Source organism: Mycobacterium appelbergii (genome assembly GCF_032883035.1).
GTDB classification, from domain to species: Bacteria; Actinomycetota; Actinomycetes; order Mycobacteriales; family Mycobacteriaceae; genus Mycobacterium; species Mycobacterium appelbergii.
The window spans coordinates 115,224-172,894 of sequence record NZ_JAMQTH010000001.1 but is presented as its reverse complement, the minus strand read 5'-3'; the positions used below and the strand labels follow the sequence as shown (position 1 = coordinate 172,894).

General features: G+C 67.0%; 52 protein-coding genes, 2 tRNA genes and 1 pseudogene (2 of these 55 cut by a window edge). 40 read left to right on the top strand and 15 right to left on the bottom strand.

Annotation, left to right across the window (positions count from 1 at the left end):
• The 6 genes from M1247_RS00710 to M1247_RS00685 form a co-directional block, all read left to right on the top strand.
• Positions 1-1,352: the 3' portion of a PhoX family protein gene (locus tag M1247_RS00710; RefSeq protein ID WP_317154335.1), read on the top strand. It extends 721 nt beyond the left edge of the window; only the last 1,352 of its 2,073 coding nucleotides appear in the window; the start codon falls outside the window, past its left edge; its stop codon occupies positions 1,350-1,352.
• Between the two features lie 19 nt (positions 1,353-1,371).
• A complete protein-coding gene (locus tag M1247_RS00705; protein ID WP_317154334.1) occupies positions 1,372-2,172 on the top strand; it encodes an LLM class F420-dependent oxidoreductase in 801 nt (266 codons plus the stop codon).
• Positions 2,173-2,242: 70 nt separating this feature from the next.
• On the top strand, positions 2,243-2,908 hold the full coding sequence (locus M1247_RS00700) for a GntR family transcriptional regulator (protein WP_317154333.1): 666 nt from the start codon (positions 2,243-2,245) through the stop codon (positions 2,906-2,908).
• Positions 2,909-2,953: 45 nt separating this feature from the next.
• Positions 2,954-4,729, top strand: coding sequence for an ABC transporter substrate-binding protein/permease (locus M1247_RS00695; RefSeq protein WP_317154332.1), 1,776 nt, complete (start codon positions 2,954-2,956; stop codon positions 4,727-4,729).
• Positions 4,729-5,466, top strand: coding sequence for an amino acid ABC transporter ATP-binding protein (locus M1247_RS00690; protein WP_317154331.1), 738 nt, complete (start codon positions 4,729-4,731; stop codon positions 5,464-5,466). The genes M1247_RS00695 and M1247_RS00690 overlap by 1 nt, the downstream gene beginning before the upstream one ends.
• Before the next feature lie 66 nt (positions 5,467-5,532).
• Entirely contained in the window at positions 5,533-6,015 is a 483-nt protein-coding gene (locus M1247_RS00685; RefSeq protein ID WP_317154330.1) for a MarR family winged helix-turn-helix transcriptional regulator, read from the top strand.
• Here M1247_RS00685 and ggh read toward each other — a convergent pair.
• Entirely contained in the window at positions 6,012-7,352 is a 1,341-nt protein-coding gene (ggh, locus tag M1247_RS00680) for a glucosylglycerate hydrolase (RefSeq protein WP_317154329.1), read from the bottom strand. The genes M1247_RS00685 and ggh overlap by 4 nt on opposite strands.
• 54 nt (positions 7,353-7,406) lie before the next feature.
• On the opposite strand from ggh, the gene M1247_RS00675 reads away from it, so the two are divergent.
• On the top strand, positions 7,407-8,072 hold the full coding sequence (locus M1247_RS00675; protein WP_317154328.1) for an SDR family oxidoreductase: 666 nt from the start codon (positions 7,407-7,409) through the stop codon (positions 8,070-8,072).
• Here M1247_RS00675 and leuS read toward each other — a convergent pair whose 3' ends face one another.
• A complete protein-coding gene (gene leuS / locus M1247_RS00670; RefSeq protein WP_317154327.1) occupies positions 8,073-10,925 on the bottom strand; it encodes a leucine--tRNA ligase in 2,853 nt (950 codons plus the stop codon).
• Between the two features lie 241 nt (positions 10,926-11,166).
• Between leuS and M1247_RS00665 the strand changes: the two genes are divergently transcribed.
• Positions 11,167-12,093, top strand: coding sequence for an LpqN/LpqT family lipoprotein (locus M1247_RS00665; RefSeq protein ID WP_317154326.1), 927 nt, complete (start codon positions 11,167-11,169; stop codon positions 12,091-12,093).
• Positions 12,094-12,151: 58 nt separating this feature from the next.
• Positions 12,152-12,499 (top strand): hypothetical protein, encoded by a 348-nt coding sequence (locus M1247_RS00660; RefSeq protein WP_317154325.1) that lies wholly within the window; start codon positions 12,152-12,154, stop codon positions 12,497-12,499.
• 4 nt (positions 12,500-12,503) lie between these two features.
• On the opposite strand, the gene M1247_RS00655 is transcribed toward M1247_RS00660, so the two are convergent.
• Complete coding sequence (locus M1247_RS00655) at positions 12,504-13,109, bottom strand: YqgE/AlgH family protein (RefSeq protein ID WP_317154324.1); 606 nt, start codon at positions 13,107-13,109, stop codon at positions 12,504-12,506.
• 133 nt (positions 13,110-13,242) lie between these two features.
• Here M1247_RS00655 and M1247_RS00650 point away from each other — a divergent pair, with 133 nt between their 5' ends.
• Complete coding sequence (locus M1247_RS00650) at positions 13,243-14,529, top strand: MFS transporter (RefSeq protein ID WP_317154323.1); 1,287 nt, start codon at positions 13,243-13,245, stop codon at positions 14,527-14,529.
• 10 nt (positions 14,530-14,539) lie between these two features.
• On the top strand, positions 14,540-15,337 hold the full coding sequence (locus tag M1247_RS00645) for a TIGR03084 family metal-binding protein (RefSeq protein ID WP_317154322.1): 798 nt from the start codon (positions 14,540-14,542) through the stop codon (positions 15,335-15,337).
• Here the strand turns inward: M1247_RS00645 and M1247_RS00640 are convergent.
• A complete protein-coding gene (locus M1247_RS00640) occupies positions 15,334-15,831 on the bottom strand; it encodes a pullulanase (protein WP_317154321.1) in 498 nt (165 codons plus the stop codon). The two genes, M1247_RS00645 and M1247_RS00640, sit on opposite strands and share 4 nt — an antisense overlap.
• 18 nt (positions 15,832-15,849) lie before the next feature.
• Positions 15,850-17,301, bottom strand: coding sequence for a CCA tRNA nucleotidyltransferase (locus M1247_RS00635; RefSeq protein WP_317154320.1), 1,452 nt, complete (start codon positions 17,299-17,301; stop codon positions 15,850-15,852).
• A gap of 84 nt (positions 17,302-17,385) precedes the next feature.
• Between M1247_RS00635 and M1247_RS00630 the strand changes: the two genes are divergently transcribed.
• The 10 genes from M1247_RS00630 to M1247_RS00585 all read left to right on the top strand — a co-directional run bounded on the left by M1247_RS00630 (position 17,386) and on the right by M1247_RS00585 (position 30,617).
• Positions 17,386-18,207, top strand: a complete 822-nt coding sequence (locus tag M1247_RS00630; RefSeq protein ID WP_317154319.1) for an NUDIX hydrolase — start codon at positions 17,386-17,388, stop codon at positions 18,205-18,207.
• 74 nt (positions 18,208-18,281) lie between these two features.
• Positions 18,282-20,648: a DUF6049 family protein gene (locus M1247_RS00625; RefSeq protein ID WP_317154991.1), complete on the top strand. Its 2,367-nt coding sequence runs from the start codon at positions 18,282-18,284 to the stop codon at positions 20,646-20,648.
• The gene (gene murJ, locus M1247_RS00620) at positions 20,645-24,316 is read left to right on the top strand and encodes a murein biosynthesis integral membrane protein MurJ (RefSeq protein ID WP_317154318.1); all 3,672 of its coding nucleotides are present in this window, start codon (positions 20,645-20,647) and stop codon (positions 24,314-24,316) included. The genes M1247_RS00625 and murJ overlap by 4 nt, the downstream gene beginning before the upstream one ends.
• 100 nt (positions 24,317-24,416) lie before the next feature.
• Complete coding sequence (sigM, locus tag M1247_RS00615) at positions 24,417-25,091, top strand: RNA polymerase sigma factor SigM (protein WP_317154317.1); 675 nt, start codon at positions 24,417-24,419, stop codon at positions 25,089-25,091.
• Positions 25,042-25,767, top strand: a complete 726-nt coding sequence (locus M1247_RS00610) for an RsmA family anti-sigma factor (protein WP_317154316.1) — start codon at positions 25,042-25,044, stop codon at positions 25,765-25,767. The genes sigM and M1247_RS00610 overlap by 50 nt, the downstream gene beginning before the upstream one ends.
• 106 nt (positions 25,768-25,873) lie before the next feature.
• Positions 25,874-26,809 carry a thioredoxin-disulfide reductase gene (gene trxB, locus M1247_RS00605; protein WP_317154315.1) on the top strand — a complete coding sequence of 312 codons (936 nt, stop codon included), beginning with the start codon at positions 25,874-25,876 and terminating at the stop codon, positions 26,807-26,809.
• 36 nt (positions 26,810-26,845) lie between these two features.
• Complete coding sequence (gene trxA, locus M1247_RS00600) at positions 26,846-27,178, top strand: thioredoxin (protein WP_458695180.1); 333 nt, start codon at positions 26,846-26,848, stop codon at positions 27,176-27,178.
• A gap of 117 nt (positions 27,179-27,295) precedes the next feature.
• Positions 27,296-28,486: an N-acetylmuramoyl-L-alanine amidase gene (locus M1247_RS00595; RefSeq protein WP_317154314.1), complete on the top strand. Its 1,191-nt coding sequence runs from the start codon at positions 27,296-27,298 to the stop codon at positions 28,484-28,486.
• Positions 28,487-28,691: 205 nt separating this feature from the next.
• Positions 28,692-30,197 (top strand): SulP family inorganic anion transporter, encoded by a 1,506-nt coding sequence (locus tag M1247_RS00590; protein ID WP_317154313.1) that lies wholly within the window; start codon positions 28,692-28,694, stop codon positions 30,195-30,197.
• A 21-nt stretch (positions 30,198-30,218) separates the two neighbouring features.
• On the top strand, positions 30,219-30,617 hold the full coding sequence (locus tag M1247_RS00585) for a MerR family transcriptional regulator (protein WP_317154312.1): 399 nt from the start codon (positions 30,219-30,221) through the stop codon (positions 30,615-30,617).
• A gap of 15 nt (positions 30,618-30,632) precedes the next feature.
• On the opposite strand, the gene M1247_RS00580 is transcribed toward M1247_RS00585, so the two are convergent.
• The 9 genes from M1247_RS00580 to rpmH all read right to left on the bottom strand — a co-directional run bounded on the left by M1247_RS00580 (position 30,633) and on the right by rpmH (position 36,919).
• Positions 30,633-31,424, bottom strand: a complete 792-nt coding sequence (locus M1247_RS00580; RefSeq protein WP_317154311.1) for an acetyltransferase — start codon at positions 31,422-31,424, stop codon at positions 30,633-30,635.
• Between the two features lie 229 nt (positions 31,425-31,653).
• Positions 31,654-32,649: a ParB/RepB/Spo0J family partition protein gene (locus M1247_RS00575; RefSeq protein ID WP_317154310.1), complete on the bottom strand. Its 996-nt coding sequence runs from the start codon at positions 32,647-32,649 to the stop codon at positions 31,654-31,656.
• Positions 32,650-32,693: 44 nt separating this feature from the next.
• The gene (locus M1247_RS00570; RefSeq protein ID WP_317154309.1) at positions 32,694-33,665 is read right to left on the bottom strand and encodes a ParA family protein; all 972 of its coding nucleotides are present in this window, start codon (positions 33,663-33,665) and stop codon (positions 32,694-32,696) included.
• Positions 33,666-33,667: 2 nt separating this feature from the next.
• Positions 33,668-34,378, bottom strand: a complete 711-nt coding sequence (gene rsmG, locus M1247_RS00565; protein WP_410506787.1) for a 16S rRNA (guanine(527)-N(7))-methyltransferase RsmG — start codon at positions 34,376-34,378, stop codon at positions 33,668-33,670.
• Between the two features lie 69 nt (positions 34,379-34,447).
• Entirely contained in the window at positions 34,448-34,990 is a 543-nt protein-coding gene (locus M1247_RS00560) for a Jag family protein (protein WP_317154307.1), read from the bottom strand.
• A 36-nt stretch (positions 34,991-35,026) separates the two neighbouring features.
• Positions 35,027-36,094, bottom strand: coding sequence for a membrane protein insertase YidC (gene yidC, locus M1247_RS00555; protein WP_317154989.1), 1,068 nt, complete (start codon positions 36,092-36,094; stop codon positions 35,027-35,029).
• Complete coding sequence (gene yidD / locus M1247_RS00550) at positions 36,087-36,401, bottom strand: membrane protein insertion efficiency factor YidD (RefSeq protein WP_317154306.1); 315 nt, start codon at positions 36,399-36,401, stop codon at positions 36,087-36,089. The genes yidC and yidD overlap by 8 nt, the downstream gene beginning before the upstream one ends.
• Positions 36,398-36,754: a ribonuclease P protein component gene (rnpA, locus tag M1247_RS00545; protein ID WP_317154305.1), complete on the bottom strand. Its 357-nt coding sequence runs from the start codon at positions 36,752-36,754 to the stop codon at positions 36,398-36,400. Before rnpA ends, yidD begins: the two co-directional genes overlap by 4 nt.
• 21 nt (positions 36,755-36,775) lie before the next feature.
• Positions 36,776-36,919 carry a 50S ribosomal protein L34 gene (gene rpmH, locus M1247_RS00540; RefSeq protein WP_180916038.1) on the bottom strand — a complete coding sequence of 48 codons (144 nt, stop codon included), beginning with the start codon at positions 36,917-36,919 and terminating at the stop codon, positions 36,776-36,778.
• A 522-nt stretch (positions 36,920-37,441) separates the two neighbouring features.
• On the opposite strand from rpmH, the gene dnaA reads away from it, so the two are divergent.
• The 16 genes and pseudogenes from dnaA (at position 37,442) to M1247_RS00460 (ending at position 54,336) form a co-directional block, all read left to right on the top strand.
• Positions 37,442-38,944 carry a chromosomal replication initiator protein DnaA gene (gene dnaA, locus M1247_RS00535; protein ID WP_317154304.1) on the top strand — a complete coding sequence of 501 codons (1,503 nt, stop codon included), beginning with the start codon at positions 37,442-37,444 and terminating at the stop codon, positions 38,942-38,944.
• A 549-nt stretch (positions 38,945-39,493) separates the two neighbouring features.
• A complete protein-coding gene (gene dnaN / locus M1247_RS00530) occupies positions 39,494-40,687 on the top strand; it encodes a DNA polymerase III subunit beta (RefSeq protein WP_317154303.1) in 1,194 nt (397 codons plus the stop codon).
• Between the two features lie 24 nt (positions 40,688-40,711).
• Positions 40,712-41,605, top strand: coding sequence for a phosphogluconate dehydrogenase (NAD(+)-dependent, decarboxylating) (gene gnd / locus M1247_RS00525; RefSeq protein ID WP_317154302.1), 894 nt, complete (start codon positions 40,712-40,714; stop codon positions 41,603-41,605).
• A gap of 33 nt (positions 41,606-41,638) precedes the next feature.
• Positions 41,639-42,796, top strand: coding sequence for a DNA replication/repair protein RecF (recF, locus tag M1247_RS00520; RefSeq protein ID WP_317154301.1), 1,158 nt, complete (start codon positions 41,639-41,641; stop codon positions 42,794-42,796).
• Positions 42,789-43,346 carry a DUF721 family protein gene (locus tag M1247_RS00515; RefSeq protein ID WP_317154300.1) on the top strand — a complete coding sequence of 186 codons (558 nt, stop codon included), beginning with the start codon at positions 42,789-42,791 and terminating at the stop codon, positions 43,344-43,346. Before recF ends, M1247_RS00515 begins: the two co-directional genes overlap by 8 nt.
• A gap of 219 nt (positions 43,347-43,565) precedes the next feature.
• Entirely contained in the window at positions 43,566-45,593 is a 2,028-nt protein-coding gene (gene gyrB, locus M1247_RS00510; RefSeq protein ID WP_317154299.1) for a DNA topoisomerase (ATP-hydrolyzing) subunit B, read from the top strand.
• Between the two features lie 41 nt (positions 45,594-45,634).
• The gene (gyrA, locus tag M1247_RS00505) at positions 45,635-48,127 is read left to right on the top strand and encodes a DNA gyrase subunit A (RefSeq protein WP_317154298.1); all 2,493 of its coding nucleotides are present in this window, start codon (positions 45,635-45,637) and stop codon (positions 48,125-48,127) included.
• Between the two features lie 52 nt (positions 48,128-48,179).
• Positions 48,180-49,022, top strand: a complete 843-nt coding sequence (locus M1247_RS00500) for a DUF3566 domain-containing protein (protein WP_317154297.1) — start codon at positions 48,180-48,182, stop codon at positions 49,020-49,022.
• Positions 49,023-49,106: 84 nt separating this feature from the next.
• Positions 49,107-49,180: transfer RNA gene (locus M1247_RS00495), tRNA-Ile, on the top strand.
• Positions 49,181-49,344: 164 nt separating this feature from the next.
• Positions 49,345-49,417 (top strand) — tRNA-Ala (locus M1247_RS00490).
• 382 nt (positions 49,418-49,799) lie between these two features.
• Positions 49,800-50,105 (top strand): annotated as a pseudogene (locus M1247_RS36510) (hypothetical protein); the annotation flags it as partial.
• A gap of 6 nt (positions 50,106-50,111) precedes the next feature.
• The gene (locus M1247_RS00480; protein ID WP_317154295.1) at positions 50,112-50,576 is read left to right on the top strand and encodes an SRPBCC family protein; all 465 of its coding nucleotides are present in this window, start codon (positions 50,112-50,114) and stop codon (positions 50,574-50,576) included.
• Positions 50,577-50,601: 25 nt separating this feature from the next.
• Positions 50,602-51,411, top strand: a complete 810-nt coding sequence (locus M1247_RS00475; protein ID WP_317154294.1) for a siderophore-interacting protein — start codon at positions 50,602-50,604, stop codon at positions 51,409-51,411.
• A 5-nt stretch (positions 51,412-51,416) separates the two neighbouring features.
• Positions 51,417-52,448, top strand: a complete 1,032-nt coding sequence (locus M1247_RS00470) for a FecCD family ABC transporter permease (protein WP_317154293.1) — start codon at positions 51,417-51,419, stop codon at positions 52,446-52,448.
• Positions 52,445-53,494, top strand: coding sequence for a FecCD family ABC transporter permease (locus tag M1247_RS00465; RefSeq protein ID WP_317154292.1), 1,050 nt, complete (start codon positions 52,445-52,447; stop codon positions 53,492-53,494). The genes M1247_RS00470 and M1247_RS00465 overlap by 4 nt, the downstream gene beginning before the upstream one ends.
• Positions 53,495-53,514: 20 nt before the next feature.
• The gene (locus M1247_RS00460; RefSeq protein ID WP_317154291.1) at positions 53,515-54,336 is read left to right on the top strand and encodes an ABC transporter ATP-binding protein; all 822 of its coding nucleotides are present in this window, start codon (positions 53,515-53,517) and stop codon (positions 54,334-54,336) included.
• Here M1247_RS00460 and M1247_RS00455 read toward each other — a convergent pair.
• Positions 54,326-55,285, bottom strand: coding sequence for a methionyl-tRNA formyltransferase (locus tag M1247_RS00455; protein ID WP_317154290.1), 960 nt, complete (start codon positions 55,283-55,285; stop codon positions 54,326-54,328). The two genes, M1247_RS00460 and M1247_RS00455, sit on opposite strands and share 11 nt — an antisense overlap.
• 173 nt (positions 55,286-55,458) lie before the next feature.
• Between M1247_RS00455 and M1247_RS00450 the strand changes: the two genes are divergently transcribed.
• The 3 genes from M1247_RS00450 to M1247_RS00440 all read left to right on the top strand — a co-directional run.
• Positions 55,459-55,704, top strand: a complete 246-nt coding sequence (locus tag M1247_RS00450) for an MbtH family protein (protein ID WP_317154289.1) — start codon at positions 55,459-55,461, stop codon at positions 55,702-55,704.
• A gap of 62 nt (positions 55,705-55,766) precedes the next feature.
• Positions 55,767-57,440, top strand: coding sequence for an ABC transporter ATP-binding protein (locus M1247_RS00445; RefSeq protein ID WP_317154288.1), 1,674 nt, complete (start codon positions 55,767-55,769; stop codon positions 57,438-57,440).
• Positions 57,437-57,671, top strand: partial view of an ABC transporter ATP-binding protein gene (locus M1247_RS00440; RefSeq protein ID WP_317154287.1) — the beginning only. Its footprint extends 1,541 nt past the window's final position; the window shows 235 of its 1,776 coding nt (coding positions 1-235); it begins with the start codon at positions 57,437-57,439; its stop codon lies beyond the right edge, outside the window. Before M1247_RS00445 ends, M1247_RS00440 begins: the two co-directional genes overlap by 4 nt.

The following is a 57,671-nucleotide window of genomic DNA, read 5'->3' as shown; positions in this document are numbered from 1 at the left end:
GGCCCGCCGCAGGCAGCGACTTCGCCAAAACCGCCGCCGACCCGACCGGGCGGAAGGTGGCGGGCACGTTCGCCAATTGCGCAGGCGGCGTCACCCCCTGGGGCACCGTGCTTTCCGGCGAGGAGAACTTCCACGGCTACTTCGGCGCCCGCGAAGGCAGCCCGCCGCCCAAGCCGGTGGACGCCGACCGCCTCGACCGCTACGGCATCGCGCTGGAACCGTCCGAACTGCTCTGGGAGAACTTCGATCCCCGCTTCGACCTGGCCGCATCCCCCAGCGAGGTGAACCGGTTCGGCTATGTCATCGAGGTCAACCCGTGGGATCCGGATTCCACCCCCGTCAAGCACTCCGCGCTCGGCCGGCTCAAGCATGAGGGCGCCAACGTCCACGTCGCCGACGACGGCACCGTGGTCACCTACACCGGTGACGACGAGCGCTTCGACTACATGTACAAGTTCGTCTCGGCCAACAAGATTCAGCCGGGAAACACTCCAGAGGCCTTCGCGCACAACATGACCCTGCTCGACGAGGGCACGCTGTATGTGGCGAAGCTGACCAGCGATATCCCCGCAGGCGAGATCGACGGCTCCGGCAAGTTGCCCTCGCAGGGCTCGTTCGCCGGGGCGGGCACCTGGCTTCCGTTGTTGCGCTCCGGCCCTGACGGCGCCGGGGAGTCGTTGGTCGACGGCTTCACCGCCCAGGAGGTCGCGGTGTTCACCCGGATGGCCGCCGACAAGGCGGGCGCCACCAAGATGGACCGGCCCGAGGACTTCGAGGCCAACCCGCACACCGGCAAGGTCTATGTGGCGCTGACCAACAACGACAAGCGCGGCACCGACGGCAAGGCACCCGTCGACGCGGCGAATCCCCGCAACGAGAACAAGAACGGCCAGATCCTCGAGATCACCGACGACCATGGCGGAACCACCTTCACCTGGGACCTGCTGCTGGTGTGCGGCGACCCCGCGGCGGCCGACACCTACTACGCCGGGTTCGACAAATCGAAGGTCAGCCCCATCTCGTGCCCGGACAACCTGGCGTTCGACAGCCACGGCAACCTGTGGATTTCTACCGACGGCAACGCGCTGCAGGCAAACGACGGGTTGTTCGCGGTGGCCCTCGACGGCCCCAATCGCGGTGAGACCAAACAGTTCCTCACCGTGCCGGTCGGGGCGGAGACCTGCGGTCCGGTGGTGACCGACGAGCTGGTGACCGTATGCGTGCAGCACCCCGGTGAGGGCGACGATCACAGCCTGGAGAACCCGCTGTCGCACTGGCCCGACGGTGGCGACAAACCGGCGCGGCCTGCGGTGGTCGCGGTGTGGCAGCAGAACGGGAATATCGGCGTATGACCGGACGTACGGTTGAATCGTGACCTTCCCCATTCGCATCGGCGTCCAACTGCAGCCGCAGCACTCCCCCAAATACAGCCATGTCCGCGATGCGGTACGGCGCGCCGAGGATCTCGGCGTCGACATCGCATTCAACTGGGATCACTTCTTCCCGCTCTACGGTGATCCCGACGGGGCGCACTACGAATGCTGGACCATGCTGGGCGCCTGGGCCGAACAGACCTCACGCATCGAGATCGGTGCACTGGTGAGCTGCAACTCCTACCGCAACCCTGAGCTGCTCGCGGACATGGCCCGCACCGTCGACCACATCTCCGACGGCAGGCTCATCCTCGGCATCGGATCAGGCTGGAAGCAGAAGGACTACGACGAGTACGGCTACGAGTTCGGCACCGCGGGCAGCCGTCTCGACGATCTGGCCGTCGCGCTGCCGCGCATCAAGTCGCGGCTCGCCAAGCTCAACCCGGCCCCGACGCGCGAGATCCCGATCCTGATCGGCGGACAGGGCGAACGGAAGACCCTGCGGCTGGTCGCCGAGCACGCCGACGTCTGGCATGCGTTCGTCGACCGCACCACCTACCCGGCCAAAGCGCAGGTGCTCACCGAGCACTGCGCGGCCGTCGGCCGCGACCCCGCCACCGTCGAACGGTCGGCAGGGGTCCAGGAAAGCGGCGGGCACGACGCCATGCTCGCCGAGGCCGATGCACTCGCCGAGCTGGGCGTCACCGTCCTGACGGTCGGTGTCAACGGCCCGGATTACGACCTGAGCGCCGCCGAGGCGCTGTGCCGGTGGCGCGACAGCCGCGCCGCGTCGCACTGACAGCATTCCTGGGGCAAACGCGTGAGACACTGACTCCCATCGCCATCACTGCAGGGGGTTGCACGCCAGGGTGCCGAAGAAGTATGGACTGAAGGAAAAAGACCAGGTTGTCACGCACATCATCAACCTGGTGATGACGGGCAAGCTGCGGACCGGGGACCGCATCGACCGCAACGAGATCGTCCGCGATCTCGGACTGAGCCGGGTGCCCATCCAGGAAGCCGTCGTGCAGCTCGAGCACGACGGCATCCTGTCCACCCGCTACCACCGCGGCGCGTTCGTATCCCGGTTCGACGAGGCCACCGTGGCCGAACATCACGAGCTGTACGGCATCCTCAACGGCATCGCCGCGGCCCGGTGTGCCACCAATCCGACCCCGCGCATCCTGGCCCATCTCGACGACACCCTGCGTATCCTGCGGGCGGCCAAGGACACCCGCTCCTTTCAGGAGGCCTGCTGGTCCTACCGCGACGCGATCAACGACGAGTACGCGGGCCCCCGCCTGCTGGCCACGATCCGCGCAGGTAAGAGCTTCGCGCCGTCGGAGTTCTGGATCGGCTATCCGAAGGCCAAGGTCGACTTCCTGCCCGGCTACGAGGAGGAGACCGCGGCCATCCACGCCAACGACGCCGAAGGGGCCCGCAGGGCGTGCGTCGAGCGTGCCGACGAGATGGGCCGAATCATGACCGCCGAGTTGACCCGTCGCGGTGTGTTCGGCGACTTGCGGTCGCCTTGAGTCGAAGCACTCACCTGAACGCATTGGGCCATTAAGTTGCAACAGATGAACATCAGACGGTTCGCGGCGCTGCTGGCATCGATTCTGATGGTCATGGGCATGGTGCTGGCGGGGCCTGCCAACGCCGACGCCGACCAGTGCGCCCCGCCGGGTGTCGACAGCGCCAGCGCGCTGCCGACCAACCTGGCCGCCGCGGCGACCGGCCCGGGGGCCGACAAGTACACCACCGCCACCGTCGAGCCGCTCGACGCCGTGCGGCCCGAGAACCTCAGCCTCGGCACTCCCGGTGTCCTCACGGTCGGGACCCTCTCCGACGCGCCGCCGAGCATCTGCATCAACTCGGCCGGGCAGTTCACCGGGTTCGACAACGAGGTACTGCGGGCCATCGCCGACAAGCTCGGCCTGAAGATCAATTTCGTCGGAACCGAGTTCTCCGGGCTGCTGGCGCAGACGGCGGCGCGGCGCTTCGACGTCGCGTCCTCGTCGATCACCACGACCGATGCGCGGCGGCGCACCGTCGGGTTCACCAACGGCTATGACTTCGGCTACTTCTCGCTGGTGGTACCGACGGGCTCCCCCATCACCAGTTTCGACCAACTCGCGGCCGGGCAGCGCATCGGCGTGGTGCAGGGCACCGTGCAGGAGGCTTACGTCATCGACACGCTGCACCTGCAGCCGGTGAAGTACCCCGACTACAACACCGTCTACGCAAGCCTGAAAACCCGCCAGATCGACGCCTGGGTGGCGCCGTCGCAGCAGGCCTCGGGCACCGTGCAACCGGGCGACCCGGCGCAGATCATCGAAAACACCTTCAGCTTGGACAATTTCGTCGCGTGGGCGGTGGCCAAGGAGAACCAGCCGCTGATCGACGCGCTCAACTCGGGGCTGGACGCGGTAATCGCCGACGGCACCTGGTCCAGGTTGTACTCCGATTGGGTGCCACGCGCCCTGCCACCCGGCTGGAAACCCGGCTCCAAGGCCGCTCCGGAACCGCAGCTGCCCGATTTCGACGCCATCGCCGCGGAGAATCAGCAGCCTCCTGCCGCCGGTGGTCCCGTGGCGCCCAAATCGACGCTCTCCCAGCTGGCCGCCTCGTTCGGCGACTGGGAGCTTTACAAGCAGGCCATCCCCGATCTGCTCAAGACCGGTCTGCCCAACACGCTGATCCTGACCGTGTGCGCCAGCATCATCGGCCTGGTCCTCGGGATGGTCCTGGCGGTGGCCGGGATCTCCCGGTCCCGATGGCTGCGCTGGCCTGCGCGGGTCTACACAGACATCTTCCGTGGGCTGCCCGAAGTGGTGATCATCCTGCTGATCGGGCTCGGCGTCGGGCCGATCGTCGGATCGCTGACCGGTAACAGTCCCTATCCGCTGGGCATCGCGGCGCTCGGCCTGATGGCCGCGGCCTATGTCGGGGAGATCTTCCGGTCCGGCATCCAGAGCGTGGAAACCGGACAGCTGGAGGCCTCCCGTGCGCTGGGCTTCAGCTACTCGGCGTCGATGCGACTGGTGGTGGTACCGCAAGGGATTCGCCGGGTGCTCCCCGCGCTGATGAACCAGTTCATCTCCCTGCTGAAAGCCTCGTCGCTGGTGTACTTCCTCGGTTTGGTGGCCAATCAGCGTGAGCTGTTCCAGGTGGGCCGCGACCTCAACGCCCAGACCGGCAACCTGTCGCCGCTGGTGGCAGCCGGGCTGTTCTACCTGCTGCTGACCATTCCGCTGACCCACCTGGTCAACTTCATCGACAACCGGCTGCGCCGGGGCAGACCCCCTGCCGAGGAGGACCCGCTGCTGACGGCGACCAACCAGGAGATGATCTGATGTCGGCGCCCGAAGCAGTATCCCTGGCCGCCACCGATATTCACCTGGCGTTCGGGCCGAACGAGGTGCTGCGTGGAATCGATCTGGATGTCCCGGCCGGCACTACCACCGCCGTCATCGGCCCGTCCGGATCCGGCAAATCGACACTGCTGCGGACGCTGAACCGGCTCTACGAGCCCGACCGTGGCGACATCCTGCTCGATGGCCGATCGGTGCTGGGCGACAATCCTGATCGGCTGCGACAGCGCATCGGCATGGTGTTCCAGCAGTTCAACCTGTTCCCACACAAGACCGTGCTGGACAACGTGGCGCTGGGGCCACGCAAACTCAAGCGGCTCGGCGCCGACGAGGCCCGTACGGTCGCGCTGGCCCAGCTGGACCGGGTTGGCCTGCGGCACAAGGCCGATGTCCGTCCGGCCACGCTGTCCGGCGGCCAGCAGCAGCGGGTCGCCATCGCCCGTGCACTGGCGATGACACCGCAGGTGATGTTCTTCGACGAGGCCACTTCTGCCCTGGACCCTGAGCTGGTCAAAGGCATCCTGGCATTGATCGCCGACCTGGCCGCCGACGGCATGACCATCGTCGCGGTCACCCACGAGATGGGCTTCGCCCGTTCGACCGCCGACACGGTGGTGTTCCTCGACCACGGGAGGGTCGTCGAATCGGGTACCCCGGCAGAGATATTCGAATCGGCCGAAACAGATCGGCTGCGCCGCTTCCTGTCCCAGGTGCTCTGAGCTGGTGCCCAACAAACCGCACAAGCTGACGTCGCGGTCGCACCAGACAGGTTAGACTAGCGAATTATGGTGGAGACCGAACCCCAGGTCACAGAGCTGGCTGGGGAATTACAGCGGGTGCTCGCCAAGGTGTTCTCGGTGTTGCGCCGCGGTGACGCGCACAAAGCCGCTCCTGGCGCCGGGGAACTGACCCTGGCTCAGCTGTCGATCCTGCTGACCCTGCTCGAAGGCGGCCCGATCAGGATGACCGAGCTGGCGGCCCGTGAACGGGTCCGCACCCCCACCACCACCGTCGCGATCCGCAGGCTGGAGAAACTCGGCCTGGTCAAACGGTCCCGCGACCCGTCGGACCTGCGTGCGGTACTCGTCGACGTCACCCCCCGCGGCCTCGTCCAGCACCGCGAATCACTGGCTTCCCGCCGTGCCGATCTGGCCACCAGGCTGTCCCGACTCAGCGCAGAGGATCTGGAAACTCTCGCCAAGGCCCTGGTCCCGCTGGAGCGGCTGGCCGGCTCGGAGGAATCCCCCGGCCCCGAGGAAACCCACTAACCGAGCCAGTCGAGCACCGCCGCGGCGGTCCACGATTGCTGCATGCTGCCCAACGGCTCCCCGGTGAACGGTTCGTAGTATTCGGCGAACGCGCCGTCACTGGCCTGACGCAGGCCCTCGCGGCGCAGTCCAGAGGACCGCTCAGCCCAACCGCGGCGCGCGAAGCACCAGGAGAACAACCAGGTCATCACCGGCCACACCGGCCCCCGCCAGTACTCGCGTGCCCGGAAGTCCCGCGACACCGGTGACGTCGACGGGATCAGCGCGTACCGCAGGTCGGGATGGCCGCAGAACCGTGGCCCCTCCAGCAGCCGCAACAGCGCGCGCTCGCGGTCGTGCGGCAAACCCCCGCAGAGCAGCGGCGCGAACTGGGCCACCGTCTCCGTCGACACCCAGCGCTTCGCACGTACGTCGAAATCCCTTGCCGCTCCGGTCCGCTCGTCACTGGTCGCGACGACGCCGGCGCGGAACCGGTCCGCCCACAGGTACAGCTCGCGAATGTCGGCGCTCGGGCGCTTGTAGTCCTCGCCGATCTCGGCCAGCACCTGGCAGGCCACCGAGAACACCGCAGAGACGAACACGTCCTCGACCGCGAAGCTCATCACCTTCGGCAGCAGATCATCGTCGTAGCGAACCGATTTCATCTCCTCCAGCAACCACAGGTACTGGTCGTACTCAAGATCGGACGGACGCTGGCTGGCGTCGGCGACGATGACGTTGTCCTCACGCTGATACTCCGGGACGTTGCCGGCAATCACGTTGGCGTACGCACTGTCCCAACGTGGTGAGTTGTCCATCCCGGATTCCCAGCCGTGATACAGCGTGATGCGGCCACGGCTGTCCTGGTCCCGTGTCTCGGCCAGCCAGCGGTGCCAGCGCACCAGATCCGCCCAGCGCCGGTCCAGGAAGGTCTCGGCCACCGCACGGGTGGACCGGCCCCGGTGCCGCGCATGGTCGAGGATGCGCTGCACCGCGATCGCATGAACCGGCGGCTGCGTGATGCCAGAGGTATGCCGGATCCGCGGCGCGTTGGCCGCCAGCGCGGAGGTGGCCCAGCGGGCCGGGCCGGGGAAGTAGCCGTCGACGCCGTTGGCGAACACGATGTGCGGGATCATCCCGTTGCGCCACTGCGCGGAGAGCAGGGTGTCCAACTCGACAACGGCGCGCTCCACGCTCAGCGGAGACAGGCCGATCGCGACGAACGCCGCATCCCAGCTCCACATGTGCGGGTAGAGCAGCGGCGCCGCCGTGGTCATCGTGCCCAGGTCGTTACCGCGCAGCAGATATGCGGCGCGCGCGGCGAGCTGAGTCGGAGCGAAGCTGGGATCCGGGGGCATCCGTACCATCATGCGACGCCGAGGCCCGGCGCGCAGATCGGTAGGCTTTTCGCTGTGCCGACCGCATTGATCACCGGAGCGGGCGGCGGCATCGGTTCAGCCATTGCCACCGCACTCGCCCCCACCCACACCCTGCTGCTGGCCGGGCGGCCTTCGGCCCATCTCGACGCGGTCGCCGAGCGTCTCGGCGCACCTACCTGGCCACTGGACCTGACCGATGCCGCCTCGATCGAGGCCGGCGCCGAGGTGCTGGCCGAACTCGATGTGCTGGTCCACAACGCCGGGGTGATCTACCCGGGGCGGGTCGGCGAGTCCAGCGCCGACGAATGGCGCGCCAGCTTCGAGGTCAATGTCACGGGCGCCGTCGCGCTGACCCTGGCGTTGCTGCCCGCTCTGAGGGCCGCCCGCGGACACGTCGTGTTCATCAATTCGGGTGCGGGGCGGACCGTTTCAGCGGGGATGGCGTCATATTCGGCGAGCAAGTTCGCGCTTCGGGCGTTCGCCGACTCCCTGCGCGCCGACGAACCTGCCCTGCGGGTCACCTCGATCTTCCCCGGTCGGACCGACTCGGAGATGCAACGCGAACTGGTCGGCTACGAGGGCGGTGACTATGACCCCGCGCGGTTCCTGCGCCCGGAAACGGTCGCTCAGCTCGTCGCGCAGGCCGTCGAAACCCCGCGCGACGGCCATGTCCACGAAATAGTCATCCGCCCGGCCTGATCAGAGAACCAGGTTCACCAGGCGGCCGGGCACCACGATGACCTTCTTCGGTGTGGCCCCCGCCAGGAACGCCTGCACCTTCTCGTCGGCCAGTGCCGCAGCTTCCAGCGTGGCCTTGTCGACGTCGGCGGCGACGGTGATCTTGCTGCGAACCTTCCCGTTGACCTGGACCGGGAACTCCACGGTGTCATCGACGAGGTACTGCTCGTCGGCCACCGGGAACGGCCCGTGTGCCAGCGAGGTGTCGTTGCCCAGCCGTCGCCACAGTTCCTCGGCCAGATGCGGCGCCAGCGGCGCCACCATCAGCACCAGGGGCTCGATCGCCGCACGCGCGGACACCCCCTCCTTGGTCAGGTGATTCGTGTACTCGATCAGCTTGGCGGCCGCGGTGTTGTTGCGAAGTGCCGCATAGTCTTCGGTCACTCCGGCGATGGTCTTGTGCAGCGCGCGCAGGGTGTCCTCGGAGAGCGCCTCGTGTGCAGCCACCCGCACGGAACCGGTGGTCTCGTCGACCACCACCCGCCAGACCCGCTGCAGGAACCGATAGGCGCCGACCACGTCCTTGGTCGCCCACGGCCGGGATGCCTCGAGCGGTCCCATCGACATCTCGTACACCCGCAGCGTATCGGCGCCGTACTCGTCGCAGATCTGGTCGGGCGACACCGAGTTCTTGAGGCTCTTGCCCATCTTGCCGAATTCCTGGGTGACCTCGACCTCGCCGTCGGGTCCCGGGTAGAAGTGCTTGCCTTCCCGCTCAACGACTTCAGCAGCAGGCACGTAGGAGCCGCGGGCGTCGGTGTAGGCCACCGCCTGGATGTAACCCTGGTTGACCAGGCGCCGGTAGGGCTCGCGCGACGACACATGGCCCAGGTCGTAGAGCACCTTGTGCCAGAACCGTGCGTACAGCAGATGCAGCACCGCGTGTTCGACGCCGCCGACGTACAGGTCCACCCCGCCGGGGTCGCTCGCGCCGTGCTCGGCGGGCCGCGGGCCCATCCAGTAGGCCTCGTTCTCCTTGTCGCAGAACTGCTCCGAGTTCTGCGGGTCGGTGTAGCGGAGCTCGTACCATGAGCTGCCCGCCCACTGCGGCATCACATTGGTGTCGCGGGTATAGGTCTGCAGTCCGTCGCCGAGATCCAACTCGACATGCACCCATTCAGTGGCCTTGTTCAACGGGGGCGACGGCTCACTGTCGGCGTCGTCCGGGTCGAACAGCACCGGCGAGTAGTCCGGCACGTCGGGAAGTTCAACGGGCAGCTCGGATTCCGGGAGCGGGTGGGCGCGGCCGTCGGCGTCGTAGACGATCGGGAACGGCTCACCCCAGTACCGCTGCCGGGCGAACAACCAGTCCCGCAGCTTGTACTCAACCCGCGCCTGCCCGTGGCCGCCTGCGACCAACCGCTCGGTGATGGCGACCTTGGCGTCGGCGACGCTCATCCCGTTCAGGTAGTCGGAGTTCACCAGCTCACCGTCACCGCTGTAGGCGCCCTCGGTGATGTCCCCACCCGAGACCACCTCGATGATCGGCAACCCGAACTCCGTGGCGAAATCCCAGTCCCGCTGATCCCCACCGGGCACCGCCATGATCGCGCCGGTACCGTAGCCGGCCAGCACGTAATCGGCGATGAAGACCGGGATGCGTTGGCCGTTGGCCGGATTGGTGCCGTAGGCGCCGAGGAACACCCCGGTCTTGACCTTGCTCTCCTGCCGTTCCAGATCGGACTTGGCGGCGATCCCGGCCCGGTAGGCCGCGACGGCTTCGGCCGGGGAGTCCGCGGAATTCGTCCAACGGGCATCCGTGCCCCCGGGCCACCGGTCGGCGACCAGCTTGTCCACCAGATCGTGCTCGGGTGCCAGCACCAGGTAAGTGGCGCCGAACAGGGTGTCCGGCCGGGTGGTGAACACCTCGATGTCACCGGCCTCGGTCGCGAAGTGCACCTGCGCACCGGTGGACCGGCCGATCCAGTTGCGCTGCATGGTCTTGACCTTGTCCGGCCAGTCCAGGACGTCGAGGTCCTCCAGCAGCCGATCGGAGTAGGCGGTGATCCGCATCATCCACTGCCGCAGCCGCTTACGGAACACCGGGAAATTGCCCCGGTCACTGCGCCCGTCGGAGGTCACTTCCTCGTTGGCCAGCACGGTGCCCAACCCCGGGCACCAGTTCACCACCGAGTCGGCGTGGTAGACGAGCCGATGCGAGTCGATGACATCGGCACGCTCGCCCTCGCTCATCGACGCCCAGTCCTTGCCGTCGCCACAGGAGCGTGCGCCGGAGGAGAATTCGGCCACCAGTTCATCGATCCGCCGGGCCCGGTTCAGTTGCGGGTCGAACCAGGCGTTGTAGATCTGCAGGAAGATCCACTGTGTCCACTTGTAGAAGTCGACGTCGGTGGTCGAGACGCTGCGTCGCGGGTCGTGGCCCAGCCCCAGCCGGCCGAGCTGCCTGCGGAAGTTGACGATGTTGGCCTCGGTGCGGGTGCGCGGGTGGGTGCCCGTCTGCATCGCGTACTGCTCGGCGGGCAGGCCGAATGCATCGAATCCCAAGGCATGCAACACATTACGCCCGGTCATCCGGTAGTACCTGGCGTAGACGTCGGTCGCGATGTATCCGAGCGGATGGCCGACGTGCAGGCCTTCGCCGGACGGATACGGGAACATGTCCTGGACGAACATCTTGTCCGCCGGCACCGTGGACCCGTCCGACGGCGCCAGTGACCCGACCGGGTTGGCGACGTTGAAGGTGCCCGCCTGCGCCCAGGTCTGCTGCCACGAGCGCTCGATCTGCCCCGCGAGTTCCGCCGTGTAGCGGTGGCGCGGGGTGTCCTCTGGCTGCGTGGTCGCGGGGTCAGTCACGCCAATCAGGGTATAAGGAGAGCCCAGTCGGACCGAATCGGACCGAAATGCCAGCTCATCACCCCTGCGCGAACCCTCTCAGGCCACGGGTTGGTCTCGGTTGCGTTGCGACCGTGTCAGCGGTTGGTTCCAGGTCGATTCCAGGTGTGTCCCAGCCCTGGTGGCGGACCACCACTGGTGGATACATTCGGCGCCTGACGAGGGGCAGGCGCTGCCCGCGAAGTTGTGGAAGGACCGAGCAATGACCGAGAAAGCCCGTCTCCGGCGGGTTCTGGCAGCAGGAGTGGCCGCCGGCATGGCCGGCGTACTCGGCTTCGCGGGAAACACCGCATCCGCCGAACCCATGTTTCCGCTCCCGCCGTCGCCCGGACCGGCGGCCGTGAACCAGACCGTGACAGCCGGTCCGGCCGCCGCGCCGGCCGCAGCAGCAGCCGCAGTGCCCAGTGCGCCCGGCGCCGCGGCGGCTACCGCCACGGTGCCCGGCGCCCCTGTCGCACCGGTGGCGCCCGTCGCTCCCGTCGCGGCACCCCAGACGATCGCGCCGGCCTCCTCCGGAACCCTGGCCGAGTTCTTCAAGAGCAAGGGCGTCAAACTCGAACCTCAGGTCAGCCATGGTTTCAAGGCGCTGAGCATCGTGCTGCCCATGCCGAAAGGCTGGACCACGGTGCCTGATCCGAACGTGCCCGACGCGTTCGCAGTGATCGCCGACCGCACCAGCACCGACCTGTACACACCGAACGCCCAGGTGGTGGTCTACAAGCTGGTCGGCGATTTCGACCCGAAGGAAGCGATCAGCCACGGCTACGTCGACAGTCAGCAGCAGATGGGCTGGCGGACCACCGACATGTCGCTCGCCGACTTCAACGGGTTCCCGTCGGCATTCATCGAAGGTAGCTACCAATCGGGCAACCAGATGCTCAACACCTCCCGCAGGCATGTCATCGCGACATCGGGTTCCGACCGGTTCCTGGTCTCGTTGTCGGTCAACTCGTCGGCCGGTAACCAGGGGGTATCCGCGGCGGCCGACGCGGCCGACGCGATCGTGGCCGGCTTCAAGGTCAGTGGGCCCACCCCCGCCGCCCCACCGCCGGCGGCGGCCGCGGCCCCGGCAGCCCCCGCTCTGCCCGCGGCGCAGGGTTTGCCGCAGCTCCTGGGGGTGCACGGATAGCGGCGCCAGGTCCGGCCCCGCCCGATCGGAGCCGGCACGGCCTCGTATTGTGTGGCGCATGCTGATCGCCGCGCTGCTGTGCCTGAGCGCCGCCGTCGTCATCGGAGTACTCGGCCTGTGGTTGTTGAGCAGGCCGCGTACCGGCGACCCCGTGCGCACCGTGTTACGGGCGGTGGCCCCGACCCAACTTGCCGCCGCGGTGATGCTGGCCGCGGGCGGCGTAGCCGCCCTGGCCGCAGCGCCGCAGACCGGCCTGATGGTCGTCCTGGTGTGCATCATCGGCGCGGTCGCCACCGTGGCCGCCGGCTGCTGGCAGAGTGCCAAGGCCGTGGCCCGCAGTGAGGCCGCCGCCCCGGCGGCCGACTGCGCAGGGTCATGCGCCGGCTGCAGCCTGTCGTGCAAGTAGCGCGCTAGTTGCGACTGACGTCGATCGGGTGGGTCGCCAGCATCGACGTCGGCAACGGCTGACGCCTCAACACCCGGCCCCACAGGTCGATCCGGGGTTCGATCAGCACGTCAGAGGGCAACGCGGACAACACGATCCAGTCGTCACGTTCGATCTCACCGTCGAGCTGGCCGATGGTCCAGCCGGAATATCCGGCGAAGATCCGCACACCTTCGAGCACCGGGGCGAGGTTGTCCGGATCGGCGTCGAGATCCACCATCACCACCCGGCCCTGAACATGGCGCAGGCCGGGGATGCCGTCGGCGGCCATGCCGGCCCGCAGCGTCGCCAGGCACAGCGCGGAATCCCGCTTCACCGGACCACCGATGAACATCGTCTTGGGTTTCGCGGTGAGCTTCGCCCACTGTGGCAACACGTTGTAGACCGCGGTCTCGCTGGCCCGGTTCAACACCACCCCGAGCGTGCCGCCCGCGTTGTGCTCGACGATGTAGATGACACTGCGGCGGAACGTCGGCTCCAGCAGATCGGTGTTGGCCAGCAGCAGCGTCCCTGGTCGCACCCGTTGCGCCGCAGGCGCGATGAAATCCTCCGGATCCTCAGACTGCGCCACCCGTCCATCATGGCACCAGCGTCTCGTCTGCGTGGCCAAGAAGCGCAGGCGTGGCCGGAAATATGGCGACGTTTGTACTGTGGAGCGGGTTGCCGATTGCTGTCTGCACAATCCCGAACAGGACGTGATCTCCGTGGTTGACGCTCGCGCGCCCATCGCCCTCTGGCGGTCGGTGCGCGGCATGACGGAGTTCCGGCGGCTGCTGGAGTTACGTGTGGTCAGCCAGTTCGGTGATGGCCTGTTCCAAGCCGGGCTGGCCGGTGCCATCCTGTTCAACCCGGACCGCGCCGCCGACCCGTGGGCCATCGCCGGAGCGTTTGCCGTGCTGTTCCTGCCGTACTCGGCGCTCGGACCGTTCGCAGGCGCGCTGCTGGACCGCTGGGACCGGCGACTGGTCCTGATCGGCGCCAATGTCGGCCGGATGCTGTTGGTGCTGGTGGTCGGAGTGCTGCTGGCCTACGGCGCCGGTGATCTGCCCATCCTGTGCGGCGCGTTGATCGTCAACGGGTTCACCCGGTTCGTGTCCTCGGGTCTGTCGGCCGCCCTGCCCGACGTGGTGCCCCGCGAGCAGGTGGTGACGATGAACTCGGTGGCCACCGCGCTCGGCGCGCTCGCCACGTTCGTGGGCGCCAACTTCATGCTGTTACCGCGCTGGTTGTTCGGCGCCGACGACACCGGCGCCGCCGTGATCATCTTCATCGCCGTGGTCCCGGTCGCGCTGGCGTGGTGGTTGGCGGTGCGTTTCGGACCCCACGTGCTCGGACCCCACGAAAGCAAACGCGCCATTCACGGCTCGGTGGCCTACGCCGTCGCGACCGGTTGGCTGCACGGTGCGCGCACGGTGGTGGCCGTACGGACGGTCGCGGGCACGCTCGCCGGGTTGGCCGCCCACCGGATGGCGTTCGGCATCAACACCTTGCTGGTGTTGGTGCTCGTGCGCCACGCCGACACCCCGACCCACGTGGCGGGCCTGGGACTGGGCACCGCGGTGGTGTTCGTGGCCGCGACCGGCGCCGGATCGTTTCTGGCCACGCTGGCCGCACCGGCGGTGATCGCCCACCGCGGCCGGTACGCCGCCGCCAATTGGGCGCTCGGCTTCGCCGCGGTGGCTCAGCTCATCGCCGTCGGAATGCAACTGCCGCTGATGCTGGTGTGCGGATTCCTGCTGGGCGCGTGCGGACAGCTGGTGAAACTGTGCGCGGATTCCGCGATGCAGATCGACGTCGACGACGCGCTGCGCGGCCACGTGTTCACGGTGCAGGACGCCCTGTTCTGGATGTCGTTCATCAGCGCGATCGCGGCGGCGGCGCTCGTGATTCCGCCGGGCGGGCATTCACCGGGTCTCGTGGTCGCCGGTTCGGTGGTCTATCTGCTCGGATTGGGTGCCCATGCCGCGGTGGCCTCACCGCGGCGGGTTTAGTCTGACCCGCATGTCGACAGCCGAGCAGATCGTGGCCGACCTGCGTGCCGAAAGCGATGAGCTCGACGCACTCGTGGCCGGCCTCCCGTCATCGGGTTGGGCCGATCCCACCCCCGCGCCGGGCTGGACCATCGCCCATCAGATCGCTCACCTGCTGTGGACCGACCGGGTCTCGCTCCTGTCCCTCACCGACGAGCCCGGCTTCAACGACGTACTGGCCCAAGCCATGACCGATCCCACGGGCTTTGTCGATGCGGGTGCCGAGGAACTCGCGCTCACCCCGCCCGCGCAACTCCTCTCCGACTGGCGTCACACCCGCGGCCGCCTGCACGACGAGCTCCTGACCGTCGCCGACGGCCGCAAACTGCCGTGGTTCGGGCCGCCGATGAGTGCGGCGTCGATGGCGACGGCCCGGATGATGGAGACCTGGGCGCACGGCCTGGATGTCGCCGACGCACTCGGCCTACGCAGGCCCGCGACCGCGCGGCTGCGTTCGATCGCCCACATCGGTGTTCGGACCCGGGATTTCGCCTTCACCGTCCACGGGTTGGCCGTCCCCGCCGAACCGTTCCGGGTGGAGCTGGTCGCGCCTGCGACCCGGGGATCAGCGGATGCCGGTCAGCTGTGGACGTGGGGCCCCGAGGACGCGGCGCAGCGGGTGACGGGGCCGGCCGAAGACTTCTGCATGCTGGTGACCCAGCGCCGGGCGCGCTCGGAGCTGGACGTGACCGCCGTGGGCGCCGACGCCGCGAAGTGGCTGACCATCGCGCAGGCCTTCGCCGGCCCGCCCGGAGCCGGCCGGGGCTAGGAGACGGAGTCGGCGCGGCCGTCGCCGTCCGTGTCGGCCAGCTTCACATCCCACCGCCCGTCGCCGTCGGTGTCGGCGTAGGCCGTCTCCCCCGCCAACACCCGGTCGGCGAGCCCGTCCGAGTCGGCGTCGAGCAACCGGTCGTCGAGGGCCCCGTCGCCGTCGAAATCCACCAGCGGCCCACCGGGCTGCCCGACCTCGACACCGTCCAACCCGAACCACCGCACCTGTCCGGACCGGTCCACGCGCACCGCCCAGGTGCCGGAACCGTCATCGGTGAAGTAACTTTCGGCGCTGCCGTCGTCGTCGAGATCGCGCACGGATTGTTCGGCCAGGCCGTCCCCGTCGAGGTCAGCCATCACATCGTCGAACCGGCCGTCCCCGTCGAAGTCGAGCCCGACACCATCGGGTTGGCCGTCGCCGTCCAGATCGACCGTCGGCGGTGCACTCCACATGGTTGCCGAGCCGTCGGGTTCACCAAGGCAGTAGTCCATAACTGTTCAGACGCACGGTCAGCCCCTGGCGTTCCACCATTTCAGTAATTCGGCGATGGCGTCCTCACGCGACAACGGCCCGTGCTCGAGGCGCAGCTCCTTCAGATACCGCCAGGCCTCGCCGATCTGGGGGCCCGCACCGATACCGAGGATCTCCATGATCTCGTTGCCGTCCAGGTCCGGACGGACCTTTTGCAGGTCCTCCTTGGCCGCCAGTTCGGCGATCCGGTGTTCCAGGTCGTCGTAGTTGGCCTGCAGGCGCGCGGCCCGGCGCTTGTTGCGGGTGGTGCAGTCGGCGCGGACCAGTTTGTGCAGCCGCTCCAGCAGTGGCCCGGCGTCGGTCACATACCGGCGCACCGCCGAATCGGTCCACCTGCCGGTGCCCTTGTCGTCGGCGTAGCCGTGGAAGCGCAGGTGCAGGTACACCAGCTGGGACACATCGTCGACCATCTGTTTGGAGTACTTGAGCGCCCGCATGCGCTTACGGGTCATCTTCGCGCCGACCACCTCATGGTGGTGGAAACTCACCCCGCCGTCGGACTCGTGCCTGCGGGTGTCGGGTTTACCGATGTCATGCAGCAGCGCCGCCCAGCGCAACACCAGATCGGGGCCTGAGTCCTCGAGCTCGATCGCCTGCCGCAGCACGGTCAGCGAATGCCAGTAGACGTCCTTGTGCTGATGGTGCTCGTCGATGGCCATCCGCATCTCGCCGACCTCCGGCAACACCACGGCACCCAGACCCGTCTGCACCATCAGGTCCACGCCCGCCACCGGGTCGGCGCCCAGGATCAGCTTGTCCAGTTCGGCGGCGACCCGTTCGACGGTGATGCGGCCCAGCTGCGGGGCCATCTCCAGCAGGGCCTCCAGCACCCGCGGCGCGACGCCGAAGCCCAACTGTGAGACGAACCGGGCGGCCCGCAACATGCGCAGCGGATCGTCGCCGAAGGACACCTGCGGGGTCGACGGCGTGTCGAGCACCTTGTCCCGCAGCGCGGCCAGACCTCGCAGCGGGTCATGGAATTCGGCGGGGCCGTCGGCCGTGATGCGCACCGCCATCGCGTTGACGGTGAAATCCCGGCGCACCAGATCCTCGTCGACACTGTCACCGAAACGCACCTGCGGGTTCCGTGACACCTGGTCGTAGCTGTCGGCGCGATAGGTGGTGATCTCCAACCGGTCGGCACCCTTGCCGACGCCGATCGTGCCGAAGTCGATACCGGTATCCCACAGCGAATCGGCCCAGGGGCGCAGGAACTTCTGCATCTGCTCGGGGCGGGCATCGGTGGTGAAATCCAGGTCGGCGATCTCCCGGCCGAGCAGCGCGTCACGCACGCTGCCACCGACCAGGTACAGCTCGTGACCCGCCGCAGCGAACACTGCGCCGAGCCCGCGCAGCACGCCGGCGTGGCGGTTCAGCGCGACCAGCGCGCCGGCCAGCAGGTGAGCTTCATCAGCAGCAGCATCAGGCACGTTCGATGAGCCTAATGTGCGCGGTCCGCGCGCTACCGGCGAGTGTGGCGGGAGCGATACCTCGTGGCAGCTACTATCGCTTGGGTGTCGGACGGCGAACAGGCCAAACCACGCCGGCGCCGGGGCCGGCGCCGGGGCCAACGCCGTGCGCAGCGGGCGGCGGGCCCACCGGCCAACGGTGCCGAACCTCACACCGGACAAGCCGGCGAACACCAACCAGGCCCGGCCAAGCAAGCCGACAAGACCGTCCACAACCCGACCCCCAAAGACCAGTCCAAGCAGCACAAACCGCGGCCACGCCGGGCACAGGAGCGGCTGCGCACCGTGCACGAAACCTCCGCGGGAGGCCTGGTCATCGATGGGATCGACGGACCGAAGGACACGCAGGTGGCCGCATTGATCGGCCGGATCGACCGGCGCGGCCGCATGCTGTGGTCGCTGCCCAAAGGCCACATCGAACTCGGCGAGACCGCCGAGCAGACAGCCATCCGTGAGGTCGCCGAGGAGACCGGTATCCAGGGCAGTGTGCTGGCCGCGCTGGGCAGCATCGACTACTGGTTCGTCACCGAGGGCCGCCGGGTCCACAAGACGGTGCACCACTACCTGATGCGGTTTCTGGGCGGTGAACTCTCCGACGACGATGTCGAGGTCACCGAGGTGGCCTGGGTGCCGCTGCGTGAACTGCCGTCACGGCTGGCCTACGCCGACGAGCGGCGGCTGGCCGAGGTGGCAGGCGAATTGATCGACAAGCTGCACACCGAGGGGCCGGCTTCCCTACCGCCGCTGCCCAGAAGCGCACCGCGGCGGCGCGCGCAGACGCATTCCCACACCCGCAACCACCGCCGCGACGACACCGCTTCGCCCCAGCCTCCCCGGCGCACGAACGGATGCGGACAAGGCCCGTGACCGCCGCGGCCGAGCCGCGCAGGCTGTCGATTCCGGCGATGCCCCGCTGGCTGACCACCGTTACGCGCATCGTGATGGTCGCTGCGGTGCTGATACTCGCGTGCGCTCCGGCGTTGGCTCCCCGCGCGAACGCAGGCGAGCCGGGCGAAACCCCGTTCCTGCAGATCCGGATCGACACGGTCACCCCCGAGGTGGTGACCACCACCAGCGAACCCACGGTGACGGTCTCCGGGGTGGTGCTCAATGTGGGTGACCGACCAGTGCGCGATGTGGTGCTCCGGTTGGAGCACGCGCAGGCGGTGACGGCGTCCAGCGCCCTGCGAACCGACCTCACCGGCAGCCTCGACCAATTCCAGCCGGTCGCCGATTTCATCAGTGTCGCACCGGAAATGGGCCGCGGCCAAGCGGTTCCGTTCACGTTGTCCTATCCGTTGCGTGCCGCCGGTACGCCGTCCCTGCAGATCGAGCAGCCCGGCGTGTATCCGCTGCTGGTCAATGTGAACGGCACCCCGGACTACGGCGCACCGGCCCGCCTCGACGACGCCCGGTTCCTGCTGCCGGTACTGGGGGTGCCACCGGATCAGCCCGCCGACGCGGCGTCGGCGGCCGACACGCTCAACGCCGTCGTGCCGCCCGACACCTCCCGACCGGTACGGCTGACGATGCTGTGGCCACTGGCCGACCGGCCGCGGTTGGCGCCAGGCGCCCCTGGCGGCACCACCCCGGTCCGGCTGCTCGACGACGACCTGGCGGTGTCGCTGGCTGCCGGCGGGAGGCTGGACACCCTGCTCTCGGCGGTCGATTTCGCCACCGGACCGACCGTCGATCCTGGCGGGCAGGTCCGCACCGCGCTGTGCCTCGCGGTCGACCCGGACCTGCTGGTCACCGTGAATGCGATGGCCGGGGGCTACGTCGTCAACGAGGGCCCCGACGCGGGCGCGTCCACCCCGACCCGGCCGGGCACCGGGCAGGAGGCCGCGGCGACGTGGCTGAACCGGCTGCGGGCGATCGCACAGCGCATGTGTGTCGCCCCGACCACGTATGCCCAGGCCGATCTCGGCGCGCTGCACCGGGTCGGCGACCCCGGGCTCAGCGCGATCGCCACGAACGGGGCCGGTGACATCGTCGACCAGATCCTGGGCGTCGTCTCGACCCGGGGCGCCAGTCTCGTCGGCGACGGACCGCTGACGGCGCCCGCGCTCGATCTCCTCGCCGCCCAGGGGCAGACCGTCGCGATCGCCGCCGCGAATGTCACTGCCCAGGACTCGGTCACCGGAGCCTCCGAAACCGCCGACGTCACACCGCTGCGGTTCAACCCCGCACTGGTTTCGGCGACATTCGATCCAGCGGTCGGCGCGGCACTGGCCGGGGCGGGGACCGATCCGGGGGCACCGTCCTACCTGGATCCGTCGCTGAACATCCCGGTCAGACACGACTCCGCGACCGCACGCCGCCAGGATGCGCTTGGCGCGGTGCTCTGGCGCGGATTGAATCCCGATGTCGCACCGCGCGACCAGATCCTGATGCCGCCGCTGTTGTGGACCCTCAATGCCGACGACGCGCAGGCCGTCCTCACCACCGTGGCATCCGCCATTCATTCCGGGCTGGCGGTGCCGCGGCCGATGACCGCGGTGATCGCCGAGGGCGACGCGCTGCCCGCCGAGCCCGTGCAGCCGGCGCCGCCGGACACCTTGGGCAATCCACACGGCCGGATCGACGACACGGTCACCGACGGAATCCGTGCGGTGACCGGCAGGCTGTGGGGATTGACGGCGGCGCTGACCACCGACGAGCGCACCGGGCTGACCGGGACGCAGTACACCGCACCGCTGCGCGAGGACATGCTGCGTGCGCTGAGCCAGTCGGTGCCCCCCGAATCCCGCAACGGTCTGGCCCGGCAACGGCTCGACAGCGTGACCCACAGCGTCGAGGACATGTTCGGCGCCGTCACCATCGTCAACCCCGGTGGTTCCTACACCCTGGCCACAGAACGCAGCCCGCTGCCACTGGCGCTGCGCAACGATCTGCCCGTCCCGATCCGGGTGCGGCTGCAGGTCGACGCGCCGCCAGGCATGACTGTCAGCGATATGGGTGAGATCGTGCTGCCGCCGGGCTACCTGCCGTTGCGGGTGCCGATCGAGGTGCACTTCACCCAGCGGGTCGCCGTCGACGTGGCGCTGCGCACGGCCGACGGCGTTCCGCTCGGCGAGCCGGTGCGGTTGTCGGTGCATTCCAACGCCTACGGCAAGGTGCTGTTCTTCATCACCCTCTCGGCGGGCGCGGTGCTGTTCCTGCTCGCCGGTCGCCGACTGTGGCACCGGTTCCGCGGCCAGCCCGACCGCGCCGACCTGGACCGGCCGGACGAACCCGGCGATCCGCTCGACGTCGCACTGGCGTTCCCCCGCGAGGACGCCGATCCACCGGTGGACGGGCCACGATGACGGTGCCGAACCAGGGCGCGCACCACCAGGCCGGAAACACCCCGACCCGGCCGCTGCGGCAGCCGCCCCGGATACCGCATACACCGGGTCCACGACGCCAGGCCGGGCGGCCCGAACTGTCCGACGCCGCCGTGGTGTCCCGCTCCTGGGGGATGGCATTCGCCACGCTGATCTCCCGGATCACCGGGTTCCTGCGGATGGCGCTGCTGGCGTATCTCCTCGGCGATGCCCTCCTGAGTTCGTTTTCGGTGGCCAACCAGCTGCCCAACATGGTGGCCGCGTTGGTGTTGGAGGCCACGTTCACCGCGATCTTCGTGCCGGTCCTGGCGCGCGCCGAACGCGACGACGCCGACGGCGGCACCGCGTTCGTCCGGCGGTTGGTGACGCTGGCGACGAGCCTGCTGCTGGTCGCCACGGTGCTGTCGGTGGCGGGTGCGCCGTTGCTCGTGCGCGTGATGCTGGGCACCGACCCGCAGGTCAACAATCCACTGACGGTCGCCTTTGCCTACCTGCTGTTGCCGCAGGTGCTGTTCTACGGCCTGTCGTCGGTGTTCGCGGCAATCCTGAACACCCGCAACGTGTTCGGGCCCCCGGCCTGGGCCCCGGTGCTCAACAACATCATCGCCATCCTCACCCTGGGCCTGTACATGCTCGTCCCCGGCGAGCTTTCGATCGATCCCGTCGAGATGGGCAACGCCAAACTGCTGGTGCTCGGCATCGGCACCACGCTCGGCGTGGTGGTCCAGACCGCGGTGCTGCTGGTGGCGATCCGGGCCGAACGGATCAGCCTGCGCCCGCTGTGGGGAGTTGACGAGCGGCTCAAGAAGTTCGGCGCCATGGCCGCGGCGATGGTGACCTACGTGTTGATCAGCCAGATCGGCCTGATCGTCGGCAATCAGATCGCCAGCACGGCGGCCGCATCGGGTCCGGCGATCTACAACTACACCTGGCTGGTGCTGCAGCTGCCGTTCGGCATGATCGGGGTCACGGTCCTCACCGTGGTGATGCCCCGGCTGAGCCGGAATGCGGCCGCCAACAACGTGGGTGCGGTGCTCGCCGACCTGTCGCTGGCGACACGGCTCACGATGGTGACGCTGATCCCGATCGTGGCGATGATGACCGTCGGCGGCCCCGCGATCGGCAGCGCCCTGTTCGCCTACGGCAACTTCAGCCCCGCCGCCGCCGGTTACCTCGGCATGGCGATCACCCTGTCGGCGTTCACCCTCATCCCCTACGCCCTGGTGCTCCTGCAGCTGCGGGTGTTCTACGCCCGCGAACAACCGTGGACGCCGATCCTCATCATCGTCGTGGTGACCGCAGTGAAGATCGCGGCCTCGATCGCGGCCCCGCACCTCACCGACAACCCCGACCTGGTCGCCGGCTACCTGGGCCTCGCCAACGGGCTGGGTTTCCTCGCAGGCGCGGTGGTCGGCTACTTCCTGCTGCGGTCCAGCCTGCGCCCGCGCAACGGACGGCTGCTGGACCCGGCGGTGATCCGCACGATCCTGGTGACGATCACCGCATCGCTGATCGCGGCGCTGCTGGCGCAGGTCGCCGACCAGCTGCTCGGGCTGGAATTGCTCACATCTGCCTGGGGCCCCGGCGGATCGCTGCTGCGACTGCTGGCACTCGGGCTGATCATGGCGCCGACCATCGCCGCCGTACTGATCGCCGCGAAGGTTCCGGAGGCCCAGGCCGCGGTGGCGCTGGTCAGGCGCAAGCTCGGGGCCGGCCGCCGGCCAGGCGCCCCGGCGCCGGCGACGGTAGCCGGGCAGATGGTCACCCGGCCCGTCCCACCGCCTCAGCCCGGCGCGGTCACGTACCCTGATCAGAGGAATTCTTCTCCAAATCGGTGGCCGCCGACCCCGGCAGCCACCTGGGGTGAGGCTCCGGCGCCAGTTGCCGGGGCGGGGATGCGGAAAGGACCACCGGTGACCGACGAATCCGCGGGCGGCCCGGCACCTGGCCTGGAAGGGTCCGCGACGACCAAGCTGCCCCAGCAAGCTCCCGACGACTTCCAGCCGGATCCGCCCGCCGAACCGGAGCAGGTCGACGAGCCGACGGCGCAGCCGAACGGCGCCGCCACGGGCCGGCCGCCGGCCGACTACGGCGGCGACCCGACCCGCGAACCGATCTCATTCGTCCCGCCGCGGGAGCCCGCGCTGGAGACCGCCACCGCAGGCGACGACATCCACCTGATCCCCGGGGCCACCATCGCCGACGGCCGCTACCGGCTGCTGGTTTTCCACGGTGGACCGCCCCACCTGCAGTTCTGGCAGGCGCTGGACACCGCGCTGGACCGCCAGGTGGCGCTGACGTTCGTCGATCCCGATGCCACCATGCCCGACGAACAAGTGCAGGAGATCCTTTCCCGCACGCTCAAACTGAGCCGGATCGACGCCCCCGGCATCGCCCGGGTCCTCGACGTCGCCCACAGCGGATCGGGCGGCCTGATCGTGTCTGAGTGGATTCGTGGCGGCTCGCTCACCGAGGTCGCCGACACCTCACCGTCCCCGATCGGCGGGGCGCGGGCCATCCAGTCGCTGGCCGCCGCCGCCGAAGCGGCTCACCGCGCCGGTGTCGCGCTGTCCATCGACCATCCCGGCCGGGTGCGGGTCAGCATCGAAGGCGACGTCGCACTGGCGTTCCCGGCGACCCTGCCCGACGCCTCCCCCGACGATGACATCCGCGGCATCGGCGCCGCGTTGTATGCGCTGCTGGTCAACCGGTGGCCGCTGCCGGAATCCGGGTCGCGCAGTGGATTGGAACCCGCCGCCCTCGACGCCGCGGGCCAACCGGTCGAACCCCGCGCGATCGACCGCGACATCCCGTTCCAGATCTCGGCGGCCGCCGCCCGGGCGGTCCAGCCCGACGGTGGTATCCGCAGCGCCCCCACCCTGCTGAACCTGCTGCAGCAGGCCACCGCGATCGCCGACCGCACCGAATTGCTCGAATCCGTCGAAACACCTGCTGCGCCACCACCGGCCCGGCTACGTCCCAGCGGACCGGACGTCGATGAGGACGCCGCCGCCCGCCGCCGCAAGGGCCTGATCATCGGCGTGTCCGTCGGCGCCGGAATCCTCGTGGTCGCGCTGGTGGTGCTCGCCTCGGTCCTCAACGGCATCTTCGGCGATGTGGGTGGCGGTCTCAACAAGGACGAGCTCGGCTTGAACGCACCGGGCTCGACCACCGAATCCGAGTCGGCCACGGCCACCGGCGGCACGGTGAAACCTGCTCGGGCAACAGTCTTTTCGCCTGAAGGCGAGGCCGATTCGCCCGGTCAGGCGGCGCTGGCCATCGACGGCAACACCAGCACCATGTGGTCGACCGACACGTATTCGGATGCCGCCCCGTTCCCGGGATTCAAGAACGGCGTCGGGCTGTTGCTGCAATTGCCGGAACCCACGGTGATCGGCTCGGTCACCCTCAACGTCACCAGTACCGGCACCGCAGTACAGATCCGCTCGGCTCAGTCCTCGTCGCCTTCGTCACTGTCGGACACCACCGAGTTGAGCCCGCCGACGACCCTCAAACCCGGCTCCAACACCATCTCGGTGGACAGCGCCGATGCCACGTCCAACGTCCTGGTGTGGATATCGACGCTGGGCACCGTCGACGGCAAGAGCCGCAGCGACATCTCCGAAATCACCATCAAAGCCGCATCCTGACCGGTTTATCCCCACCCCGTCACACCATCTGACCAGGTGATGTGGGGGTCCCGGCAAACAAGTGTCCGAGGTGGGTGCCGACAGCGCTTAGTGTTCGGCTGTGGGCAGGTTCGGGGGAACGTCACGGGTGGTGCGCACGCCGGGCGCGCGCTCGGACGCCGAGTTGCTGGCCGCCCACGTGGCCGGGGACCGCTATGCCTTCGCCGAGCTCGTCGCCCGCCATCATGCTCAGTTGCTCCGGCTCGCCTACCTGACCAGCAGGCACCATGACGACGCTGATGACGCGGTCCAGGACGCCCTGCTCTCCGCGCACCGCACCGCCGCATCCTTCCGGTACGACTCGGCGGTGAGCAGTTGGCTGTACCGCATCGTGGTCAACGCGTGCCTGGACCGGCTGCGCCGCGCCAGAACCCAACCCGCAGTGTCACATTGCGAAGGCATCGATCATCTCGACGACATCGGACAGGGGAACCACCTCGGAGATCCGGCCCACCGGGTGGACACCGCGATCATGGTGGAACGGGCACTGCTGAAGTTGCCCGTCGAGCAACGGGCCGCCGTGGTCGCGGTCGACATGCAGGGCTACTCGGTCGCCGAAACCGCTCTGCTGCTGGGGATCGCCGAAGGCACCGTGAAAAGCCGATGTGCGCGTGCCCGAACCAAACTCGCCCGATCACTGCAGTACTTTGATCGCGATACCCATCCGAGCAATAGCGGGGGCAACGATGAACGGCAGCACGCACCCGGTGCCGCCCGACGGGCCCATCTCCCCTGAGCTGCTCGCCGACCTGCAGGCCGGCCTGCTCGACGATGCCGCCGCGACGCGGCTGCGCCACCGGGTCCGCTCCGATCCCGATGCCGCGGCCACGCTGGCCGCCCTGGACCGGGTCCGCCGCGATCTGGCCGCCCTCGGTGCAGACCACGAATCCGCCCCGCAGGTTCCCCCCGAGGCCGCTGCGCGCATCGGGGCCACGCTGCGGGCCGCCGCGCCACCCGCTCATGCCGCAGGCTCCCAGGGCCACCGCCTACGGCTGTTCGGCGCGATCGCGGGGGCCTGTGCGGCCGTGCTGGCCATCGGGCTGGGTGTCGGCACCTTGCTACGGGCGCCGGACCGCCCGCCGGCGCCCATCCGCGTCGGGCAACTCACGGTGTCCCCGCCGCCGCTGGACATCGGGCTGTCCACATCCCAGATTCTGGAGTTGCTGGCCGTCCCGCCCGAGCTGGGGCCGCTGTCCGATCCGCAGCGCAGGGCCGCGTGTCTGTCCACCCTGGGTTACCCGTCGGGGGTCCGGGTCCTCGGCGGGCGTGGGCTCGACCTCCTGGGCCGGCAGCAGGTGCTGGTGCTGCTGGCGGCTGACACCCCGAACACCGTCGTGGGGCTCGTGCTGGCCCCGGACTGCGACGCCTCACACACCGGGCTGCTCACCAAGACCACGCTCACCCGTCCGTAGTCTGTCCTCACGTCGCCGGGGAACAGCGCGGCCTAGGCTGGCGTTGCTCCCCATGCGGTCCTAGTTTGTTCGCGTCCGCGTGCCGAAGTCCGGCAGAAAGGCCCTCATGACCACCTCACCGACGGTTCACGACGTCATCATCATCGGTTCCGGTCCGGCCGGGTACACCGCGGCGGTCTACGCCGCCCGCGCCCAGCTCAAGCCGCTTGTCTTCGAAGGCACCCAGTTCGGTGGCGCGCTGATGACCACCACCGAGGTGGAGAATTACCCCGGCTTCCGCAACGGCATCACCGGCCCCGAGTTGATGGACGAGATGCGCGAGCAGGCCCTGCGGTTCGGCGCCGACCTGCGCATGGAGGACGTGGACGCCGTCTCGCTGGACGGGCCGGTGAAATCGGTCACCGTCGGCGACGAGACCTTCCAGGCCCGCTCCGTGATCCTGGCGATGGGTGCAGCCGCCCGCCACCTCGGCGTCCCCGGTGAAGAGGCGCTGACCGGCATGGGCGTGAGCACCTGCGCGACCTGCGACGGCTTCTTCTTCCGCGACGAGGACATCGTGGTGGTCGGCGGCGGCGACTCGGCGATGGAGGAGGCCACCTTCCTCACCCGGTTCGCCCGCAGCGTGACCCTGATCCACCGCCGCGACGAGTTCCGCGCCTCGAAGATCATGCTCGAGCGCGCCCGCGCGAACGACAAGATCACCTTCCTGACCAACACCGAGATCACCGAGGTCGAAGGCAACCCGAAGGTCACCGGCGTGCGGCTGCGCGACACCGTGACCGGCGAGGAGTCCAAGCTCGCGGTCACCGGCGTGTTCGTGGCGATCGGCCATGATCCGCGCTCGGAGTTGGTCCGCGGCCAGATCGAGCTCGACGACGAAGGTTATGTGCTGGTCGCCGGTCGCACCACCGCAACGTCGGTCGACGGTGTGTTCGCCTCGGGCGACCTGGTGGACCACACCTACCGGCAGGCCATCACCGCGGCAGGCAGCGGGTGTGCGGCGGCCATCGACACCGAGCGTTGGCTTGCTGACAACGAATGAGCCCCAACAGTTTTCGACCCGACAGGAGAAATACCCATGAGTGAGGACAGCGCAACCGTAGCGGTCACCGACGATTCGTTCTCGGCTGACGTGCTGACCAACAGCACCCCGGTGTTGGTGGACTTCTGGGCCACGTGGTGCGGACCGTGCAAGATGGTCGCCCCGGTGCTCGAGGAGATCGCCGCCGAGAAGGCCGGTGATCTGGTGGTGGCCAAGCTCGACGTGGACGCCAACCCGGCCACCGCCCGCGACTTCCAGGTGGTGTCGATCCCGACCATGATCCTGTTCAAGGACGGCGCTCCGGTGAAGCGCATCGTGGGGGCCAAGGGTAAGGCCGCGCTGCTGCGCGAACTGTCCGACGCCCTCTGAGTGCGCACGTCCGACGTGCGGAGCTCGCCTGCCGTTTTCCGGATTCTGATGGAAATCTGAGACAATGGCGACCAGCTAGTCCGGCAGAGTGCTGGCGGCCAGCCTGGAGGGGCCCGTATGTCGAGTCTGCGTCGCGGTGATCGTGGCGGTGCGGTCGCAGAGGTCCGGGCGGCGTTGGCCGCACTGGGTCTCATCGACAACCCCGATGCCGATCTGAGCACTGGCAGGCACGTTGCGCTGGATGCCTTCGACGACGAACTCGACCAGGCTGTGCGGGCGTTTCAGCAGCGTCGTGGGCTGCTGGTGGACGGCATCGTCGGGGAGGCCACCTACCGTGCATTGCGGGAGGCCTCTTACCGCCTCGGTGCCCGAACACTGGTGCACCAGTTCGGCGCGCCCATGTACGGCGACGACGTGGCGACCCTGCAGGCCCGCTTGCAGGACCTCGGCTTCTACACCGGCATGGTCGACGGGCATTTCGGCCTGCAGACCCACAACGGACTGAGTTCATACCAGCGCGAGTACGGGTTGTATCCAGACGGCATCTGCGGCCCGGAAACCCTACGCTCGCTGTACTTCCTGGGATCCCGGGTGACCGGTGGCTCCCCGCATGCCATCCGCGAGGAAGAGTTGGTACGGCGTTCGGGACCGAGGCTGTCCGGTAAGCGCGTGATCATCGATCCAGGCCGCGGTGGGGCCGATCACGGCTTGATCATGCATGGTCCCGACGGTCCGATCAGCGAAGCGGACATCCTGTGGGACTTGGCCAGTCGACTCGAGGGCCGGATGACGGCCATCGGTATGGACACTTTCACCTCGCGGCCGGCCAACGCCAGCCCGACGGATGCGGAGCGGGCCGGAACAGCCAACACGGTGGGCGCCGATCTGATGATCAGCCTGCGCTGCGCCACCCAGTCCAGTCCGGCCGCCAATGGGGTCGGGTCCTTCCACTTCGGCAACTCGCACGGGTCGGTGTCCACCATCGGCCGCAACCTTGCCGATTTCATTCAGCGGGAAGTGGTGGCGCGCACCGGGTTACGTGACTGCCGCTCGCATGGCCGCACCTGGGATCTGCTGCGGTTGACCCGGATGCCGACCGTGCAGGTCGACATCGGCTACGTCACCAATCCACGCGATCGCGGCCTGCTGGTGTCCTCCCAGACCCGCGACGCCATCGCCGAGGGCATCCTCGCCGCGGTCAAGCGGCTGTACCTGCTCGGCAAGAATGACCGTCCCACCGGGACTTTCACCTTCGCCGAACTGCTGGCACATGAGCTCTCCGTCGAGCAGGCGTCCCGCGGCGCCTGAGCCCGAGCCGGCGGCCGGGAAATGACAGCCACTCTCCCCTTGGGGTAGAGTTCGGAATCGCTGCCGCACGCGCCGGTTCTGCGCTCGAACACAAGACGTCCAGCTGAGCCCTTATTTCGTGCTGCGGCAATACTTTTCGCGCAATGTAGCGCGTGTGCAGATCATGCGCCGCACGGGTACCGTCGCGGTGCCGAACGGAGCTGTGATGCAAGGGCTGACCCATCAGATGACGCCGCGGGACCAACAATCGGTACTCGCAGCGCTGCGCTCGCCCCGCCGGCTACGGACCGAGGTCCTCGCCGGCCTGGTCGTGGCGCTGGCCCTGATCCCCGAGGCGATCTCGTTCTCCATCATCGCCGGCGTTGACCCTCGGATCGGTCTTTTCGCCTCATTCACGATGGCCGTGACGATCTCGATCGTCGGAGGGCGTCCCGCCATGATTTCAGCGGCGACCGGCGCCGTCGCGCTGGTGGTCGCGCCGCTCGTACACAGCCACGGCCTGGACTACCTGATCGCGACCGTGATCCTGGCCGGGATCCTGCAACTGGTACTCGGCGCCCTCGGCGTCGCCAAGCTCATGCGCTTTGTACCGCGCAGCGTGATGGTCGGATTCGTCAATGCCCTGGCGATCCTGATCTTTCTCTCCCAGCTGCCCCACCTTTTCGGCGTGCCCTGGCTGGTCTACCCGATGGTCGCGGCGGCCATCGCGATGATCGTGGTGCTGCCGAAACTGACCACCGCCGTGCCGGCTCCCCTGGTGGCCATCCTGCTGCTCACCGCGGCGACGGTCGGATTCGGCTGGGCGGTACCGAATGTGGGCGACGAAGGAGAGTTGCCGTCCAGCCTGCCGAGCCTGCTGCTCCCCGACGTCCCGTTCAATCTGCACACCCTCGGCGTCATCGCGCCCTACGCACTCACCATGGCCGTGGTCGGACTGCTCGAATCGCTGATGACGGCGAAACTCGTCGACGACATCACCGATACCCACTCCAACAAATCCCGCGAGGCGCTCGGACAGGGCGTGGCCAACGTCGTCACCGGTTTCTTCGGCGGTATGGGCGGCTGCGCGATGATCGGCCAGACCATGATCAACGTCAAGGTGTCGGGCGCCCGCACCCGCATCTCCACTTTCCTCGCCGGGTCGTTCCTGCTCGCGCTGGTCGTCGGGCTCGGTGACATCGTCGCCCAGATTCCCATGGCCGCCCTCGTCGCGGTGATGATCATGGTGGCGGTGGGCACCCTGGATTGGCACAGCGTCAGCCCGAAAACGTTGCGCCGCATGCCGAAAAGCGAAACCACCGTCATGCTGGCCACCGTCGCGGTCACGGTGGCCACCGACAACCTCGCCTACGGTGTGGCCGTCGGCACGCTCACCGCCATGGTGCTGTTCGCCCGTCGCGTTGCCCATCTCACCCAGGTGATCGACATCGCCCACCCCGACGAGGACACCCGCGTCTACGCGGTCAAGGGCGAGTTGTTCTTCGCCTCCAGTAACGATCTGGTCTATCAGTTCGACTACGTCGGCGACCCCGACAACGTGATCATCGACATGAGCGACGCTCACATCTGGGATGCCTCCACCGTGGCCACCCTCGACGCCATCACCACCAAATATGCTGCGAAAGGTAAGACCGCCACCATCATCGGCATGAACGACAACAGCGCCGAACGTCATCGGCGCCTCAGCGGCCGCCTCGACTCCGCGCACTAGACCCATCGGGAAGGTACTTCGTTGAGCCACGACGTCGGGCGAGGCCACCTGCAGATCGGCGAGGTCGCCGCCCGAACTGAGCTGTCCATCAAAACGATCCGGCATTATGACGAGGTCGGGCTTGTGGTTCCGTCGGCGCGGTCCACCGGAGGGTTTCGCCTGTACACCGCCGATGATGTCGACCGCCTGCTCGCGATCCGCCGGATGAAGCCGCTGGGCTTCAGCCTTGACGAGATGCGCGCCCTGCTGGCCGCGATCGACACGCTCACCACCGAGAGTGCGCCCGAAGATGAATGCGCCCAAGCCATTGCCTATGTCGGCGAATGCCACGGCCGCGCTCGAGAAGCCTGTGAGAAACTCAGCCGCCAGCTCGACTACGCGCACGAACTCACCGCGCAGCTCGCGCAGTACCGTGGCTAGCACGCGGGACAGCGCTCAACCCCCGTAGCGGGCAACGCTTTTCATCGCGGGTCCGGTCATCGCGGCACCGGTCATCCCGGCACCCACCGGCATCTCCAAACGGGCGCTCTCCAACAGTCTCTCGAGCGCCGCCTCCACCTCAGCCTTCCAGCCGAGACCCTTGTCGAGCTCCAGGCGTAACCGCGGAAAATACTGGTGGGCAGAGACCACCACAAAACCGATGTCCTGCAGGAAATCGGCGTCGGTCATGCATTTGTCGACCGAACAGTCCCCCAGCACCGTCGTGACCGCGGCCAGGTCGTCGGGGACCGCCCCGGATTCATTCAGTTCGGTTGCCGCGGTCGTGTACCCGAATGCTTCCAGGGCACGCACGCCACGCCGCACGAGATCACCAACCACCCCGGCGAGCAGGCTTGCCGTCACACCGTGGGTGTCCTCGCTGCCGTCGACCCCCACTCCGGTCAAGAGGACCGCGTCAGCACTGACCGGTCCGCTGGGATAGAGCCGGGCGCGCGGCACCGCACCCGGCGGGGCGTAGAACGCATACCCGAGACAGGCCTCGTCGCCGGTGATCGGCGGGCCGAACTCGCTTCCATCGTCCGGCGGTGCCTGCACAGCCAACTGCCCGCAGGACCCCCACTCCAGCATGACCATCGACAGCCACGCTTCCTTCTCGAACTCGGGGTCGCTGAGATGGTCGTCGGTGCCGAGGGTGGACGGATCGACCTCCCAGAAGACACACCGCCGCGCGTGCTTGGGCAGCTGCTCGAATCCCTCGAGCCGAAGCGGCGTGATACGTGCTGACACTAGACTCCCCAGGTTTCACACGGCGCTACCGTGCGTGGCTGTACCTCAAGTTTAGGAGAGCTGGCCGACGATGGCCCAGTGCGTCGGCAATCTCTTGTCCCGGAAGCGGCGTGCAAGCGGAATACCATGTCGCACAAGTGCTTTCCTCTGTCAGGGGTGTCGAAAAGGCTTGCTCTGGACACTATCTGTCACAGTGACGTAACGGCCCGGTGTCACCGGTCGTAGGTCTTCACTGCTCTTGGGCACTCATAATGTCCACGATTCGCTGCAGATCATCGACCGAGCCGAACTCCACCACGATCTTGCCTTTTCGTTTGCCGAGGCTCACGGTGACGCGGGTGTCGAACGCCGTCGAGAGCTTCTCGGCAACATCCTGTAGGCCGGGCATCTGGATCGGCTTGCGTCTGGGTGCGGGTTGGGTCTTGCCGTCCCGGTTGGCCAGTGTGACGGCCTCCTCGGTGGCGCGCACCGACAGTCCCTCGGCGACGATTCGCGCGGCCAGTTCCTCTTGCTGCTCGGGGCTGCCCTCGAGCGACAGCAATGCGCGGGCATGTCCGGCCGACAGCACGCCTGCGGCCACCCGGCGCTGGACCGCGATCGGAAGGCGGAGCAGTCGGATCATGTTCGAGATCAGCGGTCGGGACCGGCCGATGCGGGCCGCGAGTTCGTCGTGGGTGACCGCGAACTCCTCGAGCAGCTGTTGATAGGCCGCGGCCTCTTCCAACGGATTCAGCTGCGCCCGGTGAATGTTCTCCAACAGTGCGTCGCGCAGCATGCTGTCATCGGCGGTCTCCCGCACGATCGCAGGAATGGTATCCAGGCCGACCTCTTGAGCGGCGCGCCACCGCCGCTCCCCCATCACCAGTTGATAGCGGATCGGCCCTTCGCCCTCGACCGTCCGCACCACGATCGGCTGCATGAGGCCGAACTCGCGGATGGAATGCACCAGTTCGGCCAAGGCCTCCTCATCGAAGGCCTGGCGCGGCTGCCGCGGATTCGGTTCGATCGCGGCGGGGTCGATCTCGCGGTACGTCGCACCAACGTCCTCAGTGGCAGCCGTGGCCGGGGCTGGAGGCGGAGCGGTGGGTGAACCCATCAGCACATCGGCCGCAGTATCGCCGATCCGTGGACTCAATGCGTCGCTGCCGTCCTCGGCCGGCCCGGTCGGGATGAGAGACGCCAGACCTCTGCCTAGACCGCTGCGCTTCCGTGCCGCCTGATTCATGCTCGTCTCCTACCCATCACTGCGAACTACTGACTTGGTCACGATCACCGGGTGCGATCCGGTGCACCACGCTCGGCGATCTCACGACTGGCATCGAGGTAACTCATCGCACCGCGGGAGCCGGGATCGTAGTCAAGGATCGTCATCCCGTAACCGGGCGCTTCGGACACCTTCACGCTGCGAGGAATTACGGTCCGAAGGACCTTGTCCCCAAAGTGCTCCCGCACGTCCTCAGCGACCTGATCGGCAAGTCTGGTCCGCCCGTCGTACATGGTCAGTATCACGGTGGACACCGACAATTCCGGGTTGAGATGCGACTTGACCATCTCGATGTTCCGCAACAGCTGACCGACGCCCTCCAGCGCGTAGTACTCGCACTGGATCGGGATCAGCACCTCCGGCGCCGCCACCAGAGCATTGATGGTGAGCAGACCGAGTGAGGGTGGGCAGTCGATGAAGACATAGTCGAAGTTGTGGTGCTTGAGTTCTGTGAGCGCGGTGCGAAGCCGACCCTCACGGGCCACCATGCTGACCAACTCGATCTCGGCGCCTGCCAGATCGATGGTCGCTGGGATGCAGTACAGCCGTTCATTGTGCGGACTCTGCTGCAGCGCCTCGTCCACAGGGATGTCTCCGATCAGCACTTCGTAGGAGGACGGCGTCCCCGGCCGATGTTCGATGCTCAGCGCGGTGCTGGCGTTGCCCTGCGGGTCGAGGTCGATCACCAGGGTGCGCAACCCCTGGAGCGCGAGCGCGGCCGCGATATTCACCGCAGTCGTCGTCTTACCGACGCCGCCCTTCTGATTTGCGATCGTGAAGACGCGCTGCTTCGTGGGTTGCGGAAGGCGGCCTCCAGACGTGTGCAAAACCCGCGTCGCGCGTTCAGCCTCCGCCGCGATGGGGGTGTCCATGCCGGTGTCCGTGGTCCACGTCGACCGATCGGCGCCCTTCCATGTTTCACGTGAAACATCTGAATTGCCGGCCACGCCGGCAGCCTTCTTAGGACCCGAACCCATCTTCATCTCCTGCTCGATCTCCCCCGCGCCCCGGAGGCTTTCCCCACCCCGCGGGCGCGTGCTGGTTTGGACGTCCCGCGTCGCGCGGCGACGACGGTTACGGGTGGGTTCAAATAGCTCGCGCCACATCTGACTACCCTGGCATCCACCGCGCCGAGCGACGCCATCACACGCCGGTGCTCCTCGATCTCCGACTCCGCGCGCTCGCCCTTGATGGCGAGCATCCGTCCGTCGGTGCGAAGCAGGGGCAGGCTCCAGCGACTCAGCTTGTCGAGCGGCGCCACCGCTCGAGATGTCACGACGTCCATCTCCCCCACCTCGGTGCGCACACCGGCATCCTCGGCACGACCCCGGACCACCACGATATCGAGACCGAGCGTCGCAGTGACCTCACGGAGGAATTCCGCGCGACGCAGCAACGGCTCGATGAGAACGATGTGCACATCGGGGCGAGCCAGCGCCAAGGGTATTCCGGGGAGCCCGGCACCACTGCCGATATCCGCGATTCGCTCGCCGGATTCCAGGAGCTCACCTACCGCGGCGCTATTCATCACGTGACGTTCCCACAACCGGTCAACTTCCCGCGGCCCGATCAGCCCGCGTTCGACTCCGGCCCCCGCCAAGATCTCCGTGTACAGCTCCGCGACGCCCAGCCGGTCACCGAAGACCGATGCCGCCGATGCCGGCGCCGCGGGAACCGAACCATGTTTCACGTGAAACATCCTCCGCACTCCCGCTTCGCGGGCTGCCGCGCATGAACTACAGCAATGTAATTAGAAGGATCAGTTGGGAAGAATGACGACGCGGCGCGAAGGCTCAACACCCTCGCTCTCGCTCCGCACACCATCGACCGCCGCTACGGCGTCGTGCACGATCTTGCGCTCGAACGGAGTCATCGGCGCGAGCTCCTCGCGCTCACCGGACTCCAACACCCGCCGCGCGACTTTGTCGCCCAGCGCCGCAAGCTCGTCGCGGCGGCCGCGGCGCCACTTCGCGATGTCCAGCATCAGCCGGCTCCGCTCACCGGTCTTCTGATGCACGGCCAACCGGGTCAGCTCCTGGAGTGCATCGAGCACCTCGCCTTTGCGCCCCACGAGCTTGTTCAGATCGCCGCCGCCATCGATGCTCACCACGGCGCGGTCGCCCTCCACATCGAGGTCGATGTCACCGTCGAAGTCCAACAAGTCGAGCAGCTCCTCGAGGTAGTCCCCGGCGATCTCGCCCTCGGCGACCAACCGATCTTCCAGATCGTCCTCGCTCTTGGGCTCGGCCTGGGTGTTCTCCTCCAGCTCGGTGTCGGACTCGGTGGTCTGTGCGTCAGTCATGTTCGTCATCTCCCTACTTTCGCCAGTCAGAACTGGTCAACGTTTCCGCTTCTTGGGGCGCGCACCGGGCTTGGGCGTACGGCCCGCCGCATCCCCGGAGGCGCCTGTCGCGTCGGTCTTGCCGTCGCTCGAGTCATCCGCTGCGGGCTCCTCGGCTGGGCCGTCAGAGCTCGCTGTGGCCGCCTGCGCCTTGCGCTGCTGTTTGGGTTTCGCGCCGGGGGCCGGCGCATTGGCCGAGCGCCGCTCCAGCGCCTCCACCTTCTTTGCTTCTTCTTCCTTCTCGATCATTCCGAACACGTAGTGCTGCTGACCGAAGGTCCAGATGTTGTTGGCGAGCCAGTACATGATGATCGCCAGCGGCAGGAACGGACCGCCGGCCACGACGCCGAACGGGAAGACATACAGCGCGAGCTTGTTCATCATCGCCGTCTGCGGATTCGATGCCGCTTCCGGACTCTGCCGAGCGACCGAAGCGCGGCTGTTGAAGTACGTTGCGATGCCGGCCAGGATCATGATGGGCACGCCCACGCCGATCACGGCCGCGCGATTGAACTCGGTGAAGGCGTCCAGACCCGTGGTCTGAATCATGGTCGCACCCAACGGTGCACCGAAGAGGTTGGCGTCCAGGAAGTGCGCGACGTCAGCAGGGCTGAAGACGTAGTTGCCGGTGGCGCGGTTCTGCTCGACGGTCAATTGGATCTGACCGAACCCACCTTGGGTCCGGTTGAACGACCGGAGCACGTGGAACAAGCCGAGGAAGACCGGGACCTGCGCCAGCATCGGCAGGCAACCCAGGATCGGGTTGAAGCCGTGCTCCCGCTGCAGCTTCTGCATCTCCAACGCCATGCGCTGGCGGTCCTTGCCGTACTTCTTCTGCAGGGCCTTGATCTGAGGTTGCAGTTCCTGCATCTGGCGGGTGGTGCGAATCTGCTTGACGAATGGCTTGTAGAGGATGGCCCGCAGCGTGAACACCAGGAACATCACCGACAGCGCCCAGGCGAAGAAGTTCGACGGGCCGAGCACGAAGGCGAACGCCTTGTACCAAACCCACATGATCGCCGACACCGGGTAATAGATGATGTCCAGGCTGAACCAATTAAACACGCGACTTGCTCCTGACAAGGTCGGCGGCGGCTGTCTCACCCGAGTCGCCGCGCTCATGGGTGTGCGTTCGGCGTTCCGGTATGGGGTCCCATCCTCCCCGATGCCACGGGCCGCACTTGAGCAGCCGGACCATGGCCAGCCAACCGCCGTACACCAGACCGTATTCGGTGAGCGCGTCGACGGCGTACTGACTGCAGGTGGGCATGAACCGACATGTCGGCAGCCGCAGCGGAGAGATCATGTGGCGGTAGAGCTGAATCAGAAAGATCACACCGCGGGCAACACCCGCACCGGCCCGTCGCATCATCGAGGCGTCCCGCGGCGTGCTTCAACCCGCTCGAGAGCGGCGCTCAGCTGTTGCTCCAGCCGCGGCGACAGCGCGTGCCGACTACCCGGACGGGCCCGGATCACAACCAGGTCCGCCGGATCGAGGCGAGGCAACACAGCACGGGCGACATGCCGCAGCCGACGGGATACGCGGTGGCGCTCAACTGCGTTGCCGACGGACTTGGAGACCACTAAGCCGATCCGCGGGCCACTCGCATCCGCCCCGTTACGTAACGCGTGCACCACCACATCGGGTTGAACCGCACGCACGCCACGGCTGACGGTGGCACTGAACTCCGCGGACCGCCTCATCCGGTATCGAGCCGGAAGCACCGCGCTAGATCCTGCGTCGAATCACGCAGTGAGCGAGCGACGGCCCTTGCTACGCCGATTGGAAACGATCGCGCGGCCGGCGCGAGTCCGCATCCGCAGCCGGAACCCATGCACACGCGCACGGCGGCGGTTGTTGGGCTGGAAGGTCCGCTTGCCCTTGGCCACGGCTACATCTCCTTGTTCAGTTGGCATCCGCGACCCACCCACACACGTTGTGTCGGTAAGGACGTAGCTGCCCTCGGTAAGCTCGTACGTCGTGCTTTACTAACCGGCGCGGGCTCCGGACGGGTCCGGATCGCAGCCGTATCGCCACGTGCGGGCGACTGCTCGAGGGTACTGACGAGATTTCACTGGGTCAAACCTCGCTCCACCGCCGGTACCGGTGCCAACGTTCAATGTTGCGGAACGGTTGGCACATCGTTCGAAAACTGTTAGCTTCTGGCAATGCCGTTCCACCGGGAGCGGCCCACAGAATCGAAATGAGGTCCGTCGCCCCCAGCCGCCACGGCGCCACACCGGTGCAGTACGTGATCGAGTCTCCGGCCCCGACGACTTCCCAACAGACAACAGAACGACGACGACTGTCCTTTCTCCACAAGCTGTGGATAAATATGTGGACAGTTCGTCATCGTTCTTTTGGTCGTACCTGGGCATGCGTCTCCAGGTCCTCAGAGGGGGTATCCGTCCTTGACTGCTGACCCCGACCCACCATTCGTCGCCGTCTGGAACAGCGTGGTCGCCGAACTCAACGGAGACAACGGGCGGGAAGGCGGTCATCCCGACGGATCCGCCCTGCCGACGTTGACCCCGCAGCAAAGAGCCTGGCTCAAACTTGTGAAGCCGCTGGTGATCGCCGAGGGATTTGCTCTGCTCTCGGTCCCCACCACCTTCGTACAGAATGAGATCGAGCGTCACCTTCGTGAGCCGATCGTCACCGCATTGAGCCGCCGGCTCGGTCAGCGGGTGGAACTCGGTGTCCGCATCGCCACCCCGCCCGACGACGAAACACCCGAGGACAGCCCGGCCGAGACCAGCGCGCCGACCCCCACCGACGGCGACGAGGTCGACGACGACCGCGAGGCCAAGGTCAACGCCGAGGAATCCTGGCCGACGTACTTCAGCAGACCGCAGCAGGATTCTGCGGCCACCGACGCCAACGCGGTCAACCTCAACCGCCGATACACGTTCGACACGTTCGTCATCGGCGCCTCCAACCGCTTTGCGCATGCCGCCACCCTGGCCATCGCCGAAGCGCCGGCCCGCGCCTACAACCCCCTGTTCATCTGGGGGGAGTCGGGACTCGGCAAGACGCACCTGCTCCACGCGGCAGGCAACTACGCGCAGCGCCTGTTCCCCGGCATGCGGGTGAAGTACGTCTCGACCGAGGAATTCACGAACGACTTCATCAACTCGCTGCGCGACGACCGCAAGGCCTCGTTCAAACGCAGTTACCGCGACATCGACATCCTGCTGGTCGACGACATCCAGTTCATCGAGGGCAAGGAAGGTATCCAGGAAGAGTTCTTCCACACCTTCAACACCCTGCACAACGCGAACAAGCAGATCGTCATCTCCTCCGACCGGCCGCCGAAACAACTCGCGACGCTCGAGGACCGCTTGCGTACCCGCTTCGAGTGGGGCCTGATCACCGATGTCCAGCCACCGGAGCTCGAGACCCGCATCGCCATCCTGCGCAAGAAGGCCCAGATGGACCGGCTCGACGTGCCCGATGACGTGCTCGAGCTCATCGCCAGCAGCATCGAGCGCAACATCCGCGAACTCGAAGGCGCGCTGATCCGCGTCACGGCGTTCGCTTCCCTGAACAAGACCCGGATCGACAAGTCGCTGGCCGAGGTGGTGCTGCGGGATCTCATCGCCGATGCCACCACGATGCAGATCAGTACCGCGGCGATCATGGCGGCCACAGCCGAATATTTCGAGACGACCGTCGAGGAACTCCGGGGCCCCGGCAAAACCCGCGCCCTGGCGCAGTCACGGCAGATTGCGATGTACCTCTGCCGCGAGCTGACGGACCTGTCGTTGCCGAAGATCGGTCAGGCGTTCGGCCGCGACCACACCACCGTGATGTACGCCGAGAAGAAGATCCGCGGCGAAATGGCCGAGCGCCGTGAGGTGTTCGATCACGTCAAAGAACTCACCACGCGGATCCGTCAGCGCGCCAAGCGCTGACCGTGTGCCGCGTCGGCATCTCACATTGTGGTCGCCCGAGGGTGTCCCACGGAAAATTCTTGTCACAACTCTGGCCACATTGGCGCCAGTTGTCACTTCCGATCGCTGTGGATATCGCTGTGCACAACCTGCGGGCAAACCACACGTTCATTCACTCCCCGATCCCCAACCCCGGGTCTGTACACAGCACCGCCCTTGTCGTTCACCCGGTCTCCACAGCCGGTTCACATCCCGACACACCGTCCGTACAGGGCCGATGGGGGTTCATCCCCAGATTCCACAGGACCTAATACTGTTACTTGAATATCTTCCAAAGGTCTTCTTTAGAAGAAGGCTGTTGGGGACACACTCATCCACTCCCGTGTCCGGTCGCTCGAGCGGGGCCGATGTCAGCCCGATCGATTAGCTTTCAAGTTGATGCGGAAAGCTCTACGGTGTTTCTCGACGGCGATTACCCGCGACGTCACACAAGCTGTTGTTGTGTGGTGCCCCGCTGGGAAACTGCTGGATAGAGCTTATTGTGGGGATTATCGAAGGGGCGCATAGCACGTGGCGACATCGACGGCTGGGCTGACCGACTTGAAGTTTCGCGTCGTGCGTGAGGACTTCGCGGACGCGGTGGCGTGGGTAGCCCGTAACCTGCCGACCCGGCCCACCATCCCGGTGCTCGCCGGGGTGCTGTTGACCGGCACCGACACCGGGTTGACCATCTCGGGGTTCGACTACGAAGTGTCCACCGAGGTCCAGATCGGTGCTGAAATCGCTTCCGCGGGAAGTGTTTTGGTGTCCGGGCGGTTGCTCTCCGACATCACCAAGGCATTGCCTGCCAAACCGGTCGACATCAGCGTCGAGGGCACCAGGGTGGCGCTGACCTGCGGGAGTGCGCGGTTCTCCCTGCCCACCCTGGCGGTCGAGGACTATCCCGCGTTGCCCGCGCTGCCCGAGGAGACCGGTGTGGTTTCCTCCGATCTGTTCGCCGAGGCCATCGGCCAGGTCGCGGTCGCGGCGGGCCGCGACGACACGTTGCCCATGCTGACCGGGATCCGGGTCGAAATTTCCGGAGAGTCAGTTGTTTTGGCGGCCACCGACCGGTTCCGGTTGGCAGTGCGCGAACTCACCTGGGCGACCAGTTCGGCCGATGTCGAGGCCGCGGTGCTGGTCCCGGCGAAGACCTTGGCGGAGGCGGCCAAGGCCGGCACCGACGGCACCGAGGTGCATCTGGCGCTCGGTTCGGGGCAGGCGGTCGGGAAGGACGGGCTGCTCGGCATCCGGAGCCAGGGCAAGCGCAGCACCACCCGCCTGCTCGACGCCGAATTCCCCAAATTCCGTCAGTTGCTGCCCAACGAGCACACTGCGATCGCCACCATCGGAGTCGCCGAGCTCACCGAGGCCATCAAACGTGTCGCACTGGTCGCCGACCGGGGCGCACAGATCCGGATGGAATTCGGCGACGAAGCGCTGCGGCTGTCGGCGGGCGCCGACGATGTGGGCCGCGCGGAAGAGGACCTGCCGGTGAGTTTCGCCGGCGAACCGCTCACCATCGCATTCAATCCGACGTATCTGACCGATGGTCTGAGCTCCCTGCACTCCGAGCGGGTCACGTTCGGTTTCACGACACCCAGCAGGCCCGCGGTGTTGCGGCCGGCGGGCGAGGATGATGGGACGGGCGGTGGCGCGGGACCGTTCCCGGCCGCGCAGACCGATTACGTCTACTTGTTGATGCCGGTGCGCCTTCCTGGCTGACCGGCCCGGTGAAAGAGGACGCACATGCAATTGGGGCTCGTCGGCCTTGGCAAAATGGGCTTCAACATGCGGGAACGTCTCCGCGAGGGTGGCCACGAAGTGATCGGCTACGACCCGCGGCCGGAAGTCAGCGATGTGCCGACTCTGGCGGAGCTGGCCGGCGCGTTGTCCGCGCCTCGAGTGGTGTGGGTGATGGTGCCGTCCGGTTCCATCACGCATGACACGATCGAGACGCTCTCGGATGTGCTCAGCCCCGGTGATCTGGTCATCGACGGTGGCAACTCGCGCTACACCGAGGATGGCCCGCACGCAAAGCTGTTGGGCGCCAAGGGCATCAATTTCATCGATGCCGGAGTGTCCGGCGGAGTCTGGGGCCTGAAGGAGGGCTACGGGCTGATGGTCGGCGGCAGTGACGCCGATGTGGCTCGAGCCATGCCGATCTTCGACACGCTACGGCCGCCGGGGGAACTTGCCGACGGATTCGTGCACGCCGGGCCGGTGGGTGCCGGGCATTACGCCAAGATGGTGCACAACGGCATCGAATACGGCCTCATGATGGCGTATTCCGAGGGTTACGAACTGCTCGCCGCCGAGGACCTCATCACTGACACCCAGGCGGTGATCCAGGCCTGGACCAATGGCACCGTGGTGCGGTCGTGGCTCCAGCAACTGCTGGCCAAGGCACTCAAGGAGGATCCGGAGTTCGACGACATCACCGGGTATACCGAAGATTCCGGTGAAGGTCGGTGGACGGTGGAAGAGGCGATCAGCCACCGGGTGCCGATGCCGGTGATCGCCGCCTCGTTGTTCGCCCGGTTCGCCTCGAGGCAGGACGACTCCCCCACCATGAAGGCAGTGTCGGCGTTGCGCAACCAGTTCGGCGGCCATGCGGTCCAGAGGATCAGCGAGTCCGGCTAGTGCGCACGCCCGCGTACGCGAGGAGCGAATAATTTGCACGTCCGCCACCTGGGACTGACCGACTTCCGCTCATGGGCCCAAGTCGAGCTGGAGCTCGAGCCGGGCCGTACGGTCTTCGTGGGTCCTAACGGCTTCGGTAAGACGAATCTTGTTGAGGCCCTGTGGTATTCGGCCACCCTGGGGTCTCACCGGGTGGCGTCTGACGCGCCGCTGATCCGGGCCGGCGCCGAGCGTGCCATCGTGTCGACGATCGTGGTGAACGAGGGACGTGAGCTTGCGGTCGACCTCGAGATCACCAGTGGCCGGGCCAACAAGGCCCGGCTGAACCGGTCGCCGGTGCGCAGCGCGCGGGAAATCCTCGGGGCGCTGCGGGCGGTGTTGTTCAGCCCGGAGGACCTGGCCCTGGTACGGGGTGACCCGGGTGATCGGCGCCGCTACCTCGACGAGTTGGCGACCACGCGGCGTCCGGCCATCGCGGGGATACGCGCGGATTACGACAAGGTACTGCGCCAACGCACGGCACTGTTGAAATCTGCTGCGGCAGCACGTTATCGGGGTGACCGCAGCGTGCTGGACACCCTCGATGCCTGGGACGGGCACCTCGCTGCGCACGGTGCCGCACTGACCGCGGCGCGGATCAACCTGGTCGAACAGCTCGAGCCGGAGGTCGCCAAGGCATACCAACTGCTCGCCCCGGCCTCCCGCCCGGCGACCATTCGTTACCGCAGCGGTGTCGAGGCGATCGCGAACGCACCCGGCACCGAACCGGTCGAGTTCTACGAGGCTGCCCTGCTGGACGCCTTGGCCCGTCGCCGCGACGCCGAACTCGAGCGCGGCGTGTGTCTGGTCGGACCGCACCGCGACGAACTTGAACTGCGACTCGGTGACCAACCCGCGAAAGGCTTTGCCAGCCACGGTGAATCGTGGTCGATGGCGTTGGCGTTGCGGCTGGCCGCCTACGAGTTGCTGCGGTCCGATGGCGGTGATCCGGTGTTGCTACTCGACGACGTCTTCGCCGAACTGGACTCCGCACGACGGCGCGCGCTGGCCGCGGTTGCCGGAACTGCCGAGCAGGTTCTGGTGACCGCCGCGGTGACCGAGGACATTCCGGCCGACTGGGATGCCAGGCGGATCGAGATCCGGATGACCGACAATGACAGTGGGCGTATCTCGGGGGTGATGGATGACTGACGACGATGCGGCAGCGGTTCCGCCGGACCATCTTGCCGGGTTGAAGGGCATGGATCTGGTGCGCCGGACGCTCGAGGAGGCGCGGGGCGCCGCACGCAGTCAGGGCAAAGACGTCGGGCATGGACGGAGCGGTCCGGTGCGCCGGGTCGCGGGCACCGGGCGCAGGCGCAGGTGGTCGGGGCCCGGCCCGGACCGGCGTGACCCACAACTCCTCGGTGCGGCCACGCAGGACCTCGCGAACTCACGCGGCTGGTCGCCGCGTGTCGCCGAAGGCTCGGTGCTCGGCCGGTGGCGCGCGGTGGTCGGTGATCAGATCGCCGACCATGCCGAACCGACCGGGCTCAATGAGGGCGTGTTGACCGTCTCGGCCGAGTCGACGGCGTGGGCCACACAGCTGCGGATGGTGCAGGCACAACTGTTGGCCAAGATCGCCGCAGCGGTCGGTGACGGGGTGGTCACGTCCCTGAAAATCATCGGACCTGCACGTCCGTCGTGGCGTAAAGGCAAGTATCACGTCTCCGGACGGGGCCCCCGCGACACGTACGGATAGCCGGGGCCGGACAAGTCTGAGAGCGTCAAGGGGCCGACCAACACGACGCTGAAGCGTCCGGACGCACCTGAGGCCGAGAAATTCGGTGCACGGCGCAGTTAGATAGGTAGAAACGCCGCCACAGAATCGGTCCTGTAGGTGTAGACCGGTAGACTGTGGCGAGATCTGCAGGGCGGTGGTGCAACCGCCTCCCGCGAACCCCAAGGAGACGCGTCCGACGTGGCTGCCCAGAAGAAGAATGCTCCGACCGAGTACGGCGCCGATTCGATCAAGGTGCTCGAAGGATTGGAGGCTGTTCGTAAACGCCCGGGCATGTACATCGGTTCCACCGGTGAGCGGGGCCTGCACCACCTGGTGTGGGAGGTCGTGGACAACGCGGTCGACGAGGCCATGGCGGGCTTCGCCACCAAGGTTGACGTGCGGATTCTCCAGGACGGCGGAGTCCAGGTCACAGACGACGGTCGCGGCATCCCGGTAGCGATGCACTCCACCGGCATTCCGACCGTCGACGTCGTGATGACCGTGCTACACGCCGGCGGCAAGTTCGAGGAGGGCGCCTATCAGGTGTCCGGCGGTCTGCACGGCGTGGGCGTGTCTGTGGTCAACGCGCTGTCGACCCGGCTCGAGGCCGACATCTGCAAAGACGGATACGAGTGGTTCCAGAGCTACGACAATTCGGTGCCGGGAACCCTCAAGCAGGGTGACAAGACCAAGGAGACCGGCACCACCATCCGGTTCTGGGCGGATCCGAACGTCTTCGAAACCACGGTGTACGACTTCGAGACCATCGCCCGACGTCTGCAGGAGATGGCGTTTCTCAACAAGGGTCTCACCATCGAACTGACCGATGAACGGGTCACACAGGAAGAGGTCGTCGACGAGGTCGTCGCTGACACCGCCGCCGCGCCCAAATCGGCGGAGGAGAAGGCCGCCGAGGCCGCCGCACCCCAAAAGGTCAAGCACCGGACCTTCCACTACCCGGGCGGTCTGGTGGACTTCGTCAAGCACATCAACCGCACCAAGACCGCGATCCAACCCAGCGTCATCGATTTCGAAGGTAAGGGCACCGGCCACGAGGTCGAGATCGCGATGCAGTGGAACGCCGGTTATTCCGAGTCGGTGCACACGTTCGCCAACACGATCAACACGCACGAGGGCGGTACCCACGAGGAGGGCTTCCGGAGTGCACTGACCACGGTGGTCAACAAGTACGCCAAGGACAAGAAGCTGCTCAAGGAGAAGGATCCGAACCTCACCGGCGACGACATTCGTGAAGGGCTGGCCGCGGTGATTTCGGTGAAGGTGGCCCAACCACAGTTCGAGGGCCAGACCAAGACCAAGCTGGGAAACACCGAGGTGAAGTCGTTCGTTCAGAAGATCTGTAACGAACAACTGCAGCATTGGTTCGAGGCGAACCCCGCCGAGGCGAAAACTGTGGTCAACAAAGCAGTTTCGTCAGCGCAGGCTCGGATCGCCGCGCGTAAAGCGCGTGAGCTGGTGCGCCGCAAGAGCGCCACCGACATCGGCGGGTTGCCGGGCAAGCTGGCCGACTGCCGTTCCACGGACCCGAGCAAGTCCGAACTGTATGTGGTGGAGGGCGATTCGGCCGGCGGCTCGGCCAAGAGCGGGCGCGACTCGATGTTCCAGGCGATCCTGCCGCTGCGCGGAAAGATCATCAACGTCGAGAAGGCACGCATCGACCGGGTGCTGAAGAACACTGAAGTCCAGGCGATCATCACCGCACTCGGCACGGGTATCCATGACGAGTTCGACCTCGCCAAGCTGCGGTACCACAAGATCGTGCTGATGGCCGACGCGGATGTCGACGGTCAACACATCTCCACGCTGCTGCTGACGTTGTTGTTCCGGTTCATGAAGCCGCTGATCGAGAACGGCCACGTGTTCCTCGCGCAGCCGCCGCTGTACAAGCTGAAGTGGCAACGCACCGACCCCGAATTCGCCTACTCCGACCGGGAGCGTGACGGACTGCTCGAGACCGGGCGGGCAGCGGGTAAGCGGATCAACGCCGAGGACGGCATCCAGCGTTACAAGGGTCTTGGCGAAATGGACGCCAAGGAGCTGTGGGAGACCACGATGGATCCGACGGTGCGGGTGTTGCGTCAGATCACCCTCGATGACGCCGCCGCCGCCGACGAGCTGTTCTCGATCCTGATGGGCGAGGACGTCGAGGCCCGTCGCAGCTTCATCACCCGTAACGCCAAAGACGTTCGCTTCCTGGATGTTTAACGCCGGAGTTGAACCATTGATCAATCGCAGTAAGGACATCGATGACTGACACCCTGCCGCCCGAAGGAGACCGTGTAGAACCGGTCGACATTCAGCAGGAGATGCAGCGCAGCTACATCGACTACGCGATGAGCGTGATCGTGGGTCGCGCGTTGCCGGAGGTCCGCGACGGCCTCAAGCCTGTGCACCGCCGTGTGCTCTACGCCATGTACGACTCGGGCTTCCGGCCCGACCGCGGTCACGCCAAGTCGGCGCGGTCGGTGGCCGAGACGATGGGTAACTATCACCCGCACGGTGATTCGTCGATCTACGACACGCTGGTGCGGATGGCGCAGCCGTGGTCGCTGCGTTACCCACTGGTCGACGGTCAGGGCAACTTCGGTTCGCCGGGTAACGATCCCCCGGCGGCCATGAGGTACACCGAGGCGCGGCTCACCCCGCTGGCCATGGAGATGTTGCGGGAAATCGACGAGGAGACAGTCGATTTCATCCCCAACTACGACGGCCGGGTGCAGGAGCCGACGGTACTGCCGAGCCGGTTCCCCAACCTGCTCGCGAATGGCTCCGGCGGTATCGCCGTGGGCATGGCCACCAATATCCCGCCGCACAATCTGCGCGAGCTCGCCGAAGCGGTGTACTGGTGCCTGGAGAATCACGAAGCAGACGAAGAGGACACGCTGGCCGCGGTGTGCGAGCGGGTCAAGGGACCTGACTTCCCCACTGCCGGTTTGATTGTCGGTTCGCAAGGCATCCACGACGCGTACACCACCGGCCGCGGATCCATCCGCATGCGCGGTGTCGTGGAGATCGAGGAAGACTCCCGCGGGCGCTCGTCGATCGTCATCACCGAGTTGCCGTACCAGGTCAACCACGACAACTTCATCACCTCGATCGCCGAACAGGTGCGCGACGGCCGCCTGGCCGGTATCTCGAACATCGAAGATCAGGGCAGCGACCGCGTCGGTATCCGAATTGTGGTGGAGCTCAAGCGCGATGCCGTCGCGAAGGTGGTGCTGAACAACCTCTACAAGCACACCCAGCTGCAGACCAGTTTCGGTGCCAACATGCTGTCGATCGTCGACGGCGTGCCCCGCACCCTGCGCCTGGATCAGATGATCCGGTACTACGTCGAGCATCAACTCGATGTCATCGTGCGTCGCACCCGCTACCGGTTGCGCAAGGCCAACGAACGGGCCCACATCCTGCGCGGTCTGGTCAAGGCGCTCGATGCACTCGACGAGGTCATCGCCCTGATCCGGGCGTCCCAGACGGTCGACATCGCCAGGGCGGGCCTGATCGAGCTGCTGGATGTCGACGAGATCCAGGCCCAGGCGATCCTCGACATGCAGTTGCGGCGGTTGGCTGCCCTGGAACGGCAGAAGATCATCGACGACCTCGCCAAGATCGAGGCCGAGATCGCCGACCTCGAGGACATCCTGGCCAAGCCGGAACGGCAGCGGGCGATCGTCCGTGACGAGCTCAAGGAGATCGCCGACAAATACGGCGACGACCGTCGCAGCCGGATCATGCCCGCCGACGGCGAGGTCAGCGATGAGGATCTGATCGCCCGCGAAGAGGTGGTCGTGACGATCACCGAGACCGGTTACGCCAAGCGCACCAAGACCGACCTGTACCGCAGCCAGAAGCGTGGCGGCAAGGGTGTGCAGGGTGCGGGTCTCAAGCAGGACGACATCGTCAACCACTTCTTCGTCTGCTCCACCCACGATTGGATCCTGTTCTTCACCACACAGGGGCGGGTCTACCGGGCCAAGGCCTACGACCTGCCGGAAGCCTCGCGCATCGCGCGAGGCCAGCACGTCGCCAACCTGCTGGCCTTCCAGCCCGAGGAGCGCATCGCGCAGGTCATCCAGATCAAGAGCTACGAGGACGCGCCGTATCTCGTGCTGGCCACCCGCAACGGCCTGGTCAAGAAGTCCAAGCTCACCGACTTCGACTCCAACCGCTCCGGCGGCATCGTCGCGGTGAATCTGCGTGACGGTGATGAGCTGGTCGGCGCGGTGCTGTGTTCGGCCGAGGACGATCTACTCCTGGTGTCGGCGAAGGGCCAGTCCATTCGCTTCTCGGCTACCGACGAGGCGCTGCGGCCGATGGGGCGCGCCACCTCGGGCGTGCAGGGTATGCGGTTCAACGAAGAGGACCGGCTGCTGTCCCTCAACGTCGTGCAGGAGGGCACATTCCTGCTGGTCGCAACCGCGGGCGGGTACGCCAAGCGCACCGCGATCGAGGAGTACAACCCGCAGGGCCGTGGCGGCAAGGGCATCCTGACGATCCAGTACGACCGCAGGCGTGGCAACCTTGTGGGAGCGTTGATCGTCGATGATGAGACCGAGTTGTACGCAATCACCTCCGGTGGCGGCGTCATCAGGACCGCGGCTCGTCAGGTACGCAAGGCCGGGCGGCAAACCAAGGGCGTCCGCTTGATGAACCTGGGTGAGGGCGACACACTGATTGCGATTGCGCGTAATGCCGAGGAGGAGCCGGATGCGGAAGGTACCGAGCCCGACGAGACATGACGCAGCCGCCGGGGGTCCACTTGGACCCCGGCCTGAGCTAAGGAGCTGTTAGGTGACCTCACCGAGCGAACCGGGGTTCCCGCGAGCGGGCGACCGGTCCGGCAGCTCCAACGGTTCAGGGTCCGGAAATGACGGCACAGCCGCCGCAGGCGCCCGCCCCACTGGCCACATCACCGAAACCGGTGAACCGCCGCCGTGGCAGCGGGGCACGGCGGCGCGCAACGCCTCCGCCCCGTCGGAGCAACGTCCGGACACGCCACGCGGCCCTGGCGGGCATGCCTCCGGCGATGGCCGGGGGCAGCAGCGGTTCGTCGCGGGGTCGGACGGTGAGGTCGAGCCACCGCGGCAGCGACCCGACAGCGGTCGTCCCGAGAGTGCACGACCCGAGGCCTACGCGAGCGAGCTGCCCGACCTGTCCGGGCCGGTGCCGCGGTCGCCGCAGCGCAAGCCGTCCGGCAACCCGGAGCCTGCGGCCGCCCGGTCGTCCAGCCCGACCACCCGCATCCAGGTGGCCGCAAACCGGTCTACCGGCGCGCTGCGGGCCAGCATGCAGATCCGCCGGGTAGACCCGTGGACCGTGCTGAAGGTGTCCCTGGTGCTCTCCGCTGCGCTGTTTTTCGTCTGGATGATCGCCGTGGCGTTCCTGTACCTGGTGCTCGGCGGAATGGGCGTGTGGAGCAAGCTCAACAGCAACGTCGGTGACCTGCTCACGAGCTCCGGCGGAAATGCAGGCGGCGAGCTGGTGTCGAGCGGGACGATCTTCGGTGGCGCGGCGTTGATCGGTCTGGTCAACATCGTCGTGCTGACCGCGATGGCCACGATCGGTGCGTTCATCTACAACCTCACCACCGATCTGGTGGGCGGTGTCGAGGTGACGCTGGCCGACCGGGACTGATCGTCGGCCGGCGGACGCGACTAGCCAGTTTGGGTACCTGACCACGCGTAAGGTAATCTCGTCGCTCGGTCGTCCCCCAATTTCGGGCCTATAGCTCAGGTGGTTAGAGCGCTTCGCTGATAACGAAGAGGTCGGAGGTTCGAGTCCTCCTAGGCCCACGGAAACCGGCATTGCCGGCCTTGTCGACACCGCCCCACTCCGGAGGTGCACCATGAAGCTGGTGTTGCTCGCCGCAGTGGCCGCTGTGACCGTGATCGTCTGGCGGTCACGGCACGGCGACGAGGTTTGGCATGAGGCGGCACCGCCGGCCTGATCCATCCGAGGGGCCTTAGCTCAGTTGGTAGAGCGCTGCCTTTGCAAGGCAGATGTCAGGAGTTCGAATCTCCTAGGCTCCACAATTTAAAACAGCAGGTTCTCGCTGTGGCCCGGCCGATTGTGCCGACACGCACGGACGTAACGCGATCACCGCACTGAACCTGTTGGAGCACACGGTGATCCGGTGTCCGCAGGTGTCATACGGGTCGACCGGACTCGAATGTCCTTCTGCCATCGTTGACTTTCGGTATAGCGTTGGTAGGTATGAGATGTCTGCAGATTCTGTTCACGTTGTCAGCTGCGACTTTGATTGCCGGTGCTGCGGCGTGCAGTAGTTCGACGACCGAAGAGGCTCCGTCGCCCAGCCCGGCCACCACCAGTCAGGCCCCGGCCGCGACCCACCATCAGGGCCCGGGGACCGCGCCGAAGGCCCCTGGGCCGTCCACGCAGCGGATGATGCCGAATCCGAACGGCGACGGATCGATGGTGCCGTGCGAGGGGACGATCTGCACGAACCCGAATCACGGTGCCGGTGACAACCCGGATGAGAACGGTGGCGCGGTGATGCCGAATCCGAACGGCGATGGGTCGGATGTTCCCTGCGAGGGGACGATCTGCACGAACCCGAATCACGGTGCCGGTGACAACCCGGATGAGAACGGTGGCGGGGTGATGCCGAATCCGAACGGTGACGGGTCGGATGTTCCCTGCGAGGGGACGATCTGCACGAACCCGAACAACGGCGCCGGTGACGACGGGAACGGGTAGACAACCGTGACACCGCTGGAATTCTCCGATTCGATTCACGTGGCGGTCCCGCCGGAAACGCTCTACGCCATGGTCTCGGATGTGACCCGTACCGGTGAGTGGAGCCCGGTGTGCCGCGAATGCTGGTGGGATGACGGTGCCGGCCCGCAGGTCGGCTCCTGGTTCACCGGCCGCAACGTGACGCCCCAGCGGGAATGGGAGACCCGCAGCCGGGTGGTGGCCGCTGACGCCGGCCGGGAGTTCGCCTGGGAGGTCAACGACGGCTGGGTGCGGTGGGGCTTCACCTTGGAGCCCGAGGATGCCGGTACGCGGCTCACGGAGTCCTGGAATTTCCTCGAGCGCGGTATCGCGGGCTTCCACGAACGTTTCGGCGCGAAGGCCGAGGCTGAGATCGCCGCGCGCAGCGACGCTGCCCTGAGCGGCATTCCCGCCACACTCGCGGCGATCAAGGCGGCCGCAGAATCGGCCTAGATCGAGTGAGGTTACCCTAAGTTCCGTGAGCTTCTCGCATGCCTCCGTCGTCGAGACCAAGAGGCTGAATCGGCGGCTGGTCCGGGTCACGCTGAGAATCGAGGATCCCGTGGCCCTTGATGTGCAACAGGGGGGTGATTCTGCGGTCGGTGTGTACTTTCCCGGCGAGGGGGCCGCGGGCGAGGGCCGCAATTACTCGGTGCGCCGACAGCGCGGCGACCTGATCGATCTCGACGTGGTCCTGCATGCCCGTGGCGTCGGCACGTCGTGGGCGGTGCAGACCCGTCCGGGTGACCGCGTGGGACTCGACCACGCCCGGTCCTGGTACCGGCCGGAGCCGAGCTCCGAGTGGCAGCTTCTGATCACCGACCTGTCGGGCCTGCCGGCCACGGCGCGCATCATCGAGGAACTGACCCCCGGCCTGCCCGTCACCGTCATCGCCGAAGTGGCAGAGGCGGCCGACCTGGACTACCTGCCGACGCTCCCGCAGATGAATGTCCTCTCCAGCATCGGCACCGGAAACGGTCACGCCCCCAGCCGACTCGCCACGCTGGTGCGGGACCTGCCGCTTCCCGACGGGCGCGGCTACTGCTGGTTCGCCGGTGAGGCGGCGGAATCCCGCGCTGTCCGGAAATACCTCCGCGAACAGGGGTACGGCATCGATCAGCTCGACATCACCGGGTACTGGCGGTTCGACTCCGAGACGTGGGATGCCAAATTCGCTCTGGTGGAGTCCGAGGTGCTCGCGGTGTACGAACGCGCACTCTCCGACGGTAAGGGCGACAAGATCGCGTTCGAGGAATTCGACGAAGCCTGCGAACGTATCGGCCTCTGACACCCGTGATCGCCCACGCCCCGGTTGCGCCCGCACGCGCGACGGACAACTGCCGCCTCGTCGGACTCGGCGTCGCGGCGCTGCTGCTGGCGGTGGTCTGCGTCGCCAGCCTCGCCATCGGCACCGAGAACGTCTCGCTGCTCACCGTCTGGCAGGCCGTCACCGACTACCGTGACGTCGGCGACCAGTGGATCGTGCACGAGCTGCGCATCCCCCGCACCGTGCTCGGCGTGCTGGTCGGCCTCGCCCTCGGCCTGTCAGGAACATTGATCCAGGCGGTCGGCCGCAACCCGCTCGCGGACTCCGAGATCCTCGGGATCAATTCCGGGGCAGCCCTGTTCGTCGTCGCGGCCATCGCGTTCTTCGGCTTCAGCGGGATCTGGACCTACATCGGATTCGCGTTCCTCGGTGCCCTGTTCGCGATGCTGTTGGTGTATCTGATCGGGATGACCGGTCGTGCGGCGGTCACCCCGGTGCGGGTGCTGTTGGCCGGGGTGGCGATCGGTGCGGTGATGGACGGCATCGGATTCGTGATCCGTCTGCGTAACCCCCGCGCATTCGACAACATGCGGTTCTGGGATGCCGGTGCGCTCGACGGGCGTTCCCTCGACGTGGTCGCGGCGATCGCCCCCTTCATCGCCATCGGTGCGGTGCTCTGTGTGCTGGTGTCGCGGTCACTGAACATCACCGCGCTCGGTGATGACCTGGCGAAGAGTGTGGGCACCAACGTCGCCCGCACCCAGGCGCTCAGTCTGATCGCGGTCACCCTGCTGGCGGGGGCGGCCACGGCGGGCGCCGGTCCGATCGGATTCGTGGGCCTGATGGTGCCACACGCGGTGCGGCGGTTCACCGGCCCGGACTGGCGATGGATCATCGCCTACGCCACGGTCGTTGCCCCCACCCTCATGCTCGCGGCCGACATCGTCGGCCGGGTGGTCATCCGGCCGGCCGAACTGCCCGCAGGCATCGTCACCGCGTTCCTCGGTGCCCCCGTGTTGATCTGGCTGATCCGCAGATCACGATCGGACCGCTCATGACACCGGTGGATTTCGGCAAGCGCCAGTGTGTGGTCCGCGTCGGCGGGGTTTCGGTCCGCACGTCCTGGCGGGCGGTGGTCGTGGTGGGCGCGCTGCTGGTCGGTGCGGCCGTCACCGCGGTGCTGGCCATCGGGGTCGGTAAGTACACGATCGCCCCTATCGACGTGTTGGGTGTGCTGACGGGATCCAACGACTCGTTCGACCGGGTCGTGGTCCTGGACTGGCGCATGCCGCGCATGCTGATGGCGCTGTTGATCGGCGCCGCGCTGGGGGTCTCCGGCGCGATCTTCCAAGCGCTGACCCGTAATCCGTTGGGCAGCCCTGACATCATCGGTGTCAACTCCGGTGCCTACACCGGTGCGCTGGTGGTGCTGGCCGGCTTCGGTGGCGGGTACTACGCGGTGGCGGCCGGTGCCCTGGTCGGTGGCCTGATCACCGCGATCGTGGTGTACGCGCTGGCCTATCACAACGGGCTGGCCGGCTACCGGCTCATCGTGGTCGGGATCGGCGTCAGCGCGGTGCTCAATTCGGTCAATCAATGGGTGGTGATCAAGCTTGACCATCACACCGCCGTCACCGCGTCGATATGGCAGCAGGGCACGCTCAACGGACTGAGTTGGGCGCAGGTGGCGCCGATGACGGTGTGCCTACTGCTGGCGACCGTGGCCTTGCTGGTGTTGGGACCACAACTGCCGATCCTGCAGATGGGTGACGACACTGCGGGTGCCCTCGGCGTGTATCCAGAACGTACCCGCCTGACATATCTGGTTGCCGGCGTGGCGCTGGTGGCGTTGGCATGTGCGGCCGCAGGCCCGATTTCCTTTGTGGCGCTTGCCGCACCGCAGATCGCCCGCCGACTGACGGCCAGCCCCGGAGTGGCGCTGGTGCCCGCGGCGGCGATGGGCGCGGTGCTGCTCCTGGTCAGCGACATCATCGCCCAGCAGCTGTTCACCGGCAACGAACTGCCCGTGGGGGCGGTGACCGTCTCACTGGGCGGCGCATACCTGGTGTACCTGCTGATCACCCAGGCTCGGCAACGCTCATGACAGGAGATGGCAACTCTACGATGACCTCCACACCGTCGGATTCCATACTGCGGACGAGCGATATCTCGATCGGTTACGAGGACCGCGCCATCATCTCCGACCTGTCGGTGGAGGTACTCACCGATCGTGTCACCGCCATCGTCGGCCCCAATGCCTGCGGTAAATCCACTCTGCTCCGGGGTTTCGCGCGGTTACTGAAACCCACGGCGGGCCAGGTCATTCTGGACGGGCAGGATATCGCCGGGCTGCACACCAAGGAGGTGGCCCGCAGGCTCGGACTGCTGCCGCAGACCTCGATCGCACCAGAGGGAATCACCGTAGCCGATCTGGTTTCGCGCGGCCGTTTCCCGCACCAGAAGGTGTTTCGGCAATGGTCTCGCCACGATGAGGAGGCGGTGGCCGACGCGATGCGCCACACCGCGGTGACCGAACTGTCCTCGCGGCTGGTCGATGAGCTGTCCGGCGGTCAGCGGCAACGGGTCTGGGTCGCCATGGTGCTCGCCCAGCAGACCCCGCTGATCCTGCTCGACGAACCGACCACCTATCTCGATATCGCCCATCAGGTGGAGTTACTCGATCTCTTCGCAATGCTCAATCGTGAGCACGGCCGGACCGTGGTGGCGGTCCTGCACGATCTCAACCATGCGTGCCGCTATGCCGATCAACTCGTTGTGATGAAATCGGGACAGATTGTGGCCCAAGGCGACCCGACCATCGTGATGACCGCGGATCTCGTGGAGGAAGTGTACGGGCTGCGCTGCCAGATCATCGACGACCCGCAGACCGGTACACCCCTGGTCGTGCCGCGGGCGTCACCGCATGTGCGCATCGTCAAACGGTGACCAGCTCGGACACCGCGGTGAGATACCCGCCGCCGTGGCCGAAGTAGTCGAGCGCGGCATGGTCAACTCCATCTGAGGTACGCACCACGTCGAGTACCAGGCCGGGTGACTGGCCGCGGTAGGCGTCTGCGCCCGCCACGATCACCATGCCGCCATCCTCTTCGATGAACACCCGCCCGGGCGTGCCGCCGTACGCGCAGCGAGACACGTGTGCGGAGATCAGGCGCAGTCGCTCACCGCGAAAGTAGGTGTAGGCATTCGGATATGGGTCCGACAACGCACGGATGAAGCGCTCGATGTCCGCGGCGGGCCACGACCAGTCCACGAGACTGTCGCGGTCAGAACGTTTGTGGAAGAAGGTCCGCTCGGTGAGGTCTTGCGGTTCCGGTCTTGCGGTGCCGGATTCGATGCTGTCCAGGGCCTCTTCGAGGACGGCCGGCACCAAATCGAGGGTGTCGGAGACGAGGCTGGTTCCGGTACTGGTTCCAGTGATCTCCACCGCGCGTCGGAGCAGGACGTCGCCGGTGTCGAGTTCGTCGTCCATGAAGTGGGCGGTGACCCCGGTATGGCTGGCGCCACTGATCAACGACCAGATGACCGGTGAGAACCCGGTGAACTTCGGCAGCAGCGAATCATGCAGATTCAGGGTGCCGTGCTTGGGGATTCCGAAAAGCTCCCGTGGCAGCCGCGTGCGCCAGTTGTTCGCCACGCCGATGTCCGGGGCGAGTGCGGCGACCCGGTCGATCAGTTCCGGTGTGGGGCGTTTGGCCAGAAATACCTCGATACCGGCGCTGCGGGCCAGATCCTCCACAGAATCGGCCCAAATCGTTTCGTAGGCATGGTCGCTCGTGGGATGGGTGACGACCAGGCACACCTCGTGCCGCGACTTCAGCAAGGACGCAAGCGTGCGATGCCCCCACGTTTGATAACCGAACATGACGACACGCACAGAAACCTCCCCGCCTCCTGGCCGACCACACCTTGGCAAGCCTTACCTTTGATAGCATGCCTTTCGGTCGTAGGGGGCGTCCAGGCATACGCATTGCGCAATGACGCAAAAGGTGTGCCACCAAAATGACATCTCCGGGACTACGGTGTTTGCAAGCGTAGGGGAGGAACGTCTTGTCCAGCAACCCATTTGACGACCCGGACGGCCGCTTCCTGGTGCTCGTCAATGCCGAGGACCAGTATTCGCTGTGGCCGAGCTTTACCGGAGTACCCGCAGGCTGGACGGTGGTCTACGGCGCGCCGGACGGTGCTGACCGCGACAGTGCGCTGCGTTATGTCGACGAGAATTGGACCGACATGCGACCCCGGTCGCTGCGCGAGCACATGGCGGCAGCGGCCGGGGCGGCCATTTCGGCGTGACCACATCGGCCCCAGCACGAACCGGCCAGTCCTGGACGGGGCCTCGCATCCTTCGGCGCACCGTGAGCCGAAACCTGCGGTGGCTGACCACAGGTACCGGCCTCATCGCCGTGCATCAGTTGTGCGAGGTGTCGGTGCCGGTGCTGATCGGCATCATCGTCGACCGCGCCGTCGCGACCGGGAGCGTCGGCGCGATCGTCCGCTGGATCGCCGTGCTGGCCGGCCTGTTCGTGCTCCTCACCCTGTTCTACCGATTCGGTGCCCGCCTGCTGATGTACGCGATTGCACGCGAATCCCATCTGCTGCGGGTGGAGTCGAGCGCGAAGATCATCGACCCGCTGGGAATCGAAACCGAATACAAAGTCGGTGAACTGCTGTCGATCTCGTCGGACGATGCCGACGAGGTGTCCTACCTCCTGGACTACATTCCCCGCATTGCCGGCGCGGTCGTCGGCACCGTGGTCTGCGGCGCCGTATTGCTGACCATCGACCTGCCGTTGGGCCTCATGGTGCTGATCGGTGTGCCGGTGGTGGTGATCGGGTTGCAACTGACCGCGCCGATGATCGCGCGCCGGGTCGAGGATCAACAGGCTGAAATCGGCCGTGCCACAGCGCTGGCCACCGACCTGATCAGCGGACACCGGCCCCTGCAGGGCATCGGCGCACAGGTGAATGCCGCCGCCCGCTACCGGGTGGCGAGCCGGCGCGCATTGGACGCGACCCTGCGCGCCGCGCGCATCCAGAGCGTGCACTCGGGTGCGGCAGCCGCAGCAGGCGCCCTGGCCGCGATGGCGGTCGCGGTGGTGGCGGCCTACTTCGCCATCCACGGCTCGCTTTCGGTCGGCCAGTTGGTCACCGTGATCGGTCTCGCCCAGTTCCTCATCGAACCGTTCTCCCTGCTGGCCATCGTGCCCAGCTGGGTGGCCGAGGCCCGCGCGTCAGCCAACCGGGTTGCCAATGTTCTCAACGCGCCGACCCGGCATGCCCCGCACCGGGTGAGTGCGGCCGCACCCGGCGCGACTCCCGGCCGCCTGTCCATCAGCTACCGCGGGTCCGACGGCGGGGAGGAGCTGTCGATCCAGGTGGAACCCGGTGAGTTCGTCGCGGTTCTGGCCACCGAGGCCCGCGACGCATCGGCGCTGATCGAACTGCTGTCCGGACAGGAGCGGTCCGAGGCCGTGGGCACCGTGCGGGTGGGCGGGCGGCGCATCGACGAGATCCCGCCCGGGCAACGGCGCAACCATCTGCTGGTCGAGCATCATCTGAGCGCAATGTTCAGCGGCACACTGGAATCCAACCTCAACGTGCTCGGACCGGACGCCGCCGACGATCAGCAGGCGGTGCGCGACGCCCTGGCGGCATCGTGTGCGGTCGATGTCGTCGACCTGCATGCCGACGGGCTGGCGCACCCGGTGTCCGAGCGCGGGGCGAGCTTGTCCGGCGGGCAGCGTCAGCGCTGGACCCTGGCCAGGGCGTTGATCGTCGACCCCGACGTGCTGGTGCTGCACGACCCCACCACCGCGGTCGACGCAGTCACCGAACAAGCGATCGCCGACGGTATCCGTCAGCTGCGCACCGCGGCGCGACGCACCACGATCGTGTTCACCAGCAGCCCGGCGCTGCTGGCCGCGGCAGACCGGGTGCTCCTGGTGACCGACGGACGGGTGCACGGCGAAGGCACCCATCGGGATCTGGTGGATTCGCACGCCGACTACCGGGATCTTGCGACGCGATGATCTCCGATGAACCGATAACGCCGCCGGTCCTACCGGTCGCCACCACCAGACGGGCAGGCACGTGGCTGCTCACGGACCTGCGTAAGCGGCCCCGCGGGGTCATCGCCGTGATCCTCATCGGCCTGGCCGCTGCCGGGGCATCCGTGGTCCCGATCTACCTGCTGGGCATCCTGGTGGACCGGGCCGATCAGGGGGACACCGCCGGTGGGCTCGTCACACTGGCGGCGGCGA

What these genes read in the sequence shown, in the direction of transcription:
- M1247_RS00695 (WP_317154332.1), top strand. Translation starts at nt 2,954, where the DNA reads ATGAACATCAGACGGTTCGCGGCGCTGCTGGCATCGATTCTGATGGTC.
- M1247_RS00690 (WP_317154331.1), top strand. Translation starts at nt 4,729, where the DNA reads ATGTCGGCGCCCGAAGCAGTATCCCTGGCCGCCACCGATATTCACCTG.
- M1247_RS00685 (WP_317154330.1), top strand. Translation starts at nt 5,533, where the DNA reads ATGGTGGAGACCGAACCCCAGGTCACAGAGCTGGCTGGGGAATTACAG.
- ggh (WP_317154329.1), bottom strand. Translation starts at nt 7,352, where the DNA reads ATGCCCCCGGATCCCAGCTTCGCTCCGACTCAGCTCGCCGCGCGCGCC.
- M1247_RS00665 (WP_317154326.1), top strand. Translation starts at nt 11,167, where the DNA reads ATGACCGAGAAAGCCCGTCTCCGGCGGGTTCTGGCAGCAGGAGTGGCC.
- M1247_RS00660 (WP_317154325.1), top strand. Translation starts at nt 12,152, where the DNA reads ATGCTGATCGCCGCGCTGCTGTGCCTGAGCGCCGCCGTCGTCATCGGA.
- M1247_RS00645 (WP_317154322.1), top strand. Translation starts at nt 14,540, where the DNA reads ATGTCGACAGCCGAGCAGATCGTGGCCGACCTGCGTGCCGAAAGCGAT.
- M1247_RS00640 (WP_317154321.1), bottom strand. Translation starts at nt 15,831, where the DNA reads ATGGACTACTGCCTTGGTGAACCCGACGGCTCGGCAACCATGTGGAGT.
- M1247_RS00625 (WP_317154991.1), top strand. Translation starts at nt 18,282, where the DNA reads ATGGTCGCTGCGGTGCTGATACTCGCGTGCGCTCCGGCGTTGGCTCCC.
- murJ (WP_317154318.1), top strand. Translation starts at nt 20,645, where the DNA reads ATGACGGTGCCGAACCAGGGCGCGCACCACCAGGCCGGAAACACCCCG.
- M1247_RS00610 (WP_317154316.1), top strand. Translation starts at nt 25,042, where the DNA reads ATGAACGGCAGCACGCACCCGGTGCCGCCCGACGGGCCCATCTCCCCT.
- trxB (WP_317154315.1), top strand. Translation starts at nt 25,874, where the DNA reads ATGACCACCTCACCGACGGTTCACGACGTCATCATCATCGGTTCCGGT.
- trxA (WP_458695180.1), top strand. Translation starts at nt 26,846, where the DNA reads ATGAGTGAGGACAGCGCAACCGTAGCGGTCACCGACGATTCGTTCTCG.
- M1247_RS00595 (WP_317154314.1), top strand. Translation starts at nt 27,296, where the DNA reads ATGTCGAGTCTGCGTCGCGGTGATCGTGGCGGTGCGGTCGCAGAGGTC.
- M1247_RS00590 (WP_317154313.1), top strand. Translation starts at nt 28,692, where the DNA reads ATGCAAGGGCTGACCCATCAGATGACGCCGCGGGACCAACAATCGGTA.
- M1247_RS00575 (WP_317154310.1), bottom strand. Translation starts at nt 32,649, where the DNA reads ATGAATCAGGCGGCACGGAAGCGCAGCGGTCTAGGCAGAGGTCTGGCG.
- M1247_RS00570 (WP_317154309.1), bottom strand. Translation starts at nt 33,665, where the DNA reads ATGGGTTCGGGTCCTAAGAAGGCTGCCGGCGTGGCCGGCAATTCAGAT.
- M1247_RS00560 (WP_317154307.1), bottom strand. Translation starts at nt 34,990, where the DNA reads ATGACTGACGCACAGACCACCGAGTCCGACACCGAGCTGGAGGAGAAC.
- yidD (WP_317154306.1), bottom strand. Translation starts at nt 36,401, where the DNA reads ATGATGCGACGGGCCGGTGCGGGTGTTGCCCGCGGTGTGATCTTTCTG.
- gnd (WP_317154302.1), top strand. Translation starts at nt 40,712, where the DNA reads ATGCAATTGGGGCTCGTCGGCCTTGGCAAAATGGGCTTCAACATGCGG.
- M1247_RS00515 (WP_317154300.1), top strand. Translation starts at nt 42,789, where the DNA reads ATGACTGACGACGATGCGGCAGCGGTTCCGCCGGACCATCTTGCCGGG.
- gyrA (WP_317154298.1), top strand. Translation starts at nt 45,635, where the DNA reads ATGACTGACACCCTGCCGCCCGAAGGAGACCGTGTAGAACCGGTCGAC.
- M1247_RS00465 (WP_317154292.1), top strand. Translation starts at nt 52,445, where the DNA reads ATGACACCGGTGGATTTCGGCAAGCGCCAGTGTGTGGTCCGCGTCGGC.
- M1247_RS00460 (WP_317154291.1), top strand. Translation starts at nt 53,515, where the DNA reads ATGACCTCCACACCGTCGGATTCCATACTGCGGACGAGCGATATCTCG.